The sequence below is a fragment of the Pseudomonas sp. 22490 genome (assembly GCF_052044465.1).
Lineage (GTDB): Bacteria > Pseudomonadota > Gammaproteobacteria > Pseudomonadales > Pseudomonadaceae > Pseudomonas > Pseudomonas aeruginosa.
The window spans coordinates 1-57,497 of sequence record NZ_JBQENS010000037.1 but is presented as its reverse complement, the minus strand read 5'-3'; the positions used below and the strand labels follow the sequence as shown (position 1 = coordinate 57,497).

Here is a 57,497-nt window from a genome sequence, read left to right as displayed (position 1 = left end):
ACGGTCCGAACCCAGCGGGAAGAAGCGCTTCTCTTCGATAGCCTTGAGCAGCATCGCCTGTTCGTCGGCGCCCAGCTCGCCGATCTCGTCGAGGAACAGCATGCCACCGTCGGCTGCGCGCAGCAGGCCTTCGCGCGCATTCTGCGCGCCGGTGAAGGCGCCCTTGACGTGACCGAACAGTGCCGACATCGCGCCGTCGCCGCGCAAGGTGGCGCAGTTGACCTCGACGAAACGCCCGTCGAGCTGGTGCCGGCTGCGCTTGAGTTCATAGATGCGCCGGGCGAGGAACGATTTGCCGGCACCGGTCGGCCCCACCAGCAGCATGGGTGCCCGCGAACGCACGGCGACCCGCTCGATCTGCTCGATGGAGCGGTTGAAAGCGGCATTGCGCGTGGCGATTCCCGACTTGAGAAAAGCCAGGCTTTCCTCCTGTTCGCGGCGGAACCGCGAGGCGATGCGGTCGTAGCGGGACAGGTCGAGGTCGATCAGCGTCGCCGAGCCCTCGGGATGGCGCGCCTCGTCCTTGCGCCGCGACGGCGAGGTCTGCACCAGCCGGGCCGGCAGGTAGCGCGCCTCGGTAAGGAGGAACCAGCAGATCTGCGCGACATGGGTCCCGGTGGTGATATGCACCAGGTAGTCCTCGCGCTCGGTGTCGAAGGGGTAGGCGCTGACGAAATCGTGCAGGGCGCCATAGACCTCCTCGAAGTCCCAGGGGTTGCGCAGTTCCATCTGCTGCAGGCGGACCTCGGTATGCGGCGACACCGCGGCGATGTCGGCGCGAATCCGCTCGGCCAGGCCGAGGTCGCGGGCGTCGTTGCCGTGGATCAGTTCGAGGCGGTCGATCAGCAGGTCCGGCTGCTGGCACAGGCCGATGCTCGGCCGCCACTTTTGCCAGCGCGCCGCGCCCTTGCCGAGACGGTCGAGGGTGGCGCCGATGAAGCCGATGGCGACCGTGCGTTTCATCACTGCTTATCCTTCAAGATAAAGATCGATATGAAAATATATAGAAATAGCCAGGCATCTCTCCATCGAATTCGCCGACGAAGCGCAATAAAAAATTTATTCACCTTTAAAATCAAATAGTTAAGCAAGAAACAGTCTCATCGATAAAAACCTGGCACGCCGCTCGCTATATCCATTTCGACCGCATCGCCCATGCAGGCCGACGGGTCGGGACTCCAGTCCCGCCGGTGCCCGAGCCCACCCCTGGTGTCGGCGTCGTGCATGCCGCCCGCAACAACGACGGTCATTCGCGAATGACGGCAATGCCGCTTCGCGGTTCGATAGCTCAGCCTGGTAGAGCAACCATCCACGAAATGGTCTGTCGCGGGTTCGACTCCCGCTCGAACGTTGCCTTAACGGCAATCACTCAATGGCAACACCCGCCGGTGTGGCCGAGGCGAACTGCGCAAGCGGCCAGGAAGGCCGGAGAACGCAAGGGAGCCGAAGCCGCCGCCGGCCCGTCCGGCCCGCGGTTCGGGCACGGGGCAAGGCAGGCCGGGGATCGAGGGAATCGATCGTATGGACAGGACGTCCGCCAGGCCAACCTCCTCCGCGCTCCACCCACGACGCTCGACGGGCCGGCAACACCGGCACCACGGAAGAATGAAAGGAATGAAGAGATGAAAATGCTGAAGCGCTTTATCGTGAAGAAGAACGAACGCGGCCTGCTGTATTCCGAAGGCGACTTCCTCGCCGTGCTCGAACCGGGCACCTACCGCCGCTTCGATCCGTACGACCGCCTGAGCCTGGAAAGCTTCAGCCTGAACACCCCGCAGTTTGAACACCGCCTGGCCGGCTACCTGCGGCAGAGCGAACCGCAACTGGTGGAGCGCTACTTCACCCGGATGGACCTGGGCGACAACGAGGCCGGCCTGCGCTACGAGGACGGCGTGCTGGTGGAGTTGCTCGCACCGGGCAGCCGCCGACTGTACTGGAAAGGCCAGACCGAGCAGCGCCTGGAGCGCATCGACCCGACCCAGGACTATCGATTGTCCGCCGCGCTGGTCGCCCAGTTGCACCAGCCGAACCTGCGCGACCGCGCCCTGGCGGGCCTGGACGCAGTGTTGCTGGTCCAGGTGCCGGCGTTCCAGGTCGGCGTGCTCAAGGTCGACGGCGCCCTTGCCGGCCTGCTGCAAGCTGGACAATACGGTTTCTGGCGCTACAACCGGCAAGTCAGCGTGGAACTGGTCGACACCCGTATCCAGGCGCTGGAGGTCAGCGGCCAGGAGATCCTCACCCGCGACAAGGTCAGCCTGCGCCTGAACCTCGCCGCCAATTGGCGCTACAGCGACGTGCTCACCGCCTTCTCGCGGCTGAGCAAACCGCTGGAGTATCTGTACCGCGAGCTGCAGTTCGGCCTGCGGGCGGCAGTGGGCACCCGTACCCTCGACGAACTGCTGGAGAACAAGCAGTCGATCGACGAAGCGGTCAGCGCCCACCTGGCCGCCAAGCTGGAAGACAGCGGCCTGGAAGTGAGCGGCCTGGGCGTACGCGACATCATCCTCCCGGGCGAAATGAAGACCCTGCTGGCGCAGGTGGTGGAGGCGGAGAAGGCGGCCCAGGCCAATGTGATCCGCCGCCGCGAGGAAACCTCGGCGACCCGCTCGCTGCTGAATACCGCGAAGGTCATGGAGGAAAACCCGACCGCGCTGCGTCTGAAGGAATTGGAAACCCTGGAGCGGGTGGCCGAGCGCATCGACCGGATTTCGGTATTCGGTGGCCTGGACCAGGTATTGAACGGACTGGTCACGCTGAAGCAGGCCTGATCACGAACGATAGCCGCGCCGTCGACAAGACGGCGCGGAGCACAAGGAAAGCACGATGAAAGACATGAATATCCTCGAAGTGGCCGGCGGCAAGCCGATCAAGCTCTGGACCCAGGGCGTCCCGGTGGAGGAGGAAGCGCGCCAGCAGTTGCTGCACACGGCGAAGATGCCCTTCATCTTCAAGCACCTGGCGGTGATGCCTGACGTACACCTGGGCAAGGGCTCGACCATCGGTAGCGTGATCCCTACCCTCGGCGCGATCATCCCGGCCGCGGTGGGCGTGGATATCGGCTGCGGAATGATCGCCGCGCGCACCTCGCTGGTCGCTGCCGACCTGCCGGACAACCTGCACGGCCTGCGCAGCGCCATCGAGCAGGCGGTACCCCACGGCAAGACCTTCGGCCGCCGCGACCGCGGCGCCTGGCACGAGGTACCGGAGGCCGCCGACCAGGCCTGGAAGGCGCTCGCCGGTCGCTTCAAGGCGATCACCGACAAGCACCCGAGGCTGGAGAAGACCAACAACCGCCAGCACCTGGGAACCCTCGGCACCGGCAACCACTTCATCGAGGTCTGCCTGGACGAGGCCGACCGCGTCTGGTTCATGCTGCACAGCGGTTCGCGCGGGGTCGGCAACGCCATCGGCAACCTGTTCATCGAACTGGCCAAGGCGGACATGCGCCAGCACATCGCCAACCTGCCGGACAAGGACCTGGCCTACTTCGAGGAAGGCAGCCGGCACTTCGACGACTACGTGGAAGCGGTGGGCTGGGCCCAGGATTTCGCCCGGCAGAACCGCGCGCTGATGATGCACGCGGTGATCGAGGCGGCGCGCCAGGTGATCCGCAAGCCGTTCGAAGCCAACCTGGAGGCGGTCGATTGCCACCATAACTACGTGCAGAAGGAGCGCCACTTCGGCCAGGAGGTACTGGTCACCCGCAAAGGCGCGGTGTCCGCGCAGAAGGGCCAGCTCGGCATCATTCCCGGCTCGATGGGGGCGAAGAGCTTCATCGTCCGCGGCCTCGGCAACCAGGAAGCGTTCTGCTCGTGCAGCCACGGCGCCGGGCGGACCATGAGCCGGACCAAGGCGAAGAAGGTCTTCAGCGTCGCCGACCAGGCGCGCGCCACCGCCCACGTCGAATGCCGCAAGGACGCCGACGTGATCGACGAGATCCCGATGGCCTACAAGGACATCGACCGGGTCATGGAAGCCCAGCGCGAGCTGGTGGAAGTGCTGCACACCCTGCGTCAGGTGGTGTGCGTGAAAGGATGACGGGCGCCCTGTGGCGCCCGCTGGGGAAGAATCGAAATGAACAGGGAAGAACGCCATCCGCTCCCCGCCGCCATGCGCGAGCGGGTACTGGATGAGCTGGAACGGATCGAACGCGAGCACGACGTAGTCGTGCTCTACGCCTGCGAGTCGGGCAGCCGGGCCTGGGGCTTCGCTTCGCCGGACAGCGACTACGACGTACGCTTCGTCTATGTGCATCAGCCCGAGTGGTATCAGCGCGTCGAGGAACCTCGCGACGTGATAGAACGTCCGCTGAGCGACGAGCTGGACATCAGCGGCTGGGAACTGCGCAAGGCGTTGCGCCTGATGCGCAAATCCAACCCGGCCCTGCTGGAGTGGCTCGGCTCGCCGCTGGTGTATCGGGAAGAGCCTGGCGTGCGCGAGGAACTGCTCTGGCTGGGCAGCGCCTTTCACTCCGTACCAGGCAGTCGCCATCACTACCTGTCGATGGCACGCAAGAACTACCGGGGCTACCTGAAGGGCGACAGCGTCCGGCTGAAGAAATACCTCTACGTCCTGCGTCCGTTGTTCGCGGTGCGTTGGCTGGATGCAGGCCTGGGCTTGCCGCCGGTGGCGTTCGAGAGGCTAGTGGAAGCCACGCTGGACGACCCGTCGCTGCGCGAAGAACTGGATGCCCTGCTGAGCCTCAAGCGTCAGCGCGACGAATCGGCCTACGGCCCTCCGCGCCTGGCGCTGCAACGCTTCATCGAAGCGGAGTTGCTCCAGGCCGAACGAGGGGCCACCCAACCAACCGGCGCGCGCCAGGACAGCCGACTGCTGGATCGCTACCTCCACGACAAGATATGGCAATACACAAGGGAAACCTCATGAGAAAGGACCTCATCGAACTCGACGGCAGCGAAGGCGGCGGGCAGATCCTGCGTAGCGCCCTGAGCCTGTCGATGACCAGCGGCCAGCCGCTGCGCATCCGCAACATCCGTGGCCGGCGCAGCCGTCCGGGGCTGCTGCGGCAGCACCTCACCGCGGTGCGCGCGGCGGCGGAAATCTGCGCGGCCGAGGTCGAGGGTGCCGAGCTCGGCTCACGCGAGCTGGCGTTCCGGCCCGGTGCGATCCGCGCCGGCGACTACGCCTTCGCCATCGGCTCCGCCGGCAGTTGCTCGCTGGTACTGCAAACCCTGCTGCCGGCGCTGCTCGCGGCCAACGGCGAAAGCCGGGTGAGGATCAGCGGCGGCACCCACAATCCACTGGCGCCGCCGGCGGACTTTCTCCGCGACAGCTGGCTGCCGCTGTTGCAGCGGATGGGCGCGGAAGTCGACCTGGAACTGCTGCGCCACGGCTTCGTACCCGCCGGCGGTGGCGAGCTGCTGGCGCGGGTACGCCCGGCACGCTGGCGGCCGCTGCAACTGGAGCATCCCGGCGCGGCGCTGCGGCGCCAGGCGCGGGCGCTGCTCGCCGGGATTCCCGGGCACGTCGGCGAGCGTGAGCTGGAGAGGGTCCGCCAGCGCCTCGGTTGGAGCGACGAAGAACGCCAGCTGGAGTTCCTCGCGGAGGACCAGGGGCCGGGCAACGCCCTGCTGCTGCGGATCGACTGCGAGCACATCTGCGCGATCTTCTGCGCCTTCGGCCAGGCCGGCGTCAGCGCCGAACGGGTGGCGGAACAGGTCGCGACGCAAGCCATCGGCTGGATGGAAAGCGGCTGCGCGGCGGACGAGCACCTCGCCGACCAATTGCTGCTGCCCATGGCCCTGGCCGGCGCCGGCAGCTTCACCACGCCGCGGCTGAGCGCCCATCTGCAAAGCAACCGCCGGGTTATCGAACGCTTCCTGCCGGTGAGGATCGGCGACCAGGCGCTGGACGGCGGCGGTCATCGCATCGTCATCACATCGGCTTGACGAATTCCTCACCAATGCCGACCTAGACTCGCGCCGGACCTGCCAGCGGGCCCGGCGCGAATCTCCGGGAGCCCCATCCCGGCGGTCGAGGAGTCCCGGCCATGTCTTCTTCGCGTCTCGGCGTGCTTGTCCTCGCCCTGATCCTGCTCACCGCCACCCTGCTCGGCGGCTGCGAAAGCACCCACCAGTACCTGCTCGCCAAGGGCTACCCGCCCGCCTATGCCGACGGTTTCGACGATGGCTGCGGTAGCGGCCGCCAGGCGGCCGGCTCGATCAGCGGCGAATTCCGCAAGGACGTCCCCCGCTACCTGCGCGAGGCGATCTACGCCAGCGGCTGGGGCGACGGCTTCGAGCAATGCCGGTCGATGGCGCGGAGCGAAGAGCGGCGGCGTTTCGAGGAGCGCCAGTGGGACGACCGCGACGACGATTGGCAGCGCGACCGCGACCGCGCGTTGGCCCGGGCCTTGCGCGAGCGCTGAAGCACGCTGCGACAACCATCCGCAGCACCGATCCCGGTGCGCTTGATCCACGTCAAGCCGAGCAGCGCGCCGCTGGCCTCTCCTCACAGGACCGGTTGTAACGCCTGATAAGGAGAAAAAAAGATGCAGTCCTCGCAACTGCTCCCGCTTGGCAGCCTGTTGCTGTCGTTCGCCACGCCCCTCGCCCAGGCCGATGCCCTGCACGACCAGGCCAGCGCGCTGTTCAAACCCATCCCCGAGCAGGTCACCGAGCTACGCGGCCAGCCCATCAGCGAGCAACAGCGCGAACTCGGCAAGAAACTGTTCTTCGACCCGCGCCTGTCACGCAGCCATGTGCTCAGCTGCAACACCTGCCACAACGTCGGCACCGGCGGCGCCGACAACGTACCGACGTCGGTCGGTCACGGCTGGCAGAAGGGGCCACGCAATTCGCCGACGGTCTTCAACGCCGTGTTCAATGCCGCGCAGTTCTGGGATGGCCGTGCCAAGGACCTGGGGGAGCAGGCCAAGGGTCCGATCCAGAACAGCGTCGAGATGCACAGTACCCCGCAGTTGGTCGAACAGACCCTGGGCAGCATCCCGGAATACGTGGACGCCTTCCGCAAGGCCTTCCCCAAGGCCGGCAAGCCGGTCAGCTTCGACAACATGGCGCTGGCCATCGAGGCCTACGAGGCGACCCTGGTGACTCCGGACTCGCCCTTCGACCTGTATCTCAAGGGCGACGACAAGGCCCTCGACGCACAGCAGAAGAAAGGCCTCAAGGCATTCATGGACAGTGGCTGCAGCGCCTGCCACAACGGCATCAACCTGGGCGGCCAGGCCTACTTCCCGTTCGGCCTGGTGAAGAAGCCCGACGCCAGCGTGCTGCCCAGCGGCGACAAGGGCCGCTTCGCCGTGACCAAGACCCAGAGCGACGAGTACGTATTCCGCGCCGCGCCCCTGCGCAACGTCGCCCTCACCGCGCCGTACTTCCACAGCGGCCAGGTCTGGGAACTCAAGGACGCGGTGGCGATCATGGGCAACGCCCAGCTCGGCAAGCAGTTGGCGCCGGACGACGTGGAGAACATCGTCGCCTTCCTGCACAGCCTGAGCGGCAAGCAGCCGCGCGTCGAATATCCGCTGCTGCCGGCCAGCACGGAGACCACGCCGCGTCCCGCGGAATAACCGCCACAAGGAAAAACGGGGCTCCCCTGGAGCCCCGTTTTTCCTCTATGGGACGACCTCAGACCACGCCCTGCGCCAGCATCGCATCGGCGACCTTGACGAAGCCGGCGATGTTCGCCCCCTTCACGTAGTTGACCCGCCCCTGCTCCTCGCCGTACAGCAGGCAGGCATGGTGGATCGACTGCATGATGCCGTGCAGCTTGGTATCCACCTCGCCCTCGCTCCAACGCAGGCGCATGGCGTTCTGCGACATCTCCAGGCCGCTCACCGCCACCCCGCCGGCGTTCGACGCCTTGCCCGGCGCGTAGAGGATGCCGGCCTCGAGGAACAGGTCGACGGCTTCCAGGGTCGAGGGCATGTTGGCGCCTTCGGCGACACAGACGCAGCCGTTGGCCAGCAGGCGCCGCGCATCCTCGGCATCCAGTTCGTTCTGGGTCGCGCAGGGCAGCGCGATATCGCAGGCCAGGCCCCAGGGCCGGCGCCCTTCGAGAAACTGCAGGGAAAACTGCTCCGCCATCTCGCGGATGCGCCCGCGGCGCACGTTCTTCAGCTCCATCAGGTATTCCCACTGCTCGTCGGAGAGCCCCGCCTCGGCATACAGGGTGCCTTCGGAATCGGACAGCGAGATCACCTTGCCGCCCATTTCCATGACCTTGCGCGCCGCGTACTGGGCGACGTTGCCCGAGCCGGAGATCGCCACCCGCTGGCCGTCGAAGCCGCGGCCACGATCCTTGAGCATTTCCTGGGCGAAGTAGACGCAGCCGAAGCCGGTCGCCTCCGGGCGGATCAGGCTGCCGCCATAGCTCAGGCCCTTGCCGGTCAGCACCGAGGTGAACTGGTTGGACAGGCGCTTGTACTGGCCGAACAGGTAGCCGATCTCACGCGCGCCGACGCCGATGTCGCCGGCCGGCACGTCCAGGTCGGCGCCGACGTGGCGGTACAGCTCGCTCATGAACGACTGGCAGAAACGCATCACCTCGGCGTCGCTCTTGCCCTTCGGATCGAAGTCGGAGCCGCCCTTGCCGCCGCCCATGGGCAGAGTGGTCAGGGAGTTCTTGAAGACCTGCTCGAAGGCGAGGAACTTCAGCACCCCGAGGTTGACCGAGGGATGGAAGCGCAGGCCGCCCTTGTAGGGGCCGATGGCGCTGCTCATCTGCACCCGGTAGCCACGGTTGACCCGTACCCGGCCCTGGTCGTCGACCCAGGGTACGCGGAACAGGATCGCCCGCTCGGGTTCGACGATGCGTTCGATGATGCCGGCTTCCAGGTAGTGCGGGTTGGCCTCGAGGAACGGCCAGAGGGAACGCAGCACCTCTTCCACCGCCTGGTGGAATTCGGGCTGATCGGGATCGCGCCGCTTCAGGCGCTCGAGGAAAGCGTCGACGGATTGCGTCATTTTTCTCACCGGTTTCTAGTTTTGTGAACAATTTTTTGCGCGTGACTCTAACAAGCCAGGCGGCACCTAGAAAGTGCGAAATGACGCATTGATGAATCTTTATGGTGCAAAACTGAAACTTTCCGGGTCCGCCAGAACGGCTCGGGCCAGAGCACGCGCCCGGAACCAGGCTGCCTCCCGGGCTGGCCACGCACTGTTGAAGGGCGACGAAAGCACCGTTCGCGTGCATCCCGGCGCCAGATGCGAAAGGGCCTCCCCCGCCAGGGGGAGGCCCTTCCTCTACCTACGGCCGGGTCTAGAAGTCGTAGGTCGCGGACAGGCTGAACACCTGTCCCTTGCTGGTTGCCCTGCCATCCAGCCGCCCGCCGCCCAGGCGATCCTGGTTGACCGTCTTCAACGGCACCTCCTTGACGAATTGCCGCGAGTAGGCCGCGTCGATCGACAACTCCGGCATCGACTGGAAGCGATAGCCGGCGCCCAGGGAGGCGAAGTAGCGATCGCCGTCGGGAATCCGCGGATCGCGGGTGGCATTGTGGGTCGGCGTCTGGTCGTAGGCGACCCCGGCGCGCATGGTCCACTGGTCGGTCACCTTGTAGTCGCCGCCCACCGCCAGGGTCCAGGTGTTCCGGTAGGTGTAGGGGATGGAGACGATCGTGTTGCCGTGGGACTTGAGGGTCAGGTCCTGGAACGACGACCACTCGGTCCAGGTGGCGCTGGCGCCCAGGCTCAGACGGTCGTTGAACTGGTGTACCCAATCCAGTGAGGCGTAGGCGGGGATATCCAGGCGCGCCGAGGCGGAAGCGCCCATGCGCAGGTCCAGGCCCGGATAGGCCAGGCCCGGGGTGCCGCCCTCGATGGCGCCCTCGGTCAGTCCACCGTCGTGGTCGTAGAGGTTGTAGTGCCCCTTCAGCTTGTTGCGGATCTTCGCGTGGTAGGCGAAGCCCAGGGTGTCGCGGTCGGTCGGCTTCCAAACCGCGCCGGCGAAGAAGCCGGGCGAGGTGTTGTCCACCTTGACCCGCATCAGCGCGGACGAGTTCGAGGCCGGGAACGGAATCCCGCCCATGCCCGGGGAGTTGGCGGCCGAGGCATAGAGATCGAGGTTCTGGCTGACGAAGCCGGAGGTGCGCTGGATGATCACCCCGGCGCCCAGGGAGAAGTTGTCGTTGACCTTGAACGACAGGGAGCCGGTCAGGCCGATCGTCTCGATCTTGGTGTCCACCGCGAAATCGCGGCCTTTCCAGTTCGGGTCCCAGGTGCTGCGCATTCCCATCGGAACGACCTGGCTCAGACCGAAGGCGAAGCGGTCGTTGATCGGTACGACCAGGAAGCCGGTCGGCAGCCACGCGCCGAATCCGGCCTGGCCGCCATCGTTGGTACCCAGCTCGGGGGTGCCCGGCCCGTCCTGGTAGCCGCCGGTCATGGGATTACCCTGGTAGTCGTAGGCATCGCCGTTGTACTTGATGTCGATATCGGCGTAGTTGACCGTCAACTGGGCGATCCGCTTGTCGATGAACGCCATGGCCGCCGGGTTGTTGAACGCGGCGCTCGGATCGTTGGGAAACAGCGAGCCGCCTGCCATCGCACGGCCCCAGCCCGCCGTGTTGGTGGTCGGCACCATGAAGCCGCCGGCTTGCGCCTGGGACGTGCCGAACAGTCCGCCGACGATCAGGGCGCAGAGCAATGGCAATGGTTTTCTGGCAAACAGGCAGGAAATATCGTTTTTGTTGTTCAAGGTTTCACCCCTGGTGGACTGCTAGTGCACGGGGCACGATGGTCGGCCTGCTTGAGCGTCCTGGCGGACACCCTCCCCCAGACCGTTTTCCATGTGCGAACGAGATTCTGCGCCGCTTCCGGCGGAAACTCCCTCGGACCTGCCGGCCCGCGAAGGACGCCTGGCAGCGGGAGCGCGAAACCGCTGGCGCCGAGGGCGCCAGCGGCAGCCCGGATTACGGGTTGACTACGAAGGCCGGGGTCGGCTTCACGCTCAGGCTGTTGATCTTGCAGTTGCCTGCCAGCGACTGATTGCTGGCGCTGAGGGTATTGGTGGCGTTGCTCCAGGAACCGTTGACGGTGCTCGGGCCACAGGTAGAGGAGAGAATCTTGAAGCCGACGCCATCGACCTTGCCGGCGGTGGTGCTGGAAACGGTCAGCTTCCACGGCAGGCCGGTCATCTGCGGCACGCTGCACAGGGTGTTGCTGCCGCTGACGGTGACGCTGTCGATCGAGGCATAGGAACCATCGGCGGCGGTCTTGCCCTTGAAGGTGATGTTGCAGGTCACTGGCAGATTGAGCGACGCCGGCGAGCTCACGCTGATGGTGCCAGGTGCGGTGAAGGCCGAGTTGACCGGGGTGATGGTGGCCGCGCTAGCCATGGACGAAACGCTCAGGCAGAGAGCAAGAGCAGCAAAGGACGGCAGGGACTTGATGGATTTCATTGTTTTGTATCCTTCCAGTGAGTTGGCAACGCTCGCGGTTGCCGAGCCTTGATCATGCGGCAGGATCGTCGCCGACCCGCCCCCACGACCACCTTGTGCCCTCCCGTCCGATCCACCTGCCAGGCGAACCACACCACCCGCCTTGGCCGTGCGTACCGGGATCGGGAGAGGCTTTACCTCATGAGTCCTATCCGGTGCCGACGCTGACGGTCCCCACGACGAGCCGGGACAGACCGGATATCGGAAAGATCCGATAGGGTTTGCCAACCCGCCGCGCCTCGAGATGCCCACCTGGCCGACCTCCGCGAACGCAGGCCTGACAGGGCTGGCAATCACCACGAAGGGGCAGTGGACCAGTCAACGACGGGAGCCAGAGTACGGTCAGCGCGGCTCTGGAAAAGCCTAGCGAAAGAAGGGGGTTGCCCCTCCGAAGGAAGGTCGGTGAATGCCGTGGAGGGCGGACGAAGCGTCGTCGCGAAGGAATCCTGATACCTCTGTCAACATCCGCGTCGGGAAGAAACGCACCATGACGGGGCGTACCTACCAGAATTGGCAGCTCGCGAAGCCACCCAGCCAACCCAAAGTTAGGTTGCCAACTATCGGTCGGACGAGGACGGCACGCGAACGAGACCCGGCTGCAACTCGAACACCTCCACGCCCTCCGGCGTGGAGCGTCCGATCTTGACCTGTTGCGCCATCACGCTGGCGCCGGGAGCCTGGCGAAAGTCCACGAACAGCCGGTCACCCTCGTGGCGTATCGCCTCCGGCGGCACGACGATGGCCTGTTCGTTGCGATAGGTGGTGACCGTCAGCTTGGCGCTCATTCCCAGACGAATCTTCTGCAACTGGCGGGGATCAAGCGGCGCTACCGACACCGTCACCTCGAACTGCGGGCTGCCTCCCTGGGCCATGCCGGGCAGAGCCTGACCACCGAGGGCGGCGATGACGCCCGCCAGCGTGGTGCCCTCGAAGCCGTCGCCACTGATTTCCACCGCCTGCCCTTCGCGCAACTGGTTGATATCCAGTTCGGAAACCTTCGCAGATACCTTCAGCCGCTCGACGCTGGCCAGGCCGAACAACGCCTGGCCCTGCCCCAGCTTGCTACCGGCCTGCACCGGTTCGCGGCTGCCCTGCTCGCCAGCCAGGCCGGGCGCCGCGACGACGATACCGGCAAAGGGCGCGCGCACCGTACGGCCATCCAGCTGGGCCTGCAGCGTCTCGTATTTCACGCTGGCGTTGGCCAGGTCCATTTCGGCGATCTGGCGATTCTCGCCCTGCCCCTTGGCGCGGGTCGACTCCACTTCCCGCCGGGCCGCCTCCAGGTCCATGCGCTGCTGGCTGGCCTGTTGTTCGAGATCGTCGAGTTCGTTGCGCGGGACGATCCCGCGCTGGAACAGCTCGCGGGTCTCGCGCAACTTGCGCTCGGTGCTGCTCTGCGCCAGCTGCGCGCTGCGCAGGGCACGACGGACCCGCGCCATGTCCTCGCCACGCTCCCAGTCGCGCAGGTCCTGCAGGGTGCGACGGGCCTTGAGCAACGCCGACTGTGCCTCGCGCACCTGCACGGCGATCTCGCGGGTGTCCATGCGCAGCAGCTCCTGTCCTTCCGCGACCCGCTGTCCCGGCTCCACCAGCAGCGCCTCGACATTGCCGGCGAAGGGCGCCGCCAGGGTCACCACGCGCCCCGGTTCCAGGCGTCCGACCAGGCCGATCTGATGCACCAGCGGGGCCGCCCGTACGGCGACCCAGCGCTCCCCTTCCGTGCGTTTCGCGGTGCCGCCGGCGAGGACCAGCCAGGCCAGCGCCGCGACAACCGCCAGGCCGGCGGCGAGCGACAATGCCGGCCGGCGCAGGAAGGAAAACCGGTCAGTGGTCATTGAGCGAAATCTCCCAGCTATCCAGGGTCATGCCGACGATCAGGTCGAGCTGCGTCTGCGCATTGAGAAACGAGATCAGGGCATTCAATTGGGTGTTCTCGACGTTGCGCAGGTCGGTCTCGAAGCTCAGCACCTGGAAGTTGCTCGAACGCCCGACGCGCAACTTTTCCCGTTCGATCTCCAGCTTGCGCCGCGACAAGGCGGTGGCGCGCTGGGCGATCTGGTACTGGCGCCAGCGCGTGCCGAGGTCGCGCACCGCATCGATGACGTTCTGCTCCAGGGTCTGCCGGGCATCCTCGATCAGGATCTTCTGGTTCTCCACGTCGACCTGGGCGCGCACCTCGGCCTGCCGGCGGCTGAGGTCGCCGATGGGAATTTCCACCTGTACCCCGGCGTAGCTGTCCCAACTGCGTGAATTGTCACCACCGCCCTCGCTGTAGCGGTCGCGGATCTGGCTGGCGCCGCCCACCAGCGAGACATCCCACAGGCGCTGGTTCTTCGCCAGCACCAGGTTGAGGTCGGCCTGGCGACTGCCGATCAGGCGTTGCAGGTATTCCGGTTGCTGCTGCAGGGCGGTCCTGATCGCCTGCTGGCGGTCGACCTCGATCGGCGTGGCGGCCAGCGCATCGCTGGCGCGGATTTGCGTCGACAGGTCCAGCGCCAGCAGTTGCAGCAGGGCCAGGCGTGCGCTGTCGACCTGGTTGGTGGACTCCTCGACATTGAGCTCCTGGCTGGCGACGTCGGCCTCGGTCTGCACGATCTCGAATTCGGCCATTCGCCCGGCGCGGATCATCGCCCGGTTGACCTCGAGCAGCTCCTGGGTCCGCGCCAGGGCTTCGCGAGCGATGCGCGCCTGCTCCTGGGCGCGCAGCAGCTCCCGGTAGGCGCCGATGACCTGGCTGATGGTCTGCGACACGCTGGCCTTGAGTTGCAGGCGATTGGCGTCTTCGGAGAGACGTGCCAGGCGCAGCGGCGCGGTGGTGACGTCCCAGCCCGCATCGCGCAGCAACGGCTGGACGACGGTCAGGTCGAGGCCATCGCTGCGGTAGCGCCCGGCCTCGTCGGCGGTGCGGAACTGCTTGACCCAGGCCAGGCTGAAGCGAGTGCCATATTCGCCAAGCAGGGTCGCGGTGGGCGAGACATTGCTGGTCCTCGTGCGGTCTTCGGTGGCGCGGTTGGCGCGATAGTCGCCGCGCACCACCAGCTTCGGGTTGAAGGCGTCGGCGGCGACGCGCAGGTCGAACTTCTGCGCGATCCGTTGCAGGTAGGCGCTACGGATTCCACGGTTGTTGCGCAGGCCAAGATAGACCGCGTCGCTCAGGCTGAGGTCGATCACCTGCTCGCTGAGCAGCACCGACCTGCCCTGCTCGCGGGCCATGCTCGGTACGTCCGGACTCAGCGCCGGGTTGACGCTGGCCGCCACCGGAAGAGCGGCGACCAGCCACAGCACGCCCAGGCCCCACCTATTCATCGCGCAGCGCCTCGACCGGTTGCAGGCGAGCCGCCGAGACCGCCGGATAGAGCCCGAAGAACAGCCCCACCAGCAGGGTACTGCCCATCCCCAGCGGCAGGGCCGCGTAGGCCAGGGAGAAGGTCCAGCCGGAGAACCTGGCGTAGAGATACGCAGCCGCCACGCCAAGCACCGCGCCCGACAGCGCGCCCGCGGCGGTCAGGGTCACCGCCTCGATCAGGAACAGGTTGCGGATGTCCCGCTGGCGCGCGCCCAGCGCCATGCGCACGCCGATTTCCCGGCGGCGTTCGGCGACACTCATCAGCATCACGTTCATCACTCCGACGCCGCCGCCGAGCAGGGAGATGATCCCCAGTCCGGCCAGCAGGTAGGTGAAGGTCCGGGTCTGCCGCTTGAGTCCATCGAGCACCTGCTGCGAGACCTGGACCTGCGCCTCGTGACCGGGCAACCGCGCCGTCAGGGCCGCGCCCAGGGCCGCGCCGACGCTATAGACGTCCGCTCCCGGCGAGACCCGCGCCACCACATGGCTGACCTCGGCGGCCGGCTGCAGGCGCGGCATGCCCGGCGCCGGCACGAACAGCGAGTCGTTGGCGGCGAACGGCAAGAGAGCGGCGCTGGCCTGCGGCTGGAGAATGCCGATCACGCGAAACAGATAGTCGTTGACCGTCAGTTGCTCGCCGAGGCGCAGCGGATCGCCGGGCGCCCCCAGGGCCTCGGCGATTGTCGCGCCCACCACCACGTAGGTGTCGTGATCGTCGAAGCGCGAGAGGAAACGTCCTTCGCGCAGCCGCAGCCTGGCGGCAGCCGCGAGCCCGGCGCTGGCGCCGACGATACTGGCGTTGCTGGTGCGTCCGTGAAAGGTCACCGGCGCCGAGTACAGGCCCAGCGCTGCCAGGTGCTCCAGACCGGCCACGTCGCGGAGCAGCGGTTCGGTGTCGAGCGACGCCGGCATCGGCATCGGCGCCTGCGGGGCGAACGGGAACTGCACCACCAGGGTGTCGGTGCCCATGTCCTTGAAGATGCTCATCGCTTCGTCGGTCGCGTTGCTGCCGATGTTCAGCATCGCGATCACCGATGAACAGCCCATGACGATACCCAGCAACGCCAGCAGCGAGCGGCGCCCCAGCCCGCGAAGACTGGCGAGGGCCTCGTGAAGCAATTGCCGGGGCGACGGGCTGGAGCTCACCGGCAGGCCTCCGCCAGGTCCTCGTGCACCTCGCCATGCCGCACTGTCAGTTGGCGCCCGAGACGGGCGGCCAGGCTGGGATCATGGGTGACCACCACCAGGGTCACCTGGCGCTCGCGGTTGAGGGTGAGGAGCAGCTCCAGCACTTCTTTCGCGGTGCTCGCGTCGAGGTTGCCGGTTGGTTCGTCGGCGAGGATCAGCGCCGGCTCACCGACCAGCGCGCGAGCGATGGCGACGCGCTGCCGCTGGCCGCCGGAGAGGTCCGCCGGACGATGGCCGGCGCGCTCGGCCAGGCCGACCCGGGCGAGCATCGCCTCGGCCCGCTCCAGTGCCTCGCGGCGCGGCATCCCTCGATAGCTCAGGGGCAGCGCGACGTTGTCCAGCGCGTTCAGCCGCGGCAACAGGTTGAAGCTCTGGAAGACGAAGCCGATCAGGCGGTTGCGGATCGCCGCCAGTCGGTCCCCGTCGACGCTGAAGATGTCGTGCTCGGCGAAGCGGTAGGCACCGCTGTCCGGGCGGTCGAGCAGGCCGAGGATATTCAGCAGGGTGCTCTTGCCCGAGCCCGACGCGCCGACGATCGCGCAGCTTTCTCCGGGAAAGATGTCCAGGCAGACGTCTTTCAGTATCTGCAGCGGCTGCCCCCCCAGGAGGTAGCCCTTGCCGATCCCCCGCAGGGAGATCAATGATTCGTGCTTGTTTGTTGTTGGCATTCGCACCCGACCGCTCGCATCCCTTCAAGGCCCGCCCGGTCGTACCGCCGCAAGGCCGGCGATACAGGCCGAACGGCCATACTGCTGATGATGGAGACAGCGCACAAGCCGCCACCACCGGCAACGCTACCCCGAGGCGCCAGCGCCGAGCGAAGGTAGCGGCTGGTCCGCCCGGCCAATGCCGGTACTCGATTCCGCCGGGCTTCGCCATATGGCGCGGCCTCTCCGGGCAGGCGGTATTGAGCGCACGGATCGGCTGCGCAGACCACTAGCAGAGCTGACACCATCGCAGCCGTCGATGCACCCCCATCTTTAGTTAGGTGAAGGCTCAGGCATGCTGCGTGGGAGCCTCCCCCGGGTACCGCCGATGGAGGTGTCCCTGCGCAGTTCCCATGTTCCCCAGCGCATGGCTCGTTGAATTCCAGGCATGAAAAAACCGCCGGCCGGCAACGCCGGCGGGCGGTTTCTCGAGGGTGCGCTTACGCCAGTTTCTTGTAGCGCACGCGGTGCGGCTGGGCCGCGGCGTCGCCCAGGCGCTTCTTGCGGTCCGCCTCGAACTCGGTGTAGTTGCCTTCGAAGAAGGTCACCTTGCCATCGTCCTCGTAGGAGAGGATGTGGGTGGCGATCCGGTCGAGGAACCAGCGGTCGTGGGAGATCACGATGGCGGAGCCGGGGAAGTCCAGCAGCGCCTCTTCCAGCGCACGCAGGGTTTCCACGTCGAGGTCGTTGGACGGTTCGTCGAGCAGCAGCACGTTGCCGCCCTGCTTCAGGGTCAGGGCCAGGTGCAGACGGCCACGCTCACCGCCGGAGAGGTCCTTGACGAACTTCTGCTGGTCGGCGCCCTTGAAGTTGAAGCGACCGACATAGCTGCGCGACGGGACTTCGTAGTTGCCGATCTTGATCTGCTCGAAACCGTCGGAAACCTGCTCCCACACGGTCTTGTTGCCTTCCAGGCTGTCACGGCTCTGGTCGACGCTGGCGATCTGCACGGTCTCGCCGATCTCGATGGTGCCGGAGTCCGGCTGCTCCTTGCCGGTAAGCATGCGGAACAGGGTCGACTTGCCCGCGCCGTTGCCGCCGATCACACCGACGATGGCGCCCTTGGGAATGCTCAGGGACAGGTTGTCGATCAGCACGCGGTCGCCGTAGCCCTTGGTCACATTGTGCAGTTCGATGACCTTGTCGCCCAGGCGCGGACCGGCCGGGATGTAGATCTCGTTGGTCTCGCTGCGCTTCTGGAATTCCTGCGACTGCAGTTCCTCGAAGCGCTGCAGGCGCGCCTTGGACTTGGCCTGGCGGCCCTTGGCGCCCTGGCGTACCCACTCCAGCTCGGCCTTCATGGCCTTGGCGTGGGAGGCTTCCTGCTTGGCTTCCTGGGCCAGGCGGGCGGCCTTGGATTCCAGCCAGCCGGAGTAGTTGCCTTCGAACGGGATGCCATGGCCACGGTCGAGTTCGAGGATCCAGCCGGCGACGTTGTCGAGGAAGTAGCGGTCGTGGGTGATCGCCACCACGGTGCCGGGGAAGTCGTGCAGGAAATGCTCCAGCCAGGCCACCGAGTCGGCGTCCAGGTGGTTGGTCGGTTCGTCCAGCAGCAGCATGTCGGGAGCCGACAGCAGCAGGCGGCACAGCGCTACGCGGCGCTTTTCGCCGCCGGACAGGTGCTCGACCTTGGCATCCCACGGCGGCAGGCGCAGGGCGTCGGCGGCGACTTCCAGCTGGCGTTCCAGGTTGTGTCCGTCGGATGCCTGCAGGATCGCCTCCAGCTTGGCCTGCTCGGCGGCCAGGGCGTCGAAGTCGGCATCCGGCTCGGCATAGGCGGCATAGACCTCGTCCAGCCGCGCCTGGGCCTGCTTGATCTGGCCGACGGCCTCTTCGACGATGTCGCGCACGGTGGCCTGCGGGTCCAGCTTGGGCTCCTGCGGCAGGTAGCCGACGTTGATCCCCGGCATCGGCCGGGCCTCGCCTTCGATCTCGGTGTCGACGCCGGCCATGATCCGCAGCAGGGTGGACTTGCCCGCGCCGTTCAGGCCGAGCACGCCGATCTTGGCGCCGGGGAAGAACGACAGGGAGATGTCCTTGAGGATTTCACGCTTGGGCGGAACGATCTTGCCGACCCGATGCATGGTGTAGACGTACTGAGCCAAAACGAGCACCTCATGAAGAAAAGGAAAAAAACTCGGCCAAGTATATGACAGACCGAGAGAAAGCTGGCCAGCCACCCCGGTTTTCGTGGGGCGGGGCGCTTTGCCGGCGGATGTTCGCCGTCCGATTCCAGGCCGTTACGGTGACGCTGAGCAGCGTACTGGCCGCCCTTACTGTCTCCGCTACCCTCGTCCTGTCAAAGGCGTTCTGCCTGAGCGAGGCGGCGACCATCGCCCCGTGCGAGGTCTGGGTGGGCCTGGCACTGCTCGCGGCCATGGTGCTGCCGCTCAAGACCTGACGCGAAGCAAGGCGTGGGGAGATCCAGCCTGCTACAATTGATCCAAATCAGTCTCAAAAGAACAAAAAAAACCTCAAAAATGACACTCGCTCCCAGATCCGCCCAGCTACCCGACTCCCCGCACAGGGACAGTCTCGACCCAGCGCCAACCCCGTCGTCTCAGGACCAGCGCCTGCTCAAGGCCCTGGCCACCGCGATGGTCAATCATCCGCGCGCCACCATGGGAGAACTGGCGGAACTGGCAGGAGTGAGCAGGGCAACCCTGAACCGTCATTGCGGTACCCGCGAAGGTCTCAAGCGGCGCCTGGAAAGCCATGCCAGGAGTACCCTCGAACGCCTCACCCACAGCGCCGCCCTGCAGCGGCTGGAGCCGCGGGAAGCGCTACGCGAGCTGATCCGGGAACACCTCGCCCAGCGCGACCTGCTGGCGCTGCTGATGTTCGAGCAGAACCCGGGACGCCAGGCCGGGCATGGGGACGCCAGTTGGCAGTCCTATGTCGAAGCCCTGGACGCCTTCTTCCTGCGCGGCCAGCAGAAGCGTGTGTTCCGTATCGATATCAGCGCGGCGACCTTCAGCGAACTCTTCATCGTCCTGATCTACGGCATGGTCGATGCCGAGCGCCGCGGTCGCGCGGCCAGCGCCGGGTTGTCCGCCACGCTGGAGGAGCTGTTCCTGCGTGGCGCGTCGAACCCCGCACAACCTGCCAGCCCTTGAGCGGGCGGCAGTTGCCACCCGCTAGCACCGTTTCCCACACGTTTACCCGCTCAACTCCTGCCGCCTCGATGTACCACCAGGCTCCGTCCCTCGTCCCAGCCTCCGCCGAGCGCGCGGAACAGGTCGACCAGGGCGATCTGCCGCTGGGTGCTGCCGTCGATGAAGGCGATCTCGTTGAGGAAGCTGCTGCGCTGCGCATCGAGGTAGCGCAGGTGGTTGTCGACGCCACTCTCGTAGCGTGCCTTGGCCAGCTTCAGGGCTTCGTTGCTGCTGTTCGCCAGGGCGCGCAGGGCCTTCTCTTCGCGACGCAGGGTATCGCTGGCCGCCAGGGCGTCGGCGACCTCGCGGAAAGCGGTCTGGATGGTCCCCTCGTAGGCGGCCACCGCCGAATCCTTGCGCGCCTCGGCCAGGCTCAGGTTGGCACGGTTGCGCCCGCCATCGAAGATCGGCAGCGTCAGCGTCGGCAGGAAGCTCCAGGAGCGCGAGCCGCCATCGAACAGGCCGGACATTTCCGCGCTGGAGGTGCCGAAGCTGCCGGTCAGGCTGATGCGCGGGAAGAACGCCGCGCGCGCCGCGCCGATATCCGCGTTGCGCGCCCGCAAACGATGTTCGGCGGCAAGGATGTCCGGGCGTCGCTCGATCAGCTCGGACGGCGTGCCGGGTGCGATGTCCTGCAGCAGCTTCGGCCGCCGCCCCGGACTCCGCGGAATCGCCTGCGCGGCATCGTCGCTACCCAGCAGCAACACCAGCGCGTTGAATGCCTGCTGTTTCTGCCGCAGGTTGCGCTCCTGCTCGGCGCGCGCCTGCTCCACCAGGCCAAGGGCTTCCTGGTAGTCCAGCGCGGTGGCGGCGCCGGCCGCGCGGCGCTGGTCGATCAGGGCGAAGGAATACTCGCGGCTGACCAGGGTCTGACGGGTCAGCGCCAGGCGCCGCAGGGCGCCGTCATAGCTCAGGTAGGCCTGGCTGACCTCGGCGACCAGGGCGATCCGTGCCGCGCGCGCTGCCTCCTCGCTGGCCAGGTACTGTTGCAGGGCTGCGTCGGTCAGGCTCTTGACCCGACCGAAGAGGTCCAGTTCGTACTCCGGCAGGGCCAGCCCGACCTGGTAGCTGCTGGCCACTTCCGAGCGATTGCCGGCGGACAGGTCGGCCGGCTGCCGCTGGCGGTTGCCGGTGGCAGCGGCATTCAGGCCCGGAACCCGGTCGGCGCGCTGGATTCGGTACTGCGCGCGGGCCGCCTCGATATCCAGGAGGGTCTGACGCAGCGAGCGGTTGTTATCCAGGGCCACGCCCACCAGGCGGCGTAGTTCGGCATCGACGATGAAACTCTTCCAATCCAGCGTGTCGATCGCCGCGCCCTGGCGCTGGGCGGCGGCGCCGCTCCAGCTGTCGGCCACCGGCGCGGCGGGACGTTCGTAGGTCGGCGCCATGGAGCAGGCACCGAGGGTCAGGGCGATCAGCAGCGCCGATACGCCGAAAGCAGGTTTGCGCATCTCGTTCACTCCCCGGCCGAAGCGGCCTGTTCGATGGGTGCCGGCTTGCTGCGCAGCAGCGACAGCAGCCAGACGAAACAGATAGGTACGAACAGCACGCCGAGGAAGGTGGCGCTGAGCATCCCGCCGATCACTCCGGTGCCGATGGCACGCTGGCTCGCCGCGCCGGCACCGCTGGCCAGGGCCAGGGGTATCACGCCGAGGATGAACGCCATGGAAGTCATGATGATCGGCCGGAAGCGCAGGCGCGCGGCCTCGATGGCGGCGTCGCGCAGGCTATGCCCCTGCTCCCAGAGTTCCTTGGCGAACTCGACGATGAGAATCGCGTTCTTCGCCGAAAGACCGATGATGGTGATCAGGCCGACCTTGAAATACACGTCGTTGGACATACCGCTGACCATCACCGCGAGCACCGCGCCGATGGCGCCGATCGGCACGATCAGCATCACCGACAGCGGGATCGACCAGCTCTCGTAGAGCGCCACCAGCAACAGGAACACCACCAGGATGGCGAGGGCGAACAGGCTGGTGGCCTGCCCGGCGGAGACCTTCTCCTGATAGGACAGGCCGGTCCACTCGTAGCCGATGCCGGCCGGCAGCTGCGCGGCCAGGCGCTCCATTTCCGCCATGGCTTCGCCGGTGCTGAAGCCGGGCGCGGCGTCACCGACGATGCGGATCGACGGGTAGCCGTTATAGCGCACCAATTGCACCGGTCCCTCTTCCCATTTCACGCTGACGAAGGCGCTGAGCGGTACCAGGTTGCCAGCAGCGTTAGGCACGTATAGCTCGAGCACGCTTTCCGGGGTCATCCGGTTGCCCTGTTCGGCCTGGATCACCACCCGCTGTTGGCGCCCCGCATTGGTGAAGTCGTTGATCACCTCCGAGCCGAAGGCAGCGGACAGCGTGCCGCTGATGGTCTCGAAGCTCACCCCCAGGGCGCGGGCCTTCTCCCGGTCGATCAACAGGCGCAGTTGCGGCGCTTCGGCCAGTCCTTCCATCATCGCGTAAAGGAATTTCGGGTTGGTCTGGATCTCGCCAAGAAGAGTATCGCGAGCCTGCAGCAGCGCTTCGCGGCCGACCCCGCTACGGTCCATCAGGCGCAATGCGAAGCCGCCGGAGTTACCCAGACCGTTGATCGGTGGCGGCGACACGGCCATGACCGTGCCATCGTCGGGCAGCGCGAAATGCTCGTTCAGCGCGGCGATCTCGGCGGCGGCCGACTGCTCGGCGCCTCGCTCGGACCAGTCCTTGAAGGTCGGGAAGGCCAGCGCGGCATTGTCGCCCTGGCCGGAGAAGCTGAAGCCCGAGATCAGGAACGCCGAAGCCACCGCCTCGCGGGACTTGAGGAAGCGCTCGAGCTCCTCGCCGGTGGCATCGGTGCGCACGCGCGAAGCACCAGGCGGCAGTTGCACGTCGACCACCATGTAGCCGAGGTCTTCCGTTGGCACGAAGGCTTCCGGCAGGCGCAGGTAGAAGTAGCCGAGCATGGCCACCAGGCCGGCGTACACCAGCATGAAGCGTCCGGCGCGCGCCACCAGCTTCGAGTTGAGCAGCGAATAGCGCTCGGTGACGCGGGCGAAGCCACGGTTGAAGGCGCCGAAGAAGCCGCGCTTCTCGTGGTGCCCTTCGGGAATGGGCTTGAGCAGCGTGGCGCACAGCGCCGGGGTGAAGGTCAGGGCGAGGAAGCCGGAGAACAGGATCGAGACCGCCAGCGACACCGAGAACTGCTGGTAGATCACCCCCACCGAACCGGCCATGAAAGCCAGCGGCAGGAACACCGCCGAGAGCACCAGGGTGATGCCGACGATGGCGCCGGATACCTGCTTCATCGCCTTGACCGTGGCCTCGGCCGGGGAAATCCCCTCCTCCGCCATGATCCGCTCGACGTTCTCCACCACCACGATGGCGTCGTCCACCAGGATGCCGATCGCCAGGACCATGCCGAACATGGTCATCATGTTCACCGAGAACCCCAGCAGGTACATCACCATCAGTGTACCCAGCAGGCACACCGGCACCACGATGGACGGGATCAGGGTGTAGCGGACGTTCTGCAGGAACAGGAACATCACCAGGAACACCAGGACCATCGCTTCGATCAGGGTGTGGATCACCTTCTCGATGGCCACGTCGACGAAGCGCGAGGTGTCGTAGGGCACGCTGTACTGCATGTCCTCGGGGAAGAACGCCGACAGTTCGGCGAGACGCTGTTTCACCAGGGTAGCGGTCTGGATCGCGTTGGCCCCGGGCGACAGCTGGATCGCCCCGCCCACGGTGGGCGTGCCGTTCAGTCGCGAGGAAATGTTGTAGCTCTCCTTGCCGAGTTCCAGGCGCGCGACATCGGCGAGCCGGACCAGCGAGCCGTCCTCGTTGGCGCGCAGCACTACCTGGCCGAACTCCTGCGGATCGTCCAGGGTGCCCTTCACCGCCAGGGTCGCCGTCAGCTCCTGCGCGGAACTGCCCGGTGCGCTGCCGAAGGCGCCGGCCGGCACCTGCACGTTCTGCCCGCGGATGGCATTGCTCACGTCGTCGATGGAGAGGCCGAAGCCCACCAGCTTCTGCGGATCGATCCAGACCCGCATGGCCGCCTCGGAAGAGAAGAATTGCAGCTTGCCGACGCCCGGCAGGCGCCGCAGCTCGTTGTTGATATTGCGCGCGGCGTAGTCGCCGAGGGCGGTGGTGTCGCTGCGCTGAGCGCCTTCCTTGTAGCTGAGCGCATAGATCAGCAGGAAACCGGCGCTGGTCTGCTCGACCTGCAGGCCCTGGGTCAGCACCGCCTGCGGCATGCGCGCCTCGGCTTTCTTCAGGCGGTTCTGCACGTCCACCTGGGCCAGGTCCGGATCGGTGCCCGGCTCGAAGGTGACGACGATCTCGGCGGTGCCGTTGGAGTTGTTGGTCGACTCGAAGTAGAGCAGGCCCTTGGCGCCGTTCAGCGACTCCTCGAGCACACTGGTGACGGAGTCCACCAGCACCTTCGCCGAGGCGCCGGGATAGGTGGCGGTGATGGTGATCTGTGGCGGCGCGACATTGGGGTACTGCGCTACCGGCAATTTGGAAATGACCAGCAGGCCGGCCAGGGAGATGAACAGGGCCACCACCCAGGCGAAGTTCGGCCGCTTGATGAAGAATTCGGACATCGGAAAATCCTCGGGGCGAACCCGCCCTTACTGTTGCGGCGCAGGTGACTGGGCTTGCGCCTGGGCACCATCCGGCTTCGGCACGATCTTCACCCCCGGCTGCACCGCAGCCAGGCCGCCGACTATGACCCGGTCACCCGGCTCCAGGCCCTCGGTGATCTGCCAGCGCGAACCCTGCATGACGCCGGTACCGACGCTGCGCGACTCGGCGCGCTCGTCGGCGCCCACCACCATCACCTGGGCGCTGCCGTCGCTGGAGCGGTGCACGGCCCGTTGCGGCACCAGGATCGCCTGGTTGTCGATGCCCTGGGGCGTACGTACGCGCACGTACATGCCCGGCAGCAGGACCCCGTCGGGGTTGGCGAACTTGCCGCGCAGGGCGATCTGGCCGGTACCGCGATCCACCGCCACGTCGGCGAACTGCAACGCGCCCTGGCGCTCGTAGGGCGTCCCTTCGACGCGCAGGGTCAGCGCCTGGCTGTCGCCGGCGGCCAAGGTGCCTTTCTTCAGGGCGTCGCGCAGGCGCAGGGCCTCGGCCGCGGTCTGGGTGAAATCCGCATAGATCGGATCGAGCTGCTGGATGCGCGCCATCAGCGTCGCCTCGCCCTGCCCGACCAGCGCGCCCTCGGTCACCAGCGCGCGGCCGATGCGCCCGGAGATCGGCGCAGTGACCGAGGCGTAGCCGAGGTTCAGGCGCGCGGTCTCCAGGTCGGCCTGGGCCGAGCGGGTCGCCGCCTCGGCGCTGCGCAGGTCGGCGGTGGCGGTATCGAAGTCCTGCTGGCTGACCGCCTGGATCTTCACCAGCGGCTCGTAGCGACGCACCCGCGCCTGCGCCTCGAACAGCACCGCGCGGTTCCGCGCCAGCTCACCCTCGGCGCGCGACACCGCAGCCTTCAGCGGTGCCGGATCGATCTGGAACAGCAGGTCGCCAGCCTTGACGTCGGCGCCCTCCTCGAAGCGCTTCCGCACGACGATGCCGGCCACCCGCGCGCGCACCTCGGCGACACGCACCGGTTCGATCCGCCCAGGCAGTTCCGAACTCAGCGCCAGGGGCTCGGCCTGCACCGTCAGGACCTCCACCGGCAACACCATTTCGGCGGCCTCCTGTCGCTCTTCCGCCGGCCCACAACCCGCCAACGCGATGGCCATAGCCAACGCCCCGATCCTTCCTATTGCACGCAAATCAGCCATGACACACCCGACCGTTGATTGAAAACGGATCGAATGGTACTTTTTCGAGCTAATTGAGTCAATATTGTCTCAAATGATCTTTTGACAGCTAATTCCTTTGGACGCGAGGCCAGTTTTCTGCACAATGCGCACAATCAGAAAAACCAACCGGGACCCATCGATGACCCTGATTTCCCATGACGAGCGACTCATCAAGGCGCTGGCAGTCGCTATCGTCGACCGCCCGCGAGCGACGCTGAAGGAACTGGCCGAGGCGGCCGGCGTAAGCAAGGCCACCCTGCACCGCTTCTGCGGCACGCGGGACAACCTGGTGCAGATGCTCGAGGACCACGGAGAGACCGTACTGAACCAGATCATCCAGGCCTGCGACCTGGAGCATGCCGAGCCTCTGGAGGCGTTGCAGCGCCTGATCAAGGAACACCTCACCCACCGCGAGCTGCTGGTATTCCTGGTATTCCAGTACCGCCCGGACTTCCTCGACCCGCACGGCGAAGGCGCACGCTGGCAGTCCTACCTGGAAGCGCTGGACGCCTTCTTCCTGCGCGGACAGCAGAAAGGCGTGTTTCGCATCGACATCACGGCGGCCGTGTTCACCGAACTGTTCATCACCCTGGTCTACGGCATGGTCGATGCGGAACGTCGCGGACGGGCGGCCAGCTCCAATTCCGCGCATACCCTGGAGCAGATGTTCCTCCATGGCGCCTCCAATCCGGCGCGCTCCTGACCCTCGCGCCCGCGGCGGCGCCCCTCTCGTCGCCGCATGGCACGGACCGATCCGCGTGCCGTCGACTTCGGCCGCCCGGAGGCCTGCTCGACACTCGGGAAGATCAGTCGTCACCGGTCCTGCGACAAAGTGCCTCGACAGCCGGAAAGGACCGTGACGCTCGTCGGCGATACTGGCACTTGGCCTTGCTTCCGGGCATCCTAACTGTCTACCGAATCACACCTCCCCCAGGAATTCCGGTCAGTGTCGACCCCCTCGCTAACCCCGTCGCCGCCTCCCGCCGGCGACCCACTGACCGTACCCGACCGACCGGCAGCCAAGGCTGGCCTGCTGTTGCTGGTCCTGTTGATGCTCGGCCTGCTGCTCTGGCAGATGAGCCAGGAGCTGCGCCAGCAGGAACGCTTCGAACACGAGCGAGCCGCGGCCCAGCTCGATCGTCTCAACGACCGCCTGTCCCTGACCCTCGAACTCAAGGCGCGCACCGCCCTCGCCCTGCTCCCGGGCGTGCCCCCCAGCGAGCGTGGCGAGATACAGGGCAGGCTGTTGCCGCGCATCAGCGATGCGCTGCCGCAGGTGCGCCAGTTGCAATGGGTGGACAGCGCCCTGCAGACGGACAGCCCGTCGCCGGAAACGACGCTGCCCGAGCAGTTGCGCCAGCACGCCGGCTCCGGCCTCTACCACTATTGCCTCGACCCGCGCGACGGCGAATCCCTCTACCTGACCCTGCGCGAACCCGGCAGCCGCCGCGACAGTGGCTTCTGGCTGTTGCACCTGGCCAGCGACAGCCTCGCCCAGTGGAGTCCCGACCTGCCCACCGGCAACCTGCTCTGGCGCCTGGAAGACCAATACGCCGGGCGGGTGCTCTGGCATACCCCGGGGAGCACGGCGCTGCTCGACGACATGCAGACCCTCGGCGTGGAACCGCTGCGCAACAGCGACTGGCAGCTTCGCGGGCTCTACGACAGCACGCGAGTGCGGCTCGGCCTGCTGCCGGGAATCGGCGGCGAGCTGGCGATCTTCCTCCTGCTGGTCGGCGTCACCGTGTACATGCTGCTGCGCCTGCACCGCGAGCAACAGGGCCTGCGCGCCATGACCCTGGCCTCGCAGCGCAGCCTGCGCCAGGCGGCCACGGCACTGGCGGCGATCGACGAGCGGGTGCTGGTGACCCGCGCCGACGGCCGCCTCAGCTACCTCAATCCCCAGGCCGAACGCCTCTTCGGCATCAGTTCGGCCCAGGCCCGCCAGCATCATCTGCTGGGCCTGCTGCCGGACCTCGAGCCAGGCTGGCTGACGGACGCCGGTGGCGACGGAGAGACCCGTAGCGAGCTGCTGCCGCTGCGGGTGCGCGGCGAGCCGCGAACGTTCACCCTCAGCCGCCATCCGCTGGCCAGCTATCCGGCGCTCGCCGACCAGGCCTGGACCCTCCGCGAGCAGATACTCCAGGGCGGGCAGGTCTGGGTGTTGCGCGACGTCACCGAGGAACAGCACGCCCTCGGCGTCCTGGAGGAAACCCGGCGGCGCTACCAGGACATCTTCGAAGGGGTCGGCGTGGCCCTCTGCGTGCTCGACCTCTCCGCCCTGCGCCAGGCTCTTGTGGAGCAAGGCCTGGACAGCTGCGCCGCACTGCGCGCCTGGCTCGCCGGCGAACCCGGGCGGCAGCAGGCGCTGCTGGAGCGGATCCGCATCACCGAGATCAACGATGTCAGTCGCCGCCTGCTACAGATCGATTCCACCGAACAGGCCTGGCAGCGCTTGCTCGACCACGGCCCGCTACAACCGGACAGCCTGCGCCTGCAGGTGATCGAGGCGCTCATCGAGCGCCGGCCGGTACTCGAACTTGAAGCCACGCTGCGCTGCGGCAAGAGCACGCCGCGGCACCTGTGGTTGCAACTGCGCCTGCCGGAAAACCCCGGCGAATGGCATGCGGTGACCCTCAGCCTGTCCGACGTCAACAGTCGCAAGGAAGTCGAACTGTCGCTGATCGAGCGCGAGAAGTTCTGGTCGGACGCGGTCCAGGCGGTGCCCGATACCCTCTACATCCACGACCTGCACGCGCGCCGGGTGATCTTCAGCAACCATCACCTGGGCCAGCAACTGGGCTACAACCAGGAAGAACTGGCGCGGATGGGCGAGAACTTCTGGGAAACCCTGCTGCACCCCGACGACCAGGAATACTACTGGCGCATCCGCAACCTGCAGCACGTGGTCGGCGACGGCCTGCTGCTCGACAGCCAACTGCGCTGGCGCCACCGCGACGGCCGCTGGCACTGGTTCGACATCCGCGAGCAGGCCTTCAGCCGCGACCGCAGCGGTCGCGTGGCGCGCCTGATCGGCGTGGCCAAGGACATCACCTTCACCGTCGAGGCGAACAACGCGCTGCGCGAGAACGGCCGACGCTACCGCATGCTGGCGGAAAACATCAGCGACGTGATCTTCTCCACCGACGCCGAACTCAACGCCAGCTACGTCAGCCCCTCGGTACAGCACGTGTTCGGCTACAGCCCGGAATGGGCGCTGCTCAACGGCCTCCATCAGACCGCCACCAACCCGCGCCAGCTCGGCCGCCTGAACGGCCTGCTGCGCCGCGTGCGGCACGCCATCGGCGACCGCCAGAAGCTCGCCGAGCTGCGGGAAAACCCTGGCCAGCATCTGTTCGCCCTCGACTGCCTGCGCGCCGACGGACGCAAGATTCCCATCGAACTGCGGATCGTCCTGATGTGGGACGAGCACGACCGCTTCGAAGGCCTGCTCGGCATCGCCCGCGACATCAGCCAGCAGCGCCGCGCCGAACGCGAGCTGCGGATGGCGGCGACGGTATTCGAACACTCCACGGCGGCGATCATGGTCACCGACCCGGCCGGCTACATCGTCCAGGTCAACGATTCCTTCTCGCGCCTGACCGGCTACAGCCCGGCCGACGTGCTCGACCAGCAGCCGCGCCTGCTCACCGCCGACCGCCAGGAAGCCAACCAGCTCAAGCACGTGCTCGCCAGCCTGCAGCACAGCGGCAGCTGGGAAGGCGAGATCCTGCAGAAGCGCAAGACCGGCGAACTCTATCCGTCCTGGGTCGGCATCACCGCGGTGCGTGACGAGGAAGGCGACCTGGTCAGCTTCGTCTGCTTCTTCAGCGACATCAGCGAGCGCAAGGCCAGCGAGCGGCGCATCCACCGCCTGGCCTACTACGACGCCCTCACCCACCTGCCCAACCGCACGCTGTTCCAGGACCGTCTGCATACCGCCCTGCAGCAGGCCGAGCGCAACGGCCAGTGGGTGGTGCTGATGTTCCTCGACCTCGACCGCTTCAAGCCGATCAACGACTCCCTCGGCCACGCCGCCGGCGACCGCATGCTGCAGGAAGTGGCGACCCGCCTGAGCGCCTGCGTCAGCCAGGACGATACCGTGGCGCGCATGGGCGGCGACGAATTCACCCTGCTGCTGCCTTCCCAGGGCGACCGCGAGATCGCCCTGAAACGGGCGATCCAGGTCGCCGAGCTGATCCTCGGCCGTCTGGCCCGGCCGTTCACCCTGGAAGGCCGTGAATTCTTCGTCACCGCCAGCATCGGCGTGGCCTTGTCGCCCCAGGACGGCGCCGAACTGAGCCTGCTGATGAAGAACGCCGACACGGCGATGTACCACGCCAAGGAGATGGGCAAGAACAACTTCCAGTTCTACCAGGCCGAGATGAACGCTCGCGCCCTGGAGCGCCTGGAACTGGAAAGCGACCTGCGCCGCGCCCTTGAACTGGGCGAGTTCGTCCTCCACTACCAGCCGCAGTTCACCGGCGACGGCCGCCGCCTGACCGGCGCCGAGGCCCTGCTGCGCTGGCAGCATCCGCGCCGCGGACTGGTTCCGCCGAGCGAGTTCATTCCGGTGCTGGAGGAGATCGGCCTGGTGGCCCAGGTCGGCGACTGGCTGCTGGCGGAAGCCTGCAAGCAGTTGCGCAGCTGGCACAAGGCCAAGGTGCGGGTGCCAAAGGTCTCGGTGAACCTCTCGGCACGGCAGTTCGCCGATGGCCAGTTGGGCGAGCGGATCGCCGCGATCCTCTACGAGACAGGCATCCCGCCGGCATGCCTGGAGCTGGAACTGACCGAAAGCATCCTGATGAGTGACGTCGCCGAGGCCATGCAGATCCTCTCCGGGCTCAAGCGCCTCGGCCTGGCCATCGCGGTGGACGACTTCGGCACCGGCTACTCCTCGCTGAACTACCTCAAGCAGTTCCCCATCGACGTGTTGAAGATCGACCGCAGCTTCGTCGACGGCCTGCCCCACGGCGAACAGGACGCACAGATCGCCCGGGCGATCATTGCCATGGCCCACAGCCTGAACCTGATGGTGATCGCCGAGGGCGTGGAGAGCCAGGCCCAGCTGGACTTCCTTCGCGAGCACGGCTGCGACGAGGTGCAAGGCTACCTGTTCGGCCGGCCGATGCCCGCCGAGCAGTTCGGCATGCTCTACGCCAGCGACGTGCTGTTCATGTTCAACGAGGGCTGAGCCGCCGTGCGGCGCGCTTGAGCGCCGCTTATCCGCGACATGATGGCCTTTCATGTGCCAGCACCCGCCGCATGGGTTAGAATGCGCGCCTTTTCCCAGCACCGATCCTTATGAGGACCGCCATGTTCAGCCGTGATTTGACCCTCGCCCGCTACGATGCCGAACTCTTTGCCGCGATGGAGCAGGAAGCCCAGCGCCAGGAAGAGCACATCGAGCTGATCGCCTCCGAGAACTACACCAGCCCGGCGGTGATGGAAGCCCAGGGTTCGGTGCTGACCAACAAGTACGCCGAAGGTTATCCGCACAAGCGCTACTACGGCGGCTGCGAGTACGTCGATATCGTCGAGCAACTGGCCATCGACCGCGCCAAGCAACTGTTCGGCGCCGATTACGCCAACGTCCAGCCGCACGCCGGCTCCCAGGCCAACGCCGCGGTCTACCTGGCCCTGCTGTCGGCCGGCGACACCATCCTCGGCATGAGCCTGGCCCATGGCGGCCACCTGACCCACGGCGCCAGCGTCTCCTCCTCCGGCAAGCTGTACAACGCCGTGCAGTACGGCATCGACGCCAATGGCCTGATCGACTACGACGAAGTCGAGCGCCTGGCCGTGGAGCACAAGCCGAAGATGATCGTCGCCGGCTTCTCCGCCTATTCCCAGGTCCTCGATTTCGCCCGCTTCCGCGCCATCGCCGACAAGGTCGGCGCCTACCTGTTCGTCGACATGGCCCACGTCGCCGGCCTGGTCGCCGCTGGCGTCTACCCGAACCCGGTGCCGTTCGCCGACGTGGTCACCACCACCACCCACAAGACCCTGCGCGGTCCGCGCGGTGGCCTGATCCTGGCGCGCGCCAACGAGGAGATCGAGAAGAAGCTCAACTCCGCGGTATTCCCCGGCGCCCAGGGCGGTCCGCTGGAGCACGTGATCGCGGCCAAGGCGGTGTGCTTCAAGGAAGCCCTGCAGCCGGAGTTCAAGACCTACCAACAGCAGGTCCTGAAGAACGCCCAGAGCATGGCCCAGGTCTTCCTCGACCGCGGTTTCGACGTGGTTTCCGGCGGCACCCAGAACCACCTGTTCCTGCTCTCCCTGATCAAGCAGGACATCACCGGCAAAGACGCCGACGCCGCCCTCGGCCGCGCGTTCATCACCGTGAACAAGAACTCGGTCCCGAACGACCCGCGCTCGCCGTTCGTCACCTCCGGCCTGCGCATCGGTACCCCGGCCGTGACCACCCGCGGCTTCAAGGAAGCCGAGTGCCGCGAGCTGGCCGGCTGGATCTGCGACATCCTCGAGAACATGGGCGACGAGTCCGTGGTCGACGGCGTACGCGAGAAGGTCAAGGCGATCTGCGCCAAGTTCCCGGTCTACGGCAACTAAGCGACAAGGCAAGACGAAAGAGCCCGGCAAATGCCGGGCTTTTTCATTTCCTCCGAGGGAGGAGGCGCCGGGTAGCGTTATCGCCGGTCCTCGACATGGATCACCGCCAAGGCCTCGGCATCCTCGCCCCGCCGGGAGCGGCCGTGCATGCCGACGAGCAGCTCGCCGGCGTCCTCCTCCAGTTCCTCGCGAGGGACGAAGGTAAGGATGTCCGGGTGATGCCCGGTCACCACCCAGCCGCGGCCGTTGTCCAGGGTGATCACACCGAAGTCGCCCGCCGGCGTGCCGACCTGTACCGCTCCCCACTCGGCCAGCAATGCCCGCGCCTGGGCCGCGAGGTCCGGCTCCGGCTGCGTGAGGATCACGCAAGTGCCCTGGGCGAACAGCACCCAGGATTTGTCCGCGCCACGGATGCAGTCCCGCCAGGCGCCGATCAATGCGTTCCTGTCCATTTCCACGCTCCTTTGGCGTCGATGCGCCTCAGCGGCCTTCGACGATGCGTTCGAAGCCCTCGCGGATACTGTCCTCCGGCAGGTTGTCGCCGATGAACACGATCACGCTCTCGCGCGCCTCGTCGTCCCGCCACTCGCTATCCCAGTCGAAGCCGTAGAGTCGCAGCACGCCCTGGAACACCAGGCGACGCGGCTCGCCGGCGATGTTCAGCACGCCCTTGTAGCGCAGCAGGGAATTGCCATGCCACTGCAACAGGTCGTCCATGAACTCGCTCAGCCTTTCGAGATCGAGCGGCGTGTCGCTGCGCAGTACCAGGGTGCCGATGCGATCGCGGCTGTCCTTGGCTGCCACCGCTCGCAGCGGGCGCAGGCCGATGCCAGGACCGAGGTCGGCGTTGAGGTTGAAGCCACGTACGTCGAGCAGGTGCGCCAGGTCGATGCGGCCGTGCTCGACCACATGCACCAGCGCCCTCCGGTTGATCCGTTGCAGGCGCTGTCCCAGGGCCTCGAAGGTGGCGGCGTCGACCAGGTCGGTCTTGCTCACCAGGATGCGGTCGGCGAAGCCGACCTGGGCCTGGGCGATGGTTTCCTGCAGGTGACGCTCGGCGTTGGCGGCGTCCACCAGGGTGATGATGCCGTCCAGCACGTAGCGCTGGCAGAGTTCCTCGTCGGCGAAGAAGGTCTGCGCCACCGGCGCCGGATCGGCCAGGCCGGTGCACTCGATCACCAGGCGGTCGAAGTCGATCTCGCCGTTGTCGCGGCGCTCCAGCAGGAGGAACAGGGCCTTTTCCAGGTCGGTGTTGATCGAGCAGCAGACGCAGCCGTTGGACAGCGTCATCACCTGCACCGGCTCGACGCCGAGCAACTGGCCGTCGATCGGCGTCTCGCTGTACTCGTTCTCGATCACCGCGATCTTCATGCCGTGCTCGGCCTGCAGCAGGTACTTGAGCAGGGTGGTCTTGCCGGCGCCGAGGAAGCCGGTGAGCACGGTGACGGGGATCGGGGCGTGGTTGTCGTTGGCTACTTCGGACATGCGCAACTTCCAGAAAAGACGCGGGCCACGTCAGACGTGGCCCGCGGAAGGATGGGGATTCAGCAGCAGCGGATCGGCCGACCCTTGCCGCCACCGTAGCGCGCCTCCTGGCGCTCGCGGAAGAACTCCTCGTAGGTCATCACCGGCTTGTCCGGGTGCTTGTTGCGCATGTGCTCGACATAGGTGTCGTAGTCGGGCATGCCGACCAGCATCCGGGCGGCCTGGCCCAGGTATTTGCCCATGCGGCTGAGGTCGTTGAACATGGCGAGTTCCTCGTTAAGGCTCCCCGGCGAACCGGGGAGCGCGGCCGGTCAGGCGTCGGGGATGGGCTCGAACGGGGTTTCCTTGTCGGTCCGCTCGCTCTTGCCCCAGGCCGCGATGCCGACCTTGATGGCGTAGAACAGTACGCTGAAGACCACCAGCAGGAACAGCACGGTCAGACCGGCGTTGATGTAGGCGTTCAGCACCACGTGCTGCATCTGGCCGATATCCTTGGCCGGCGCCAGCACCTGGCCGGCATCCAGCGCGGTGGCGTACTTCTCGCCAAGAGCGACGAAGCCGACCGCCGGGTTGCTGTCGAAGATCTTGATCAGGCCCGCGGTGGTGGTGCAGATCAGCAACCAGGCCGCCGGCAGGATGGTGACCCAGACATACTGCTGGCGCTTCATCTTGATCAGGACCACGGTGGCGAGCATCAGCGCGATGCCGGCGAGCATCTGGTTGGAAATGCCGAACAGCGGCCACAGGGTATTGATCCCGCCCAGCGGGTCGACCACGCCCTGGTACAGCAGCCAGCCCCACAGCGCCACGCAGCCGCCGGTGCCGATGATGTTGGCGGTCCACGACTCGGTCTTCTTCAGCGCCGGCACGAAGTTGCCCAGCAGGTCCTGCAGCATGAAGCGCCCGGCACGGGTGCCGGCGTCCACCGCGGTGAGGATGAACAAGGCCTCGAAGAGGATCGCGAAGTGGTACCAGAAGGCCATGGTGTTCTCGCCCGGCAGCACCTGGTGGAGGATGTGCGCGATCCCCACCGCCAGGGTCGGCGCGCCGCCGGCACGGGCCAGGATGGTGGTCTCGCCGATGTCCTGGGCGGTCTGGGTGAGTTGCTCCGGCGTGATGGCGAAGCCCCAGCTGCTGACGGTCGCGGCCACCGCGTTGACGTCGGCGCCGACCACCGCCGGCGGGCTGTTCATGGCGAAGTAGATGCCCGGCTCGATCACCGAGGCGGCGACCATCGCCATGATCGCCACGAAGGACTCCATCAGCATGCCGCCGTAGCCGATGTAGCGGGCGTCGGGCTCGCGGTTGAGCAGCTTCGGCGTGGTCCCCGAGGAGATCAGCGCGTGGAAGCCGGACACCGCGCCGCAGGCGATGGTGATGAACAGGAACGGGAACAGGCTGCCTTTCCAGACCGGGCCGGTGCCGTCGGTGAACTGGGTCAGGGCCGGCATCTTCAGTTCCGGCATGACGATCAGGATGCCGATCGCCAGGCCGATGATGGTGCCGATCTTGAGGAAGGTCGACAGGTAGTCGCGCGGCGCCAGCAGCAGCCACACCGGCAGTACCGAGGCGACGGCGCCGTAGCCGATCAGCATCCAGGTGATCTGGATTCCACTGAAGGTGAAATGCGGCGCCCATTCCGGACTGGCCGCGACCTGCCCGCCGAGCCAGATCGAACCGAGCAGGAGGAACACCCCGATGATCGAGATCTCGCCGATCCGGCCGGGGCGGATGAAGCGCATGTAGACGCCCATGAACAGCGCGATGGGAATGGTCGCGAGGACGGTGAACATGCCCCAGGGGCTGTCGGCCAGAGCCTTCACCACGATCAGCGCGAGCACCGCGAGGATGATGATCATGATCAGGAAGGCGCCGAACAGCGCGATGGTCCCGGCCACCTGGCCCATTTCCTCGCGCACCAGCTCACCCAGCGAGCGGCCGTTGCGGCGGCTGGAGATGAACAGGACCATGAAGTCCTGCACCGCGCCGGCGAGGACTACGCCGGCGATCAGCCAGAGGGTGCCGGGCAGGTAGCCCATCTGCGCGGCAAGGACCGGACCGACCAGCGGACCGGCGCCGGCGATGGCGGCGAAGTGGTGGCCGAAGAGGATGTGCTTGTTGGTCGGGACGTAGTCCAGGCCATCGTTGTTGAGTACCGCGGGAGTGGCGCGGTTGGGGTCCAGTTGCATCACCTTGCTGGCGATGAACAGGCTGTAGTAACGGTAGGCGACCAGGTAGATGGCCACCGCCGCCACCACGATCCACAAGGCGTTGATCGCTTCGCCACGACGCAGGGCGACGACGCCCAGGGCCGCGGCGCCCACGATCGCCACCACCAGCCAGGCGAGGTGACGTAGCAGGCTATTGTTATTGTTCATAGTGTTTGGCTTCCGACAGATGGAGGGCGCAGTTCTGCAGCGAAAATTCTAGCCGCGAACCGACCAGGGGTCATACGACCTTAGTCTAGAGCGGTTACCGCGCGATGGCGGTAGGCGCAATGTCGCAGGAATCCGCCGGAAAAGTCCATGGCCGACAAGGGCCGGCCAGGCGAAAACGCTTCGGCGCGACCTTGCCCTCTCCGTAGGAAGCGCCCTGGGAAAACGCCGCATGCCCAAGCCGTTCGTCTGCCGTGGCAACGAAGGCGGCAACCTCCGGCGGGCAGGCCGCGCACACGAAAAAGCCCGCCGTAGCGGGCTCTTTCCTGGGCCTGAGGTCTCAGGCCGGTTGCTTGGCGTAGCGCGCCAGGGTGCCGTCGCGACTCATCACCGCCAGGGTGTTGCTCAGGACCTGTTCGCCCGTCGCATCCTTGCTCGCGAAGATCTCGCCGAAATGCTGCTGGGTGACCTGGGCGAAGTGCGCCCGGTCCTTGGCTTCCACGCCGAGCAGCACGGCATAGGCGTCGAGCGCTTCGCCCTGGCCCTTGGCCATGTCCTCGGCGATGTTGTCGAGCATCCCGTTCATGGCGAAGATCGAGCGGCCGCCGTAGCCCAGGCGTGCATTGGTGTTGCAACCGTTGGTCCCGGAGGTCATGCCGAAGGTGGCGTTGCCCGAGGTACCGTTGGTGGTGGTGGCCAGCAGGTGCGGGAACAGGCCGCGCTGGCCCTCGAACACCATGTTGCCCCAACCACAGCCATTACCGCCTGCCGCGTCGGCGTGTGCCGTCATGCTGCCCAGGCTCAGCAGCCCCAGAACCAACCCCTTGCTCAAAAGTCGCTTGTCCATGTCTGCGCTCCGCAGTTGTATTTTGGAGAAAAACGCTTTAGCAGCTTTGGCGAGACTTGACGAACTGTCAAACTCGGACACATGCCGCCGATCCAGCCGCACAGGCGGGGACGGACGGCACCGCCGATCGAATTCCGCCACTTCCCCGCCGGCATGGCTTGGCTATAGTGGTATCCAGCAGCGCGCACCGAGGGATCGCGACATGAGTGACCAGCACGACGAACGTCGACGTTTCCACCGGATCGCCTTCGACGCCGACAGCGAGATCCTCCAGGGCGAACGGCGCTGGGAGGTCTTGCTCCACGACGTCTCCCTGCACGGCATCCTGGTCGGCCAGCCGCAGGACTGGAACGGCGACCCGCAACGGCCCTTCGAGGCCCGCCTGTACCTGGGCCTGGATGTACTGATCCGCATGGAGATCAGCCTGGCCTGGGCTCGCGACGGCCTGCTCGGCTTCGAATGCCAGCACATCGACCTCGACTCCATCAGCCACCTGCGCCGCCTGGTGGAACTGAACCTGGGCGACGAGGAACTCCTCGAGCGCGAGCTGGCCCTGCTGGTCAGCGCCCACGACGACTGAGGCGGGTCACTCGAAGAGGGCGTCCAGGGCCTGCTCGAGGCGCGTCACGGCGATCACCTGCAATCCCGCCGGCGCCTCCTTCGGCGCGTTGCCGAGGGGTACGATGGCACGCTTGAAACCATGCTTGCCGGCTTCCTTCAGGCGCTCCTGGCCGCTCGGCACCGGACGCACCTCGCCGGACAGCCCGACCTCGCCGAACACCAGCAGGTCGTGCGGCAGCGGGCGGTTGCGCAGGCTGGACATCACCGCCGCCATCAACGCCAGGTCGGAGGCGGTTTCCAGCACCTTGACCCCACCCACCACGTTGAGGAACACGTCCTGGTCGTAGGTCGGGATACCGCCGTGCCGGTGCAGCACCGCCAGCAGCATCGCCAGGCGGTTCTGGTCGAGGCCCAGGGTCACCCGCCGCGGATTCGCCAGGTGACTGGTGTCGACCAGCGCCTGGACCTCCACCAGCATCGGCCGCGAGCCTTCCCAGGTGGCCATCACCACGCTGCCGGGCACCGCTTCCTGGGCCCGCGTGAGGAAGATCGCCGAAGGGTTGCTCACTTCCTTCAGGCCTTTGTCGGTCATGCCGAACACTCCCAGTTCGTTGACCGCGCCGAAGCGGTTCTTCACCGCCCGCAGCAGGCGCAGGCGGCCGTCTGATTCGCCCTCGAAATACAGTACGGTGTCGACCATGTGTTCGAGCACCCGCGGGCCGGCCAGGGCGCCTTCCTTGGTCACGTGGCCGACCAGGAAGATCGCCGTGCCGCTCTGCTTGGCATAGCGCACCAGCATCGCGGCGCTCTCGCGGACCTGGGCGACGCCACCCGGCGCCGATTGCAACTGCTCGGTGAAGATGGTCTGGATCGAGTCGATCACCATCACCCGCGGCTGCTCCTGGCGCGCGGTGGCGATGATGGTTTCGATGCTGGTCTCGGTCATCACCTTGAGCTTGTCTTCCGGCAACGACAGGCGCCGCGCGCGCATCGCCACCTGCTGCTGGGATTCCTCGCCGGTGACGTACAGCGCCGGGACGCGGCTGGCCAGGTTGCAAAGGGTCTGCAGGAGAATGGTCGACTTGCCGATGCCGGGATCGCCGCCGATCAGCACCACCGAACCGTCCACCAGGCCGCCGCCGAGAACCCGGTCCAGTTCGGTGGAGCCGGTCGTGAAGCGCGGCATTTCCTCGACGCTGACCTCCGCCAGGGTCTTCAGGTTGGCCTGCTGGCCGGCCCAGCCGCCGCGGCCGGAGCCGCTCGGCGCGGCCTCGACGACGGTCTCCACCAGGGTGTTCCAGGCCCCGCAGTCCGCGCACTGGCCGGCCCATTTCGGGAAGGTCGCGCCACACTCGGTGCAGCCGTACATGCGCTTGGCCTTGGCCATGGGAACTCCTCTCGCGGGCAAAGCGCAGATGATAGCCGCTGGCTTGATTCCGATCAGCCTCGATCGACCGCGCTTCGCGCGACACTGATGGCCGGACAAGGAGACTTCCATGCGCACACTGCTGTTCCTGCACCTGCTGGGTGCCGCGATCTGGGTCGGCGGCCACCTGGTCCTGGCCCTCGGCATCCTCCCCGGCGCCCTGCGCCGCCGCGATCCCCAGGCGATCCGCGCCTTCGAGCAGGTCTACGAGCGGATCGGCATCCCCGCCCTGCTGCTGCAGGTGGTCAGCGGCCTGTGGCTGGCCAGCCTGTGGCTGCCGTTCGACCACTGGTTCGGCGCCACGCCGGTGGCCCGTGCCCTGCAGCTCAAGCTGCTGCTCCTGGCGGCGACCGCCGCCCTGGGCGTGCATGCGCGCCTGCGCCTGATCCCGAACCTGGACGCCGAGAGCCTGCCGAAGCTGGGCTGGCACATCGCCGCGATCACCCTGGTGGGCCTGGGTTTCGTCGCGGTCGGACAGAGTTTCCGTTTCGGCGGCGCCTTCTGAGCATGCCCACATGAAAAAGGGCGCCGGAGGCGCCCTTTTTCATGCCGTTGTCGTGAATGAATCAATGGCCTTTTCCGTTGGCCTTCCTCAGCCTCTCGGCGATTTCGTCCTTGAGTTGCACCCGTTGCTGCTTCAACCCCTGCAGCGCCAGGTCGTCGAGGGGTTCGCGACCGCCCTCGACCTCATAGATGCGCTTGTCGAGGCTCTCATAGTCCGCCGCCAGGCGAGTGAAGTGGGCGTCGTTGCCATGAAGTTGCTTCAGTTCGGCATGAAAATCCGGAAACTCCCGGGAAAGCGGATGTTGCTCGAGCGGCATGACGGACCTCCTCTGACGTTGTATACGACACCTCCAGACTAGCCCAGCAGGCCTCCTCCGAACATTGCCCCCGATCACCTCGCCGCCGCAGTGCCGTTCAGTTCGCCGCGTCGCAGGCTTTCCACGCTGTTGCCCAACGCATCGCGGGCGCCAAGGTCGGCACCGCGCGCCGACAGCGCCTGGAGCAGCTCCTCGCGCTTGAACAGCGCCGCGTACATGGCCGCGGTCTGCCCTGCGCCGTTGCGCTGGTCGGGGCTGCATTGCGCGCCGATCAGGCGCCGGGCGATGCGGACCTCGCCCTTGAAGATGGCGCCCATCAGGGCGGTGTTGCCGCGCGCATCCTGGACGCAGGGGTCGGCACCGGCCTCCAGCAATTGTTCCACCGCTCCGCCATGGCCGTGGTAGGCGGCCAGGATCAGCCCGGTATAGCCCTTGGCATCCTGCACATCGAGGTCGAAGCCGGCCTCGACGAACTCCTTCAGCATGGCCTGGTCACCGCGTCGGGCGGCATCGAAGAAGTAGTCGCGCAACCGCGCTTCGACCTCGACCCCATGCACCTCGCCAGCTTGCGCGGCCAGCGCCGCGAGCAGCAAGCCTGCCAGAATCCAACCTCGCATCGTCGTCATCTCCCACCAAACCGATAGAGGAAGGGCGGCCTGGATGGCCGCCCCGGTTGCGATCAATCCTGGAGCTTCGCCGCCAGTTGCCGGACGCGCTGCAGATCGGCCCCGGCCACCTTGGCCAGGCCCGTGCCGTAGTCGCTGTCAGCCTTGTAGAAGTAGGAAAGCATGATGTACTTGCTCTCGTCGTCGGTGATCGCCAACGCCCCGCCGAGACTGGCGATCAGGTCGGCCTGGTCCTTCTTGCCGTAGGAGCGGAACAGCTCGCCGGTCTGCTTGAAGTTCTGCTCGCGCTGGATCTTCGCCTGCTGGGTGGTGCCGCTCAGCGGGGTCCGCACGTAGCGGGCGCTGGCCTGCTCCTCGCGCGGATCGAGCCGGCTCGGCTGGTAGTTCACCCCGCTGGTACTGTGTCCGGCGTTCAGCGCGCCGTCCTGGTTGACGGTATTGACCTCGCTGCGCGGGCGGTTGACCGGCAGGCCCAGGCCGTTGGCGCCGACCCGGTACATCTGGGTATCGGCGTAGGCGAACAGCCGTCCCTGGAGCAGGCGATCCTCGGAGGGCTCGATGCCCGGCACCAGGTTCGACGGCGCCATGGCGACCTGTTCGGTTTCCTGGAAGAAGTTGTCGACGTTGCGGTTCAGCACCATCTGGCCGATCTTGCGCTCGGGAATGCCCGGCCAGATCTTGGTCGCGTCCAGCGGGTCGAAGTCGAATTTCGCCAGGTCCTCGGGCTTGAGCACCTGGATGTACAGGTCCCATTTCGGGAAGTCGCCCTTCCGGATCGCGCTCACCAGGTCATTGGTCATGTGGCTGTAGTCGCGCCCCTGGACTTCCGCCACCTGTTTCGGATCGAGGTTCTTCTGGCCCTGCAGGCTCTTCCAGTGGAACTTCACGTAGTGCACTTCGCCCCTGGCGTTGACCAGCTTGTAGGCATGCACGCTGTTGCCGTCCATTTCCCGGTAGCTGGCCGGGGTGCCCTCGTTGGAATACAGCAGGGTCAGGGTGCGGGTCGCCTCCGGCACGTGGGAGAAGAAATCGAAGCGTCGCGAGTCGTCGTCGAGGTTGCTGCGCGGGTCCGGCTTGAAGGCATGGACCATGTCCGGGAACTTGATCGCATCGCGGATGAAGAAGGTCGGGAAGTTGTTGCCCACCAGGTCCCAATTGCCGTCTGCGGTATAGAACTTGGTGGCGAAACCGCGCGGATCGCGCAGGGTTTCCGGGGAGTGGTTGCCGTGCACCACCGCGGAGAAGCGCACGAATACCGGGGTCTTCTCGCCCTTGCGGAAGACCTTGGCCATGCTCAGGTCGCTGATATCGGCACTGGCGACGAACTCGCCATGGGCGCCGGTGCCGCGGGCATGCACCACGCGTTCGGGAATACGCTCGCGGTCGAAACGTTGCAGCTTCTGCAGCAGTTGCACGTCCTGCAGCAGCACCGAACCGTTGGGCCCGGCGGTCTGCGAGTTCTGGTTGTCGCCCACTGGCGCACCGTTGTCACGGGTCAGGGTCGCGGCCTGCACGGACAGCGACAGGAGGCTGGCGGTCAGGCTTGCCGCCACCAGCAGGCGGCCGGGACGGAAGGCGTTCAGGGAAGGGTTCATGGAAGAGCTCCTAATGGCTTGTCAGGCGTCTTGTTGCGCCCGACCAAGGTAAGGAGCGCCGCCGGCGACGCTAAATTGAAAAACCTCACCGCGCCGATTAGGAATATCAATGCGCCCATGAATCGCAAAAAGAAATAAAAAAGACCGCCAGCCGAAGAAAGCCCGCGCTGGTGCACCAAGCACTCCCAGTCCGCTCGCCGGTAAACGAGTTCACCTTCGTTATTTGCCTGCGAAGTTAGGTCGGAGAACCTCGCCACTCCAACTTCAACTTCCGGCATCTGCATGGCGCAGTTCCAAGTTGCCGAAGTTGCTTTGTCTTCTTTCTTGGCGAATTCCTGAAAATCGACATGAGTGTAATGTTTTTCCTCTAAACTTCGTTTCTCCCCACAAGACCCGACGCAAACGTATGCCTTGCGAATTTTCGCGTTGCCGGGGGGAACCAAAACACCAATCTTCCAGCCTGAGCAACTTGCCGAAGGCTGCATTAGACTGCCTTTACCTATTAGCGAAATACAGGGAGTGAACCCATGGGTCTTCTGAGTGAATTCAAAGCCTTTGCCGTCAAGGGCAATGTCGTGGATATGGCTGTCGGTATCATCATCGGCGCGGCCTTCGGCAAGATCGTCTCGTCCTTCGTGGGCGATGTGATCATGCCGCCGATCGGACTGCTGATCGGCGGAGTCGACTTCTCCGACCTGGCGATAACGTTGAAGGCCGCCGAAGGCGACATGCCGGCGGTGGTGCTGGCCTATGGCAAGTTCATTCAGACCGTACTCGACTTCGTCATCGTGGCCTTCGCCATCTTCATGGGGGTCAAGGCGATCAACCGCCTCAAGCGCGAAGAAGCCGTCGCGCCGTCCGAACCGCCAGTGCCGAGTGCCGAGGAAACCCTGCTGACCGAGATCCGCGATCTGCTGAAAGCCCAGCAGAACAAGTCGTGATCGCGTCGGCGGAACAATGAAAAAGGGCCCGAACGGGCCCTTTTTCATTGCCGGACAACACGCCGGGCGGCGGCGCTATCCGCCGCTACTGCGCGGGCAAGCACCTACCAGTAGTTCTCCACCGCCACCTGCCCCGGGCGCCGCGTCAGACTGAGGTTCATGCCGCGAGCCTTCAGCACGGCGCGGGTGTCCTCGATCATCTGCGGGTTGCCGCAGAGCATCACCCGCGAATGCTCCGGGGTCAGTTCCAGGTCGGCGGCACGCTCCAGATCGCCGTTCTCGATCAGCGTGGTGATACGTCCGTTCAGGCAACCGGGTACCTGCTCGCGGGTCACCACCGGAATGAACTGCAGCTTGTGGGCATGCTCGGCCAGGTATTCGCGCTCGGCGAGGCCGGCGATCAGCTCGCGGTAGGCCAGCTCCTTGCTCTCACGCACGCTGTAGACCAGCTTGATGCTTTCGAAGCGCTCCCAGACCTCGAAGTCCTGCAGGATCGAGACGAACGGCGCCACACCGGTACCGGTGGCCAGCAGCCAAAGGTCACGACCATCCACGAAGCGGTCGAGGGTGAGGAAGCCGAAGGCCTGGCGATCGACCAGCAACTGGTCGCCCTCGCGCAGGCGGCTGAGTTCGCTGGTGAACTCGCCGTCCGGGACGACGATGGAAAAGAAGTCGAGGAATTCGTCATGAGGCGCCGAAACCATCGAGTAGGCGCGCCAGACGATACTGCCGCTGGGCTTGTACACGCCGAGCCGGGCGAATTGCCCGGCGCGGAACCGGAATCCCGCGTCACGGCTGGTACGCAGGGTGAACAGGTTGGGAGTCAGAGGCTGCACGTCGAGCAGCGTCTGGCGGGTGAATTTCTCTTCGCTGGCGGTCATGGTCCGCTCCGGATACCGATACTCCCCTAGTGTCCCGCAAAGCACCCGGCAGAAACACCCGCAAGGCTTGTGGCTATCCCCGCTGACGGGAATAGCCAGCGGCCGATCAGCGCTTGCGGTTGACCACCTGGGCCGCGCGCAACACGTCACTACCGATCTGCGCCTCGTAGTTCTTCCACAGCGGCTTCATGGCGTTGCGCCAGGCCTCGTGCTCTTCCGCGCTGAGGCTGACCAGGCGGCTCTTGCCGGCTGCCAGCAGGTGCTCGCGCTCCTTCTGGTTGAGCGCTTCGGCTTCCTTGTTCACCACCAGAGTGACCTCGTCGACGATGCTCTCCAGTTCGGTGCGGGTCTGGTAGGGAATGCCGGTCCAGAACGCCGAACTGGTGATCAGCATGTAGCTGAGCGCGCCGTGATTGGTCTCGGTGATGTACGGCTGCACGCTGTCGATCTTCTGTCCGGCGAGGTTCGACCAGGTGTTCTCGGTGCCCTGCACGCTGCCGGCCTGCATGGCCTTGAGGGTCTCGGCGTAGGACAACTGCTTGGCGGTGGCGCCGAGCATGGCGAACTGCGCTTCCAGCACCGACGACGGCTGGATACGGAAGACCAGGCCCTTGGCATCGTCCGGCCGGTGCAGCTCGCGAGTGGCGGAAAGCTGCTTCATGCCGTTGTTCCAGTAGGCCAGGCCATAGATACCGTGCTTGGCCATGGAGCGCAGCAGTTCGCGGCTCTTGTCGCGCTTCTGGAAACGCTTCAGGGCCTCCAGGTCATCGAACAGGAACGGCAGGTCGAACACCTGGAGTTGCTTGGTATAGGGCTCGAACTTGGACAGCGAGGTGGCCAGCATCTGCACCTTGTTGGCGCGCAGGGCCTCGATCTCGTCGGCGTCGCCGAACAGCGTCGAGTTGGGGTAGACCTCGACCTTGACCTTGCCCGGCAGACGCTCCTCGGCAAGCTTCTTGAACAACAGCGCCCCCTTGCCCTTGGGCGTGTCGTCGGAGACCACATGGGAGAACTTGATCACGATCGGGCCGGCGTCCTCGGCATGGGCGACGGCGGAAACGGCGAACAGTGCGGCGAGCGCCACACCGACAAACGGCTTGAACATCGATGTACCTGTGCGATGGCAACGACGAGCCCCGCGACGGCTCGCACGGGTCTCGTTCGGGAAACGGGTTGGGTGACGGTCACCGCTCGAAGTGGCGAAGGCGCCCGTCCAGGCGCTACCGGGTCATGACAGGCGCTATCGAAGCCCTAGCCCGGTTATTATTGGCGTGCCCGGCTGGATGACTCGTCGGTAAGGAAACGACTAACCAGAGCCGGGTAAAGAATTTTTCGGCATATCCGTGTGCCGCACAAGCTGGAGAACTCCAACCAGCTCTCAGTTTCGACAGATTGTTAATTGACGAGCGGGATTCGCCCCGCCGGGAACCCGATGCCTCTATTCGCCACCCCCTTCGCCCAGCTCGACCTGGTCCGCCAGCCCGAGCAGGACGGCGAGCCCCTCCAGGCGTTCGATGCCGCCGACGAATACCTGCTCAACCAGTTGCACGAACGGGGCGTGACGGCGCAATGCCGGGTGCTGGTCCTCAACGACGCCTTCGGCGCCCTCGCCGCGAGCCTGGCGCCGCACGTCCAGGTCACCAGCAGCGGCGATTCGCACCTGGGCTTCCTCGCCCTGCGCAAGAACCTCGCGCGCAACGGCCTCGACCTGGGTTCGGTGCGCTTCGTCCCGGCCAGCGAAACCGCCGTGGGGCCCTTCGATCACGTGCTGGTCAAGGTGCCGAAGACCCTCGCGTTGCTGGAGGAGCAACTGATCCGCCTGCACGGCCAACTGGCACCGGGCGCGCAGGTCGTCGCCGCGGGGATGGTCAAGCACTTGCCGCGCGCCGCCGGCGACCTGCTGGAACGCTACATCGGCCCGATGCACGCTTCGCTGGCGGTGAAGAAGGCCCGCCTGCTGATCGCCGAGGCAGCGGAGCGCCCGCAACCGCGCTCGCCCTATCCGACCCGCTATCGCCTGGAGCAGCCGCCGCTGACGCTGCTCAACCACGCCAACGTATTCTGCCGGGAGGGTCTCGACATCGGCACCCGCGCCTTCCTCCCGCACCTGCCACGCAGCCTCGGCGCGCTACGCGCCGCCGACCTGGGCTGCGGCAACGGGGTGCTCGGTATCGCCTACGCGCTGCTCAACCCGCAGGCCGAGCTGGCCCTGGTGGATGAGTCGTACATGGCCGTGCAGTCGGCGCGGGAAAACTGGCGAGCGGCGCTGGGCGAGCGGCCGGCGACGTTCCGCGCCGACGATGGCCTGGCCGGCCAGGCGGCGGGCTCGCTGGACCTGGTCCTGTGCAACCCGCCGTTCCACCAGCAGCAGGTGGTCGGCGACTTCCTCGCCTGGCGCATGTTTCTCCAGGCTCGCGATGCCCTGGCGGCGGGCGGCGAACTGTGGATCGTCGGCAACCGCCACCTGGGCTACCACGCCAAGCTCAAGCGGCTGTTCCGCGGGGTCGAGCAGGTCGCGGCGAATCCGAAGTTCGTGATCCTGAAAGCGGGAAAATAGTCAGCCGAGCGCCGCCGGGGTGTCCACGTCGCGGAGTACGCCCGGATCGTCGCACGGCACCTCGCACCAGGCCGGACGATGGGCCTGCAGCACACGGCGCGCGCCCTGGTCGCCGTCCAGTTGCGCAAGCGCGTCCCAGAAAGCGCGGCCGAACAGCACCGGATGGCCGCGCTGACCGTCGTACAGGGGAAACACGATGGCTTCGGGAGTGGCCATCGCGGCCAGACGCTCGAGGGTATCGGCGGCGATCCAGGGCATGTCGCCGAGCAGGACGGCGATGGCCCGGGCCGGGCTGTTCCTCGTCGCCGCGACGCCGGCGGCCAGGCTGTGGCCCATGCCCAACGATGCATCGAGGCTGTGGACAAGCCGCTGCTGCGCCGGCAGGCCCAGGCTCGCCGGGGTGTCTCCGGCACGCACCACCACCCGCACCTCGGCGAACGCCTCGCGCGCCCGCGCCACGCTGGCCGCCAGCAGGGTCGTGCCATCAGCCAGGCGCGCCAGGCGCTTGTCGCTGCCGAAGCGGCGCCCCTGCCCGGCCGCCAGGACCAGGCACAGCACCTCGTCGGCGGCGACCATCAGAGCCGCTCGCGGGGAATGCCGTTGCGGATGCGGAGAATGTCCGCCAGCACCGCCAGGGCGATTTCCGCCGGCGTCTTGCTACCCAGGTTGAGGCCGATCGGCGCGTGGATCCGCGCCAGTTCGGCATCGCCCAGGCCGCCGATGCGCCGCAGGCGCTCGAAGCGTTTCTCCGAGGTCGCCCGCGATCCCATCACGCCGATATAGAAGGCTTCGGTACGCACCGCCTCGAGCATCGCCAGGTCGTCGATCTTCGGATCGTGGGTCAACGCCACCACCGCCGTATCGGCGTGGCAACCGCCGTCGGCGATGAACAGCGAGGGCAGCTCGCGACGGATCTCGATGCCCTCCAGCAGCACGCCGCGCAAGGCTTCTTCGCGCGGGTCGCAGAGGATCACCTCGAAGCCCAGGCCCTTGCCGAACTCGGCGCAGGCATGGGCGACGCTGGAATAGCCGGCCAGCAGCAGGCGCTGTGCGGCGCCGACGCGCAGGCGCACGCGCTCGCCGTCGCGCTCAGCCCGAGGGCCGTGGCTGGAATCGTCGCGCAGGCTGCGCGCGCCGCTGCCCAGCTCGACCTCGCGGAGCAGGCGGCGCTGACCAAGCAACGCCGACTCCAGCTCGCGCAGATGGGCCTGGATATCGCAGTCCGGCGCCAGGTTTTCCACCAGTACGTCGAGGATGCCGCCGCAGGGCAGGCGGATGTTCGAGTTCGGGTCGTCGGCCTCGCCGTAGCGCACGATCACCGCGGGATCGGGGAAACCGCCGGCGGCGACCCGTTCGAGGAAATCATCCTCGACGCAGCCGCCGGACAGCGAGCCGATCCATTCACCGCTGGCGTTCACCGCCAGCAGCGATCCCGGCGCGCGGGGCGCCGAGCCGTAGGTCGTGAGCACGGTACAGAACCACACCCGTTCGCCGCCCACGGACCACTTCAGCGCCTTGCGGACCACCTGTAGATCGAGGTGTTGCACGATTCACTTCACCTTGACGGTATGCGCCGAAGCGCTCTCCATCTTCAATTGCGCGACCTGTTGGGGACCGAGGTCACCGGGCAATCCGCCCCAGGTCTGGCGCAGGTAGTTGAGCAGGTCCGTGAGTTGCTCGTCGTCGAGTTTCCCGGCGAAACCGGGCATCGGTTGCATGCGTTCGAAGCCGGTGAACTGCTGTTCGACGATGCCGTCTTCGATCACTCGCAACAGATTACGCGGGTCTTGCAGGCGCAGGGTAGTGTTGCCGTTCATCGCCACCGCGATATGCGGCTTGCCCTCGCCTTCGCCGCCGTGGCAGCCGGCGCAGACGTTGAGGTACTGCTGGCGACCGCGCTTGCCGCTGTCGTTCAGCTGCGCCTCGGGCAGCGCCTGGACCACCTTGGCCGGCGGCGGCTGGTCGCCGAGCAGGTAGGTGGCCATGGCTGCCAGGTCGCTGTCGTCGAGGTGCTGGGTACTGTGGTGCACCACCGGGAACATCTCGTTGAACATGCTGCCCTGGGCGCTCATGCCGTGCTTGAGGAAGCTCGCCAGGTCCGGCTGGGTCCAACCGCGCGCGGCAAGGTCACCGGGCAGCAGGCTGGGCGCCAGGTAGCCGTTGAGCAGGCCGCCGCTCAGGCGCTTGTCCTGCTCCAGGGCGCCGGCCAGGTTGCGCGGGGTATGGCACTCGCCGCAGTGGCCGAGCACCTCGACCATGTACTGCCCGCGCTTCCAGGCCTCGCTGCGCCCTTCCTCCGGCTGCAAGCGCACGCTCTTGCCGTAGAGCAGGTTCCAGCCGGCCAGGCCCATGCGCACGTTGAACGGGAAGCTCAGGCTGGTCTGCGGCGCCGGCCGGGCGATCGGCTCCTGGGCCATCAGGTAGGCGTAGATGGCGTCGGCATCCTCGCGCTCGATCAGGTGATAGGAGGTGTAGGGCATCGCCGGATAGAGGTAGGCGCCGTCCTTGCGCTTGCCCTCGGTAAGAGCGGCGAAGAACTCGTCGGCGCTGTAGGCGCCGATGCCGTGTTCCTTGTCCGGGGTGATGTTGGTTCCGTAGATGGTGCCGAACGGCGACTGGATCGGCAGCCCGCCGGCGAACGGCGCGCCGCCCTCGGCGGTATGGCAGGCCATGCAGTCGGCGGCGCGGGCGAGGTATTCGCCGCGCTTGACCAGCGCCGCGTCGGCGCCGGCGGCGGAGGCCAGGAACGGCGACAGCGCGGCCAGCGCCAGGGCGAGGCCGGAAAGGGTGCGCTTCATCCTCAAGCCTCCTTGACCAGGCCGAGTTCGTCGAGCACGTCGCGGGTGGCGCTGTAGTAGCGCACGTAGCCGGTGCAACGGCAGATGTGATGGCCGAGGCTGTCCTCGATCGCCTGCTCCAGCTCGCTGCGCTTGATCGGCTGGCGCTGGGCTTTTTCCACCAGCACGGTGGCGGCGTTGACGAAGCCCGGCGCGCAATAGCTGCACTGGAAGGCGAACTGGTCGACGAACTTCTGCTGGATCGGGTTCAGCTCGCGGATGTCGCCATTCTCGTCGCGCTGGGCATGGCCCTCGATGGTGCGAACCTTCTTGCCGTCGAAGTAGTGCGCGCCGGTGATGCAGGTGCGCACTTCCTCGCTGGTGCCGTCCGGATTGTCGACGATCACCACGCAGGCATGGCAGATGCCCTGGCCACAGCCCAGGCGCGAGCCGGTGAGGTTCTGGTATTCGTGCAGGTAGTCGATCATCGGCAGGTCTTCGGCGACCTCCACCGGACCGACGGCTTGACCGTTGAGGGTCATCTGGAGCTTGCGGTTAGCCATGGAGGGCCTCCTTGATGCGGGCGGGAGTGATGGGCAGGTCGCGGACGCGCTTGCCGGTGGCGTGCGCCACGGCGTTGGCGATGGCGCCGACCACCGGGATCATCACCACCTCGGCGATGCCCTTGGCCGGATCGGTCGGTGACAGCGGCGGGAGGATCTCCGCCGTCTGGTTCCACACCGCCACGTCCTTCGCCCGCGGCAACCGGTAGCGGTTGAAGTTCCAGTCCCCTTCCGCGGGGCCGCCCTCGTAGAGCGGCATTTCCTCCAGCAGCGCATGGCCGATACCCATGGCGATGCCGCCCTCCAGCTGGCCCTTGACCAGCTCCGGCACCAGCACCCGGCCGCACTCGATCCAGGAATGGTGGTCGAGCACCTGCACCTCGCCGCTGCCCTTGTTCACCTTCAGCTCGACCAGGGTCGCCACCGGACTGTAGTAGGTGACCATCGCGTTGTTCAGCTGGGTCGCCGGATAAGCCGGATTCTGCCGGTCGAGCAGGTGGAAGCCGGCGCTGTTCATCATCGCCTTCTTCACTCCCGGCGCGCCGTCGCCGTACTTCACCGCCATGGCGTCGAGCGGCAGGCGCTCGCGCACGCCATCGATGACGAAATCCGCCTCGGCCCAGCTCCAGCGGTTGAAGCCGTGGACGCTGACACCGGTGACCAGGCCCATCTCGTGGGCCTTCTTCGCCAGCTCGGCGAAGGGAATCGGCGCCAGGCCGTTGCCGGTCAACTGGCCGTCGACCCATACCGCGTTTTCGCGGCGCACCGCATAGGGATTGGCCTGGCCGCCGAACGGACCGCTGCGCCACAGCGCCAGGGCCGCCGGCCACAGGCCGTGGTTGAACAGTACGCGCGCGGCTTCGCGGGTGGCGTGGCTGAAATAGAACGCCGAGTTGGTCGCCGACGACGGCGAGGCCAGCTTGCCGACCCAGCGCGGATCGCGTAGCGCGGCGTCCTGCTCGGCCTGGCTCATCAGGTAGGGATTGCCCTTGGTGGTGAGCCGCAGCTCGGGCCATTCGGTCTCGGCGGTCTTCACCTCGTCCGCCGGACGGCCGAGGAAGTCGCCGACCACGAAGGCCTGCGAGGTGGACATCCCGGTACCGATCTCGGTGCCGATGTGGCGCAGGCTGATGCGCCCGTCGGCGCTGAACTCGATGCTCGCCATCGGCGCCTCGGCGCCGGTGCCGAAGTCCTTCTGGCAAATGGCGAAGCCGACCCCATACCAGTTGTCCGGGTCCTCCGCGTCGAAGCGCTTCTTGCGTGCGTCGCGGTCCTTCCAGACCTCGTGGGCAGCGGCCTTGTCGAGGATCTCGTGCAGGCGCAGGGCACCGGCCGGGACCGCGCCCTGGGTGTTCTTCATGCCCGAGCGCAGGGCGTTGCGACGACGCAGGTCGATGGCGTCGACGCCCAGCCGGCCAGCGATCTCGTCGACCATCATCTCGGTCGCGGCCATGGTCTGCAGGGTACCGTAGCCGCGCATCGAGCCGGCCTCCACGCCGCGCGAATGATAGGCGGTGACCGCCAGGTCGTTCTGCGGCATGTAGTAGATCGACTGCGCGGCGGTGGCGCCCACCGCCGCCACCGAGGCGCTGTAGTTGGCGCGCCCGCCGCCGTCGGCGCTCATGTCGGCGCGGAAGATGCGGAAGCCGAGGTCGTTCCTGTCTACCGCCAGTTGGTAGCGGATGTCGAACGGGTGGCGCTTGATGCCGCTCTGGAACTGCTCGTAGCGGTCGTTGGCCAGGCGCACCGGCACACCCTCGCCATACAGCGCGGCGAGCGCGGCATAGAAGACGAAGATGTTGTTGTCCTTGGAGCCGTAGCCGACGGTATAGCCCGGATGGATGTTGAGCTTCTCCAGGGCGAAGCGCGACGGCTTGATCATGTGCACGCTTTCGTAGGCGACTTCGAACGGGCACTGGGTGGCGACCACGAAGTGCAAGGTCTTGCTCGCCGCGTCGTACCAGCCGTTGCCGTTGTCCGGCTCCAATGCCGCCGGCTCGATCGATGGGGTCTTGTAGCGCTCGTCGAAGACCAGCCAGTCCTGCGGCGGGTTTTCCAGTTGCTCGGCCATGCGCTTGGCATGGAACAGCCCCTGCTCGGTGAGGTCGCCGTGCAGCTTCGGCTCGCGGGTCCATACCGGTTTGCGGTTGAGGATGGTGGGGAACAGCATCGAGTCCTTCAGGCTGGAGAACTCGTCGTCCTCGTAGGGCGTCTTGCCGCCGACCCGGACGAAGCGATAGCTGCCGTAGGGATCGCCCTGGTACAGCGGGGCCTGGGCGCCATAGCGGATCGCCTTGTCGTTGAACTTGAGCTTGAGCTTGGCCCGGCGGAAGCGCTCGAAGTCGTTCCAGATCAGGATCGCCACCGGATGGCCGATGAACATCGGCACCTTGCCCGGCGGCAGGAGCGGATCGGGCGAATGCGCCTCGGGGAAGACGATGCCGTCCTTCTCCAGGTCGGCGGCGGTGACGATACGGTCCGGCTGCAACTCGGCGCCCAGCCAGGAAAGGTCGTGGCCTTCGTAGATGCGGTCGGCGCGAACGGTCTTCAGCAACATGGCGTGGCCTTGCTGCTGCGGCCAGCCGGGCATGTCCCTGGCGCGGATATCGCGGGCGAACACCTTGTTGCCGCAGACCTTGGACAAGGCGTCGTTACGGAAACGGACCTGACCGTTGCCCGCCATCCAGCGCTGGGCGGAAACGGTCACCTGGTTCTCGAACAAGGCAGCGAACGCCTGGCTGCCGAGCGGCGCCAGGGTGACACCCACGCCGGCGATCAACCCGCCCTGGAGAAAGGCGCGCCGGGATATATCACGGTTGGACATGCAAGTTCCTCTGGGTGGTACGGTTCCCACCCATGTCGTTATTCAGGCTTGAACAGCTCGTCCGGACGGACGAGGTGGAGCACGCAGGCGGAAAAACCTGACTCAGGAGTTAATTTTAGCGACAAGTCGCACCCGAGGAAAAGTCCCGTCTACCGCTGGAAGGCCCCATGGACACTCGACTTTGGTCGCCTGCCAGGCCGGCTCCAACCTTTTCGTGCGCTTCTCTGAATCTTCGATTTCGGCAATGGCAACAGCCAAGAGGTAACCACATGTTACTCTCCGCCCTCCTCTCGAAACGCCCGACCCCCGCATGTCCAGCCAACCCAGCTCCCTGCTCCGCCATCGTCCCTTCCTCGCCTTCTGGCTGGCCCGCGTCTGCACCGCCAGCGGCTTCCAGATGCTCACCGTGGCCATCGGCTGGCACATCTACGAACTGACCGGCAATGTCCTCGACCTGGGCCTGGTAGGCCTGGCCGAATTCCTCCCGCGGGTACTGTTCATGCTCCACACCGGGCATGTTGCCGACCGCTACGACCGACGCAGGATCGCCGCCCTCTGCCAGGCCGGCCAGGCCCTGGTGGCGGTGGCACTGGTGCTCGGCGCGGCTTCGGGAGAGATCACCCGCAACATGATCTTCGTCCTCGCCTTCGCCCTCGGTACCGCCCGCGCCTTCGAAATGCCGACCACCCAGGCGCTGCTGCCGAACCTGGTACCGGCCGGGCTGTTCCCGCGCGCGGTGGCCGCTTCGGCTTCGGCGATGCAGGCGGCGACCATTGCCGCCCCGGCCCTCGGCGGCCTGCTCTATGCGTTCGGTGCCTCCTGGGTCTACGTGCCGACCGCGACTCTCTACGTCCTCGCGTGCGTCCTGACGCTCAGCCTGCCGGTACGCAACCAGCCGCTCACCCAGGGCAAGGCCACCCTCGACTCGCTGCTCGCCGGCATCCGTTTCATCCGCAGCCGACCGGACATCTTCGGGGCAATCTCCCTCGACCTGTTCGCCGTGCTCCTCGGCGGCGCCACCGCCCTGCTCCCGGTGTTCGCCAAGGACATCCTGCTCACCGGGCCCTGGGGCCTCGGCCTGCTGCGCTCGGCTCCAGCGGTGGGCGCCCTGGCGATGTCGTTCTGGCTGGCGCACTTCAGCATCGAACGCAACGTCGGGCGGATCATGTTCCTCTCCGTGGGCATCTTCGGCCTGGCAACCATCGCCTTCGGCCTGTCGAAATCGTTCTGGCTGTCCCTCGGCGTGCTGGTGGTACTCGGCGCCGCGGACATGGTCAGCATGGTCATCCGCGGCGCCTTCGTGCAGCTCGAAACCCCCGACGAGATGCGCGGCCGGGTCAGCGCGGTGAACGGCCTGTTCATCGGCGCCTCGAACCAGCTCGGCGAGTTCGAGTCCGGGCTCACCGCACACTGGTTCGGCACGGTACCGGCAGTGGTCCTCGGCGGGATCGGCACCCTGGTGGTCACCGGAGCGTGGATGAAGCTGTTCCCTAGCCTGGCGCAACGCGACCGCCTGCACTGAGGCCAATGCCGTCGCGCGTCGCTGCCCCGACAGCGGCGTATCGGCGATAACGCCTGGGGCGTTATCCGTCCTCCCCATGGAACACCGCACCTTCTCGGCAATAAGAAAGCCCGGCATCGAGCCGGGCTTTTCTCGCACCTTGCGGCGTGATCCGCGGTGTCAGGCGGGGCGCCGCATCTCCCGATGCAGGCGGTCGACGGTGCGCTCGCTACCGTTGTCGGCCAGGCGCAGATCGACGCGCCCCATGTCCTTGTGCAGACGGTCGACGGTCTGTTCGCTGCCGTTCTCGGCCAGGCGCGCCTCGCGGCTGGTCATGTCGCGGTGCAAGCGATCGATGGTCTGCTCGCTGCCGCTTTCGGCGACCCGGCGTTCTTCCTGGACGCGCGGCGCCTGGGTCTTGCGCAGGCGTTCGAGGGTACGGTCGGAACCGTCGGAGGCGATCAGTTGTTGGGCACCGCGCAGGGCGATGGATTCGACCCGCGGTGCAGCGAAGGCGGCATTGGCGGTCAGGGTAGCAAGGGCGATGGCGAGGATCAGCGGGCGTTTCATGGCAGTGGCTCCAGGTATTCGTTACGTGAGGCCATTCTCTGTTCGGGAAACTCGATTGGAAAACGAAGCGCGCCAATAGTATTCATCGACGTTTGAAATAGTGCGAAGAACCGCTCTAGTACAGGAGTTACAGCAAGAATACGCCTCTCCGACCGGCCTTGGCACGGATTGACGGCATCGATATGAAAAATCGAAGAAATCGAAAGTTTGAGAAGAACACTCGGAATTGAGCACGAACCTCCCTCTCCGCAGAACCGGAGAGGGGCTCCGTCAGCAGCCTCCGGAACGGAGGCCGGCAGGGTTCAGAAGCGCGCCACCACGTTGAACAGGACCCGCGTCTCGCGCTTCCCATCGCGCTGGTCGGCTGGCTCGCCGATGACCTGGCGGGCAATCTCCGGGTTGAACGACAACTGGTCGGTGAGGTTGAAGCGCACCCCGGCACCGATCGAGCCGAGCTTCTGCTGCTCGTCATCGTCCACGTCGAGGTTGTAGGTCTTGCCCCAGTCGTAGAAAGCGTAGGCCTGGTAGCTGCGCAGCCAGCTATAGCCCACCGCCTGGCCATAGCGCGGTTCGAGCTTCAGGGCGAAGCCACGGTCACCGGTGATGTTGCCCGGGGCGAAGCCGCGACCGATCCCGCTGCCGCCGACGCCGAAGCGCTCGCTCGGCAGCAACGGGTCGAAGCTGTACTGCCATTGCAACTCGCCATACACCGACCAGGGTCCGCCGAGCCCTTGCAGACGCCCGATGTTGCCGTTGAGATAGACGAAACGTCCGTCGGCCACTTCGCGGGAACGACGTTCATCGTCCTTCTTGGTCGCGCCCCACATGTCCAGGCCGATGTTGTTGCGCACCTCCGCCAGGTTGATGCCCATCCAGCGGTCGACCCAGTCATAGGTCAGGCGTTGCTGGAACACCCGCACATGGTCACGACCGGGGTTCGAGGCGTCGCTGGCGAAGTCGCGCAGGCGGGTCTCGGTATCCTTCCACTGCAACGCCAGGCCGCCGCTCAGGTTCTGCGAGCGCGAGCGGATGAAGGGATGGTTGTAGGAAATGCTGCCTTCGGTGCTCTTGCTGACGCTGTCGAAGGGGAATACCGAGTCCGGGATGTCCGGGTTGACCTTCGAATAGGAACCCATGATCTGCAGGGTATCGCCGGCGAACATGCCACCCAGCGGCAACGTGCCGCGCAACTGGATGTAGCGGGTGGCATCGCTGAACGGCGAGATCGCGCCGAGCACGTCGATCTGCTCGTAGAAGCCCAGGCGGGAGAACTCGGTGGCGCCGAAGGCCAGGGTGGTCGGGTCGGTGTAGTGCGAGCCGCGGTTGTCGAGGCTGACGAAGCCTTCGTATCGCTGCTGTTGCAAGGCCACGTCGAGGTTCGACGAGCCCAGCGCCTGACCCGGGCTGAGCACGCTCTGCACGTTGACCCCCGGCAGGTCGCCGACCAGCAGCAGGCCGCGCTCCAGGGTATCGGCATCCAGCGGACGTTTTTCGGTCAGCGGCGCGAGCAGTTCCTCCACTCGCACCCGCGGCCCATCGACGGTTCCCTTGATCTGCACGTGTTCGAGGTAACCCTCGATCACCTGCAGGCGTACCTTGCCGCCCTCGATGCTCTGCTCCGGCACCACTACCTGGGTCAACAGGTAGCCGTCCTGGCGGTACTTGGCGGTGAGGCGGTTGGCCAGGTCGACCAGTTCGGCCAGGGACACCTGCTTGCCGAGCATATGCTGGTAATAGGACTCAAGCACCGCCTTGTCATAGCGGGTGTTGCCTTCGATGCGTATCTCGCGCAGTTCGAAGCGGATCTGTTCGCTGCCTTGCGGCGCGACCTGCTTGGGCACCACCAGCGGCGCCTCGGGCTTGGCTTGCGGCTCGCTGCGGGGCTTGAAGCGTTCATCGAGCTGGGATGGCTGTACAGTCCCTGGCAACTCCACGGCGGCGGCGGAAGCAGCCAGCATCCCGCAGCCACAGAGCGTCACCCAGCGAAGCGTCCATTGCGAAGGTTTCATCATTCACCTCGGGCAGATGACGCACTACCGCCCGGAGACGATAGTGCGCATTGCGAAAAGGGTTAGAAATTCAGAGGCTTGTTGAAGCAGCTCCAGTAGTCGGCCAGGTAGCTCTGGTTCGAGCAACCCGCCCCACTCTCGGCCTCTGCCCTGAGCGGACGATCGGTGAACTGCCCCACCCGCTTGGCACTGGCGTCCTCCGCCGGACCCGCGGCGGTAGCCGGCAGCAGGTTAGGATCGCTGACGTCCATGCCCAGAGCGTAGGCGCGCAGGAACGGGTTTTCGAGGAACGGGTTTTCCAGCGTGGTGGTGCGGTAGACCGCATCCCCGGGGGTATCCGGATCGCGCCCCTTCTGCAGTTCGCGCAAGTCGGAGAGCGCTGCCAGTTGCCCCAGGTCGCCCGGCGTGACCGGCAGCGGCAGGATGCTCAGCAGGTTGCCCTGGTAGTTGAGCTGGTAGTTGCCGCTGGTGAGGGCAAGCCCACCCTGGAGGATGTCGTACTGGCCTACGGCTTCGCCGCCCACCCGACCGAGCCCGCCGGCGAGCACCTGACCGGCGCTATCGCCATTCTTCAGGCCGGAAACCTGATAGGTCAGCGCCGGGTCGGCGGTGCCGACCTGCTTGCTCTTGGCATCGGCGAATACGTTGAGCAGCGCCTTGGTGATGGTCAGGTCATTGCCCTGGTAGGCCAGGTCATAGTTGCCACTGGTCAGCACCAGGCCGCCCTGGTTGATACCGTACACGCCCACGTTCTCGCCTGCGGCGCGGTTCAGCCCGCCGGTCAGGATCGAGCCGGCGCTGTCACCGTTCTTCAGGCCGCTGACCTGGTAGGTCAGGCTCGGGTCAGCGTCGCCATAGACCTTGGTCTTGCCGTCGGCGATCACATTGAGCAGCGCCTTGGTGATGGTCAGGTTGTTGCCCTGGTAAGCCAGGTCATAGTTACCGCTGAC

Annotated in this window: 48 protein-coding genes and 1 tRNA gene (1 of these 49 running past the window's edge); 17 read left to right on the top strand and 32 right to left on the bottom strand. The window is 66.4% G+C overall.

Features of this window, described 5'->3' with window-relative positions:
- On the bottom strand, positions 1–963 hold the 5' portion of the coding sequence (gene rtcR / locus ACTJJX_RS29560; protein WP_016852122.1) for an RNA repair transcriptional activator RtcR. 633 nt of this gene lie to the left of the window's left edge; the window shows 963 of its 1,596 coding nt (coding positions 1–963); the start codon lies at positions 961–963; the stop codon falls past the left edge of the window.
- Between the two features lie 314 nt (positions 964–1,277).
- Between rtcR and ACTJJX_RS29555 the strand changes: the two genes are divergently transcribed.
- From ACTJJX_RS29555 to ccpA, 7 genes are all read left to right on the top strand, one after another.
- A tRNA-Arg gene (locus tag ACTJJX_RS29555) sits at positions 1,278–1,351 on the top strand.
- A gap of 271 nt (positions 1,352–1,622) precedes the next feature.
- The gene (locus tag ACTJJX_RS29550; protein WP_016852123.1) at positions 1,623–2,768 is read left to right on the top strand and encodes a slipin family protein; all 1,146 of its coding nucleotides are present in this window, start codon (positions 1,623–1,625) and stop codon (positions 2,766–2,768) included.
- A gap of 55 nt (positions 2,769–2,823) precedes the next feature.
- The gene (locus ACTJJX_RS29545) at positions 2,824–4,038 is read left to right on the top strand and encodes an RtcB family protein (protein WP_016852124.1); all 1,215 of its coding nucleotides are present in this window, start codon (positions 2,824–2,826) and stop codon (positions 4,036–4,038) included.
- A gap of 36 nt (positions 4,039–4,074) precedes the next feature.
- On the top strand, positions 4,075–4,887 hold the full coding sequence (locus ACTJJX_RS29540) for a nucleotidyltransferase domain-containing protein (protein ID WP_003105094.1): 813 nt from the start codon (positions 4,075–4,077) through the stop codon (positions 4,885–4,887).
- Positions 4,884–5,909: an RNA 3'-terminal phosphate cyclase gene (rtcA, locus tag ACTJJX_RS29535; RefSeq protein WP_016852125.1), complete on the top strand. Its 1,026-nt coding sequence runs from the start codon at positions 4,884–4,886 to the stop codon at positions 5,907–5,909. The genes ACTJJX_RS29540 and rtcA overlap by 4 nt, the downstream gene beginning before the upstream one ends.
- 101 nt (positions 5,910–6,010) lie before the next feature.
- Positions 6,011–6,388 (top strand): hypothetical protein, encoded by a 378-nt coding sequence (locus tag ACTJJX_RS29530; RefSeq protein ID WP_003107850.1) that lies wholly within the window; start codon positions 6,011–6,013, stop codon positions 6,386–6,388.
- Between the two features lie 123 nt (positions 6,389–6,511).
- On the top strand, positions 6,512–7,552 hold the full coding sequence (ccpA, locus tag ACTJJX_RS29525) for a cytochrome-c peroxidase CcpA (protein ID WP_003094815.1): 1,041 nt from the start codon (positions 6,512–6,514) through the stop codon (positions 7,550–7,552).
- Between the two features lie 58 nt (positions 7,553–7,610).
- On the opposite strand, the gene gdhA is transcribed toward ccpA, so the two are convergent.
- From gdhA to ettA, 8 genes are all read right to left on the bottom strand, one after another.
- On the bottom strand, positions 7,611–8,948 hold the full coding sequence (gene gdhA / locus ACTJJX_RS29520) for an NADP-specific glutamate dehydrogenase (protein WP_003094817.1): 1,338 nt from the start codon (positions 8,946–8,948) through the stop codon (positions 7,611–7,613).
- 295 nt (positions 8,949–9,243) lie between these two features.
- Entirely contained in the window at positions 9,244–10,635 is a 1,392-nt protein-coding gene (locus ACTJJX_RS29515) for an outer membrane protein transport protein (protein WP_003123403.1), read from the bottom strand.
- A 259-nt stretch (positions 10,636–10,894) separates the two neighbouring features.
- Positions 10,895–11,383 carry an alkane oxidation protein activator PraA gene (gene praA, locus ACTJJX_RS29510; RefSeq protein WP_003119407.1) on the bottom strand — a complete coding sequence of 163 codons (489 nt, stop codon included), beginning with the start codon at positions 11,381–11,383 and terminating at the stop codon, positions 10,895–10,897.
- Positions 11,384–11,979: 596 nt separating this feature from the next.
- Positions 11,980–13,257 (bottom strand): efflux RND transporter periplasmic adaptor subunit, encoded by a 1,278-nt coding sequence (locus ACTJJX_RS29505; protein ID WP_003116277.1) that lies wholly within the window; start codon positions 13,255–13,257, stop codon positions 11,980–11,982.
- The gene (locus ACTJJX_RS29500) at positions 13,247–14,728 is read right to left on the bottom strand and encodes a TolC family protein (protein ID WP_003456774.1); all 1,482 of its coding nucleotides are present in this window, start codon (positions 14,726–14,728) and stop codon (positions 13,247–13,249) included. The genes ACTJJX_RS29505 and ACTJJX_RS29500 overlap by 11 nt, the downstream gene beginning before the upstream one ends.
- Complete coding sequence (locus ACTJJX_RS29495) at positions 14,721–15,914, bottom strand: ABC transporter permease (protein ID WP_016852126.1); 1,194 nt, start codon at positions 15,912–15,914, stop codon at positions 14,721–14,723. The genes ACTJJX_RS29500 and ACTJJX_RS29495 overlap by 8 nt, the downstream gene beginning before the upstream one ends.
- Positions 15,911–16,597: an ABC transporter ATP-binding protein gene (locus tag ACTJJX_RS29490; protein WP_003103142.1), complete on the bottom strand. Its 687-nt coding sequence runs from the start codon at positions 16,595–16,597 to the stop codon at positions 15,911–15,913. The genes ACTJJX_RS29495 and ACTJJX_RS29490 overlap by 4 nt, the downstream gene beginning before the upstream one ends.
- 506 nt (positions 16,598–17,103) lie before the next feature.
- The gene (gene ettA / locus ACTJJX_RS29485) at positions 17,104–18,768 is read right to left on the bottom strand and encodes an energy-dependent translational throttle protein EttA (protein WP_003094829.1); all 1,665 of its coding nucleotides are present in this window, start codon (positions 18,766–18,768) and stop codon (positions 17,104–17,106) included.
- A gap of 110 nt (positions 18,769–18,878) precedes the next feature.
- Between ettA and ACTJJX_RS29480 the strand changes: the two genes are divergently transcribed.
- Complete coding sequence (locus ACTJJX_RS29480) at positions 18,879–19,064, top strand: hypothetical protein (RefSeq protein WP_003161413.1); 186 nt, start codon at positions 18,879–18,881, stop codon at positions 19,062–19,064.
- A gap of 196 nt (positions 19,065–19,260) precedes the next feature.
- Positions 19,261–19,779, top strand: coding sequence for a TetR/AcrR family transcriptional regulator EscR (gene escR, locus ACTJJX_RS29475; RefSeq protein ID WP_003094834.1), 519 nt, complete (start codon positions 19,261–19,263; stop codon positions 19,777–19,779).
- A gap of 50 nt (positions 19,780–19,829) precedes the next feature.
- Here escR and oprJ read toward each other — a convergent pair whose 3' ends face one another.
- From oprJ to mexC, 3 genes are read right to left on the bottom strand one after another with little or no spacing between them, the layout of a single operon-like run.
- On the bottom strand, positions 19,830–21,269 hold the full coding sequence (gene oprJ / locus ACTJJX_RS29470; protein WP_016852127.1) for a multidrug efflux transporter outer membrane subunit OprJ: 1,440 nt from the start codon (positions 21,267–21,269) through the stop codon (positions 19,830–19,832).
- Positions 21,270–21,274: 5 nt separating this feature from the next.
- On the bottom strand, positions 21,275–24,406 hold the full coding sequence (gene mexD / locus ACTJJX_RS29465; RefSeq protein ID WP_016852128.1) for a multidrug efflux RND transporter permease subunit MexD: 3,132 nt from the start codon (positions 24,404–24,406) through the stop codon (positions 21,275–21,277).
- A 27-nt stretch (positions 24,407–24,433) separates the two neighbouring features.
- The gene (gene mexC, locus ACTJJX_RS29460; protein WP_003116286.1) at positions 24,434–25,597 is read right to left on the bottom strand and encodes a multidrug efflux RND transporter periplasmic adaptor subunit MexC; all 1,164 of its coding nucleotides are present in this window, start codon (positions 25,595–25,597) and stop codon (positions 24,434–24,436) included.
- Between the two features lie 160 nt (positions 25,598–25,757).
- Here mexC and nfxB point away from each other — a divergent pair, with 160 nt between their 5' ends.
- The 3 genes from nfxB to glyA all read left to right on the top strand — a co-directional run bounded on the left by nfxB (position 25,758) and on the right by glyA (position 32,188).
- Positions 25,758–26,321, top strand: a complete 564-nt coding sequence (nfxB, locus tag ACTJJX_RS29455; RefSeq protein ID WP_003094842.1) for an efflux pump transcriptional repressor NfxB — start codon at positions 25,758–25,760, stop codon at positions 26,319–26,321.
- Positions 26,322–26,564: 243 nt separating this feature from the next.
- Positions 26,565–30,812 carry a cyclic di-GMP receptor MorA gene (gene morA / locus ACTJJX_RS29450; RefSeq protein ID WP_023082683.1) on the top strand — a complete coding sequence of 1,416 codons (4,248 nt, stop codon included), beginning with the start codon at positions 26,565–26,567 and terminating at the stop codon, positions 30,810–30,812.
- Between the two features lie 122 nt (positions 30,813–30,934).
- Positions 30,935–32,188 carry a serine hydroxymethyltransferase gene (gene glyA, locus ACTJJX_RS29445; protein WP_003094846.1) on the top strand — a complete coding sequence of 418 codons (1,254 nt, stop codon included), beginning with the start codon at positions 30,935–30,937 and terminating at the stop codon, positions 32,186–32,188.
- 77 nt (positions 32,189–32,265) lie between these two features.
- On the opposite strand, the gene ACTJJX_RS29440 is transcribed toward glyA, so the two are convergent.
- The 5 genes from ACTJJX_RS29440 to ACTJJX_RS29420 all read right to left on the bottom strand — a co-directional run bounded on the left by ACTJJX_RS29440 (position 32,266) and on the right by ACTJJX_RS29420 (position 36,895).
- A complete protein-coding gene (locus ACTJJX_RS29440; RefSeq protein ID WP_003121337.1) occupies positions 32,266–32,646 on the bottom strand; it encodes a hypothetical protein in 381 nt (126 codons plus the stop codon).
- 22 nt (positions 32,647–32,668) lie between these two features.
- Positions 32,669–33,673 (bottom strand): GTPase, encoded by a 1,005-nt coding sequence (gene yjiA, locus ACTJJX_RS29435; RefSeq protein ID WP_016852130.1) that lies wholly within the window; start codon positions 33,671–33,673, stop codon positions 32,669–32,671.
- 59 nt (positions 33,674–33,732) lie between these two features.
- The gene (locus tag ACTJJX_RS29430) at positions 33,733–33,936 is read right to left on the bottom strand and encodes a YbdD/YjiX family protein (protein ID WP_003094856.1); all 204 of its coding nucleotides are present in this window, start codon (positions 33,934–33,936) and stop codon (positions 33,733–33,735) included.
- A gap of 48 nt (positions 33,937–33,984) precedes the next feature.
- Positions 33,985–36,051 (bottom strand): carbon starvation CstA family protein, encoded by a 2,067-nt coding sequence (locus tag ACTJJX_RS29425; RefSeq protein WP_003094859.1) that lies wholly within the window; start codon positions 36,049–36,051, stop codon positions 33,985–33,987.
- 337 nt (positions 36,052–36,388) lie between these two features.
- Complete coding sequence (locus tag ACTJJX_RS29420; RefSeq protein ID WP_003094862.1) at positions 36,389–36,895, bottom strand: DUF3015 domain-containing protein; 507 nt, start codon at positions 36,893–36,895, stop codon at positions 36,389–36,391.
- Positions 36,896–37,097: 202 nt separating this feature from the next.
- On the opposite strand from ACTJJX_RS29420, the gene mapZ reads away from it, so the two are divergent.
- Complete coding sequence (gene mapZ, locus ACTJJX_RS29415) at positions 37,098–37,475, top strand: cyclic di-GMP-binding protein MapZ (protein WP_003094864.1); 378 nt, start codon at positions 37,098–37,100, stop codon at positions 37,473–37,475.
- Positions 37,476–37,481: 6 nt separating this feature from the next.
- On the opposite strand, the gene radA is transcribed toward mapZ, so the two are convergent.
- Positions 37,482–38,843: a DNA repair protein RadA gene (gene radA / locus ACTJJX_RS29410; protein ID WP_003094867.1), complete on the bottom strand. Its 1,362-nt coding sequence runs from the start codon at positions 38,841–38,843 to the stop codon at positions 37,482–37,484.
- Positions 38,844–38,952: 109 nt separating this feature from the next.
- On the opposite strand from radA, the gene ACTJJX_RS29405 reads away from it, so the two are divergent.
- Positions 38,953–39,387 (top strand): CopD family protein, encoded by a 435-nt coding sequence (locus ACTJJX_RS29405; protein WP_003112796.1) that lies wholly within the window; start codon positions 38,953–38,955, stop codon positions 39,385–39,387.
- Between the two features lie 61 nt (positions 39,388–39,448).
- On the opposite strand, the gene ACTJJX_RS29400 is transcribed toward ACTJJX_RS29405, so the two are convergent.
- The 4 genes from ACTJJX_RS29400 to ACTJJX_RS29385 all read right to left on the bottom strand — a co-directional run bounded on the left by ACTJJX_RS29400 (position 39,449) and on the right by ACTJJX_RS29385 (position 42,409).
- Positions 39,449–39,703, bottom strand: a complete 255-nt coding sequence (locus ACTJJX_RS29400) for a YdcH family protein (RefSeq protein ID WP_003104887.1) — start codon at positions 39,701–39,703, stop codon at positions 39,449–39,451.
- Between the two features lie 74 nt (positions 39,704–39,777).
- A complete protein-coding gene (locus tag ACTJJX_RS29395) occupies positions 39,778–40,329 on the bottom strand; it encodes an ankyrin repeat domain-containing protein (protein ID WP_016852131.1) in 552 nt (183 codons plus the stop codon).
- Between the two features lie 53 nt (positions 40,330–40,382).
- A complete protein-coding gene (gene katB, locus ACTJJX_RS29390) occupies positions 40,383–41,924 on the bottom strand; it encodes a catalase KatB (RefSeq protein ID WP_003094881.1) in 1,542 nt (513 codons plus the stop codon).
- Entirely contained in the window at positions 41,921–42,409 is a 489-nt protein-coding gene (locus tag ACTJJX_RS29385) for a hypothetical protein (protein ID WP_170835787.1), read from the bottom strand. The genes katB and ACTJJX_RS29385 overlap by 4 nt, the downstream gene beginning before the upstream one ends.
- A gap of 42 nt (positions 42,410–42,451) precedes the next feature.
- Between ACTJJX_RS29385 and mscL the strand changes: the two genes are divergently transcribed.
- A complete protein-coding gene (gene mscL / locus ACTJJX_RS29380) occupies positions 42,452–42,865 on the top strand; it encodes a large-conductance mechanosensitive channel protein MscL (protein WP_016852133.1) in 414 nt (137 codons plus the stop codon).
- Between the two features lie 104 nt (positions 42,866–42,969).
- Here the strand turns inward: mscL and ACTJJX_RS29375 are convergent, their stop codons facing one another.
- Both ACTJJX_RS29375 and ACTJJX_RS29370 read right to left on the bottom strand, forming a co-directional pair.
- On the bottom strand, positions 42,970–43,746 hold the full coding sequence (locus tag ACTJJX_RS29375) for a ferredoxin--NADP reductase (protein WP_003110878.1): 777 nt from the start codon (positions 43,744–43,746) through the stop codon (positions 42,970–42,972).
- Positions 43,747–43,852: 106 nt separating this feature from the next.
- Positions 43,853–44,851 carry a DctP family TRAP transporter solute-binding subunit gene (locus tag ACTJJX_RS29370; protein WP_003121339.1) on the bottom strand — a complete coding sequence of 333 codons (999 nt, stop codon included), beginning with the start codon at positions 44,849–44,851 and terminating at the stop codon, positions 43,853–43,855.
- A 327-nt stretch (positions 44,852–45,178) separates the two neighbouring features.
- On the opposite strand from ACTJJX_RS29370, the gene ACTJJX_RS29365 reads away from it, so the two are divergent.
- Positions 45,179–46,303, top strand: coding sequence for a methyltransferase (locus ACTJJX_RS29365; protein WP_003112793.1), 1,125 nt, complete (start codon positions 45,179–45,181; stop codon positions 46,301–46,303).
- Here the strand turns inward: ACTJJX_RS29365 and ACTJJX_RS29360 are convergent, their stop codons facing one another.
- Genes ACTJJX_RS29360 through ACTJJX_RS29340 form a run of 5 tightly spaced genes read right to left on the bottom strand, consistent with a single transcriptional unit; the run spans position 46,304 to position 52,467 of the window.
- Entirely contained in the window at positions 46,304–46,879 is a 576-nt protein-coding gene (locus ACTJJX_RS29360) for a nucleotidyltransferase family protein (RefSeq protein ID WP_016852134.1), read from the bottom strand.
- Positions 46,879–47,850, bottom strand: a complete 972-nt coding sequence (locus ACTJJX_RS29355; RefSeq protein ID WP_016852135.1) for an XdhC family protein — start codon at positions 47,848–47,850, stop codon at positions 46,879–46,881. Before ACTJJX_RS29355 ends, ACTJJX_RS29360 begins: the two co-directional genes overlap by 1 nt.
- 3 nt (positions 47,851–47,853) lie before the next feature.
- Entirely contained in the window at positions 47,854–49,101 is a 1,248-nt protein-coding gene (locus ACTJJX_RS29350; RefSeq protein WP_003116295.1) for a cytochrome c, read from the bottom strand.
- 2 nt (positions 49,102–49,103) lie between these two features.
- Positions 49,104–49,643: a (2Fe-2S)-binding protein gene (locus ACTJJX_RS29345; protein ID WP_003094903.1), complete on the bottom strand. Its 540-nt coding sequence runs from the start codon at positions 49,641–49,643 to the stop codon at positions 49,104–49,106.
- Positions 49,636–52,467, bottom strand: coding sequence for a xanthine dehydrogenase family protein molybdopterin-binding subunit (locus ACTJJX_RS29340; RefSeq protein ID WP_016852136.1), 2,832 nt, complete (start codon positions 52,465–52,467; stop codon positions 49,636–49,638). The genes ACTJJX_RS29345 and ACTJJX_RS29340 overlap by 8 nt, the downstream gene beginning before the upstream one ends.
- Positions 52,468–52,777: 310 nt before the next feature.
- Here ACTJJX_RS29340 and ACTJJX_RS29335 point away from each other — a divergent pair, with 310 nt between their 5' ends.
- Positions 52,778–53,989, top strand: a complete 1,212-nt coding sequence (locus ACTJJX_RS29335; protein ID WP_016852137.1) for an MFS transporter — start codon at positions 52,778–52,780, stop codon at positions 53,987–53,989.
- Between the two features lie 159 nt (positions 53,990–54,148).
- On the opposite strand, the gene ACTJJX_RS29330 is transcribed toward ACTJJX_RS29335, so the two are convergent.
- From ACTJJX_RS29330 to ACTJJX_RS29320, 3 genes are all read right to left on the bottom strand, one after another.
- Positions 54,149–54,538 (bottom strand): hypothetical protein, encoded by a 390-nt coding sequence (locus ACTJJX_RS29330; RefSeq protein ID WP_003106768.1) that lies wholly within the window; start codon positions 54,536–54,538, stop codon positions 54,149–54,151.
- Between the two features lie 302 nt (positions 54,539–54,840).
- Positions 54,841–56,547: a two-partner secretion system transporter CdrB gene (cdrB, locus tag ACTJJX_RS29325; protein WP_003094915.1), complete on the bottom strand. Its 1,707-nt coding sequence runs from the start codon at positions 56,545–56,547 to the stop codon at positions 54,841–54,843.
- A 62-nt stretch (positions 56,548–56,609) separates the two neighbouring features.
- Positions 56,610–57,497, bottom strand: an 888-nt coding sequence (locus tag ACTJJX_RS29320) for an MBG domain-containing protein (RefSeq protein ID WP_440782046.1), incomplete at its 5' end; no start/stop codon positions are given.

Coding starts and splice junctions, on each gene's coding strand:
- ACTJJX_RS29350 (WP_003116295.1), bottom strand. CDS start 49,101: ATGAAGCGCACCCTTTCCGGCCTCGCCCTGGCGCTGGCCGCGCTGTCG.
- ACTJJX_RS29365 (WP_003112793.1), top strand. CDS start 45,179: ATGCCTCTATTCGCCACCCCCTTCGCCCAGCTCGACCTGGTCCGCCAG.
- praA (WP_003119407.1), bottom strand. CDS start 11,383: ATGAAATCCATCAAGTCCCTGCCGTCCTTTGCTGCTCTTGCTCTCTGC.
- mexD (WP_016852128.1), bottom strand. CDS start 24,406: ATGTCCGAATTCTTCATCAAGCGGCCGAACTTCGCCTGGGTGGTGGCC.
- escR (WP_003094834.1), top strand. CDS start 19,261: ATGGTCAATCATCCGCGCGCCACCATGGGAGAACTGGCGGAACTGGCA.
- oprJ (WP_016852127.1), bottom strand. CDS start 21,269: ATGCGCAAACCTGCTTTCGGCGTATCGGCGCTGCTGATCGCCCTGACC.
- ACTJJX_RS29505 (WP_003116277.1), bottom strand. CDS start 13,257: ATGACCACTGACCGGTTTTCCTTCCTGCGCCGGCCGGCATTGTCGCTC.
- rtcA (WP_016852125.1), top strand. CDS start 4,884: ATGAGAAAGGACCTCATCGAACTCGACGGCAGCGAAGGCGGCGGGCAG.
- mscL (WP_016852133.1), top strand. CDS start 42,452: ATGGGTCTTCTGAGTGAATTCAAAGCCTTTGCCGTCAAGGGCAATGTC.
- ACTJJX_RS29480 (WP_003161413.1), top strand. CDS start 18,879: ATGTTCGCCGTCCGATTCCAGGCCGTTACGGTGACGCTGAGCAGCGTA.
- cdrB (WP_003094915.1), bottom strand. CDS start 56,547: ATGAAACCTTCGCAATGGACGCTTCGCTGGGTGACGCTCTGTGGCTGC.
- ACTJJX_RS29360 (WP_016852134.1), bottom strand. CDS start 46,879: ATGGTCGCCGCCGACGAGGTGCTGTGCCTGGTCCTGGCGGCCGGGCAG.
- mexC (WP_003116286.1), bottom strand. CDS start 25,597: ATGGCTGATTTGCGTGCAATAGGAAGGATCGGGGCGTTGGCTATGGCC.
- yjiA (WP_016852130.1), bottom strand. CDS start 33,673: ATGTCCGAAGTAGCCAACGACAACCACGCCCCGATCCCCGTCACCGTG.
- ACTJJX_RS29540 (WP_003105094.1), top strand. CDS start 4,075: ATGAACAGGGAAGAACGCCATCCGCTCCCCGCCGCCATGCGCGAGCGG.
- gdhA (WP_003094817.1), bottom strand. CDS start 8,948: ATGACGCAATCCGTCGACGCTTTCCTCGAGCGCCTGAAGCGGCGCGAT.
- nfxB (WP_003094842.1), top strand. CDS start 25,758: ATGACCCTGATTTCCCATGACGAGCGACTCATCAAGGCGCTGGCAGTC.
- ACTJJX_RS29385 (WP_170835787.1), bottom strand. CDS start 42,409: ATGCAGCCTTCGGCAAGTTGCTCAGGCTGGAAGATTGGTGTTTTGGTT.
- ACTJJX_RS29405 (WP_003112796.1), top strand. CDS start 38,953: ATGCGCACACTGCTGTTCCTGCACCTGCTGGGTGCCGCGATCTGGGTC.
- ACTJJX_RS29550 (WP_016852123.1), top strand. CDS start 1,623: ATGAAAATGCTGAAGCGCTTTATCGTGAAGAAGAACGAACGCGGCCTG.
- ACTJJX_RS29400 (WP_003104887.1), bottom strand. CDS start 39,703: ATGCCGCTCGAGCAACATCCGCTTTCCCGGGAGTTTCCGGATTTTCAT.
- mapZ (WP_003094864.1), top strand. CDS start 37,098: ATGAGTGACCAGCACGACGAACGTCGACGTTTCCACCGGATCGCCTTC.
- ACTJJX_RS29395 (WP_016852131.1), bottom strand. CDS start 40,329: ATGACGACGATGCGAGGTTGGATTCTGGCAGGCTTGCTGCTCGCGGCG.
- ACTJJX_RS29545 (WP_016852124.1), top strand. CDS start 2,824: ATGAAAGACATGAATATCCTCGAAGTGGCCGGCGGCAAGCCGATCAAG.
- ACTJJX_RS29330 (WP_003106768.1), bottom strand. CDS start 54,538: ATGAAACGCCCGCTGATCCTCGCCATCGCCCTTGCTACCCTGACCGCC.
- ccpA (WP_003094815.1), top strand. CDS start 6,512: ATGCAGTCCTCGCAACTGCTCCCGCTTGGCAGCCTGTTGCTGTCGTTC.
- katB (WP_003094881.1), bottom strand. CDS start 41,924: ATGAACCCTTCCCTGAACGCCTTCCGTCCCGGCCGCCTGCTGGTGGCG.
- ACTJJX_RS29345 (WP_003094903.1), bottom strand. CDS start 49,643: ATGGCTAACCGCAAGCTCCAGATGACCCTCAACGGTCAAGCCGTCGGT.
- ACTJJX_RS29425 (WP_003094859.1), bottom strand. CDS start 36,051: ATGAACAATAACAATAGCCTGCTACGTCACCTCGCCTGGCTGGTGGTG.
- ACTJJX_RS29340 (WP_016852136.1), bottom strand. CDS start 52,467: ATGTCCAACCGTGATATATCCCGGCGCGCCTTTCTCCAGGGCGGGTTG.
- radA (WP_003094867.1), bottom strand. CDS start 38,843: ATGGCCAAGGCCAAGCGCATGTACGGCTGCACCGAGTGTGGCGCGACC.
- ACTJJX_RS29530 (WP_003107850.1), top strand. CDS start 6,011: ATGTCTTCTTCGCGTCTCGGCGTGCTTGTCCTCGCCCTGATCCTGCTC.
- ACTJJX_RS29420 (WP_003094862.1), bottom strand. CDS start 36,895: ATGGACAAGCGACTTTTGAGCAAGGGGTTGGTTCTGGGGCTGCTGAGC.
- ACTJJX_RS29430 (WP_003094856.1), bottom strand. CDS start 33,936: ATGTTCAACGACCTCAGCCGCATGGGCAAATACCTGGGCCAGGCCGCC.
- ACTJJX_RS29375 (WP_003110878.1), bottom strand. CDS start 43,746: ATGACCGCCAGCGAAGAGAAATTCACCCGCCAGACGCTGCTCGACGTG.
- ACTJJX_RS29370 (WP_003121339.1), bottom strand. CDS start 44,851: ATGTTCAAGCCGTTTGTCGGTGTGGCGCTCGCCGCACTGTTCGCCGTT.
- ACTJJX_RS29335 (WP_016852137.1), top strand. CDS start 52,778: ATGTCCAGCCAACCCAGCTCCCTGCTCCGCCATCGTCCCTTCCTCGCC.
- ACTJJX_RS29500 (WP_003456774.1), bottom strand. CDS start 14,728: ATGAATAGGTGGGGCCTGGGCGTGCTGTGGCTGGTCGCCGCTCTTCCG.
- glyA (WP_003094846.1), top strand. CDS start 30,935: ATGTTCAGCCGTGATTTGACCCTCGCCCGCTACGATGCCGAACTCTTT.